The organism is Bradyrhizobium sp. UFLA05-125, assembly GCF_059803515.1.
In genome coordinates this window covers 1-57553 of the sequence record NZ_JBANBJ010000036.1, presented here as the reverse complement: position 1 = coordinate 57553, position 57553 = coordinate 1, and the positions used below count along the sequence as shown (strand labels likewise).

Annotated in this window: 55 protein-coding genes (1 of these 55 cut by a window edge); 18 read left to right on the top strand and 37 right to left on the bottom strand. The window is 61.9% G+C overall.

Features of this window, described 5'->3' with window-relative positions; genetic code table 11:
• A protein-coding gene (locus SO156_RS26960) for a MarR family winged helix-turn-helix transcriptional regulator (RefSeq protein WP_498536874.1) crosses the window boundary here: on the top strand, positions 1 to 333 show its 3' portion. Its footprint begins 123 nt before the window's first position; only the last 333 of its 456 coding nucleotides appear in the window; its start codon lies beyond the left edge, outside the window; the stop codon is at positions 331 to 333.
• Positions 334 to 369: 36 nt separating this feature from the next.
• On the opposite strand, the gene SO156_RS26955 is transcribed toward SO156_RS26960, so the two are convergent.
• The 6 genes from SO156_RS26955 to SO156_RS26930 all read right to left on the bottom strand — a co-directional run bounded on the left by SO156_RS26955 (position 370) and on the right by SO156_RS26930 (position 7983).
• Positions 370 to 1605 (bottom strand): cytochrome P450, encoded by a 1236-nt coding sequence (locus SO156_RS26955; RefSeq protein WP_498536873.1) that lies wholly within the window; start codon positions 1603 to 1605, stop codon positions 370 to 372.
• Positions 1606 to 1630: 25 nt separating this feature from the next.
• A complete protein-coding gene (locus SO156_RS26950) occupies positions 1631 to 2773 on the bottom strand; it encodes an NAD(P)-dependent alcohol dehydrogenase (RefSeq protein WP_498536872.1) in 1143 nt (380 codons plus the stop codon).
• Positions 2774 to 2778: 5 nt separating this feature from the next.
• Positions 2779 to 3984, bottom strand: coding sequence for a CaiB/BaiF CoA transferase family protein (locus SO156_RS26945; RefSeq protein WP_498536871.1), 1206 nt, complete (start codon positions 3982 to 3984; stop codon positions 2779 to 2781).
• A gap of 10 nt (positions 3985 to 3994) precedes the next feature.
• Positions 3995 to 6235, bottom strand: a complete 2241-nt coding sequence (locus SO156_RS26940) for an acyl-CoA dehydrogenase family protein (RefSeq protein ID WP_498536870.1) — start codon at positions 6233 to 6235, stop codon at positions 3995 to 3997.
• A gap of 7 nt (positions 6236 to 6242) precedes the next feature.
• Complete coding sequence (locus SO156_RS26935; RefSeq protein ID WP_498536869.1) at positions 6243 to 7052, bottom strand: enoyl-CoA hydratase/isomerase family protein; 810 nt, start codon at positions 7050 to 7052, stop codon at positions 6243 to 6245.
• A gap of 61 nt (positions 7053 to 7113) precedes the next feature.
• Positions 7114 to 7983, bottom strand: coding sequence for a FadR/GntR family transcriptional regulator (locus SO156_RS26930; protein ID WP_498536868.1), 870 nt, complete (start codon positions 7981 to 7983; stop codon positions 7114 to 7116).
• On the opposite strand from SO156_RS26930, the gene SO156_RS26925 reads away from it, so the two are divergent.
• Positions 7968 to 9206, top strand: a complete 1239-nt coding sequence (locus SO156_RS26925; protein WP_498536867.1) for an acyl-CoA dehydrogenase family protein — start codon at positions 7968 to 7970, stop codon at positions 9204 to 9206. The two genes, SO156_RS26930 and SO156_RS26925, sit on opposite strands and share 16 nt — an antisense overlap.
• Before the next feature lie 36 nt (positions 9207 to 9242).
• Positions 9243 to 10457 carry an ABC transporter substrate-binding protein gene (locus SO156_RS26920; RefSeq protein WP_498536866.1) on the top strand — a complete coding sequence of 405 codons (1215 nt, stop codon included), beginning with the start codon at positions 9243 to 9245 and terminating at the stop codon, positions 10455 to 10457.
• A gap of 19 nt (positions 10458 to 10476) precedes the next feature.
• Here SO156_RS26920 and SO156_RS26915 read toward each other — a convergent pair whose 3' ends face one another.
• The 9 genes from SO156_RS26915 to SO156_RS26875 are packed head-to-tail and all read right to left on the bottom strand — an operon-like array spanning position 10477 to position 19462.
• The gene (locus tag SO156_RS26915) at positions 10477 to 11148 is read right to left on the bottom strand and encodes a histidine phosphatase family protein (RefSeq protein WP_498536865.1); all 672 of its coding nucleotides are present in this window, start codon (positions 11146 to 11148) and stop codon (positions 10477 to 10479) included.
• Positions 11145 to 12041 (bottom strand): alpha/beta fold hydrolase, encoded by an 897-nt coding sequence (locus tag SO156_RS26910; RefSeq protein WP_498536864.1) that lies wholly within the window; start codon positions 12039 to 12041, stop codon positions 11145 to 11147. The genes SO156_RS26915 and SO156_RS26910 overlap by 4 nt, the downstream gene beginning before the upstream one ends.
• A 28-nt stretch (positions 12042 to 12069) precedes the next feature.
• A complete protein-coding gene (locus SO156_RS26905) occupies positions 12070 to 13221 on the bottom strand; it encodes a CaiB/BaiF CoA transferase family protein (protein ID WP_498536863.1) in 1152 nt (383 codons plus the stop codon).
• A gap of 12 nt (positions 13222 to 13233) precedes the next feature.
• On the bottom strand, positions 13234 to 13920 hold the full coding sequence (locus tag SO156_RS26900) for a nitroreductase (protein WP_498536862.1): 687 nt from the start codon (positions 13918 to 13920) through the stop codon (positions 13234 to 13236).
• Entirely contained in the window at positions 13917 to 14954 is a 1038-nt protein-coding gene (locus SO156_RS26895; protein WP_498536861.1) for a phosphotransferase family protein, read from the bottom strand. The genes SO156_RS26900 and SO156_RS26895 overlap by 4 nt, the downstream gene beginning before the upstream one ends.
• A 5-nt stretch (positions 14955 to 14959) precedes the next feature.
• Entirely contained in the window at positions 14960 to 16204 is a 1245-nt protein-coding gene (locus SO156_RS26890; protein WP_498536860.1) for an acyl-CoA dehydrogenase family protein, read from the bottom strand.
• A gap of 45 nt (positions 16205 to 16249) precedes the next feature.
• Complete coding sequence (locus SO156_RS26885) at positions 16250 to 17035, bottom strand: SDR family NAD(P)-dependent oxidoreductase (RefSeq protein WP_498536859.1); 786 nt, start codon at positions 17033 to 17035, stop codon at positions 16250 to 16252.
• A 10-nt stretch (positions 17036 to 17045) separates the two neighbouring features.
• A complete protein-coding gene (locus tag SO156_RS26880) occupies positions 17046 to 17807 on the bottom strand; it encodes an SDR family NAD(P)-dependent oxidoreductase (RefSeq protein ID WP_498536858.1) in 762 nt (253 codons plus the stop codon).
• A complete protein-coding gene (locus SO156_RS26875; protein WP_498536857.1) occupies positions 17804 to 19462 on the bottom strand; it encodes an AMP-binding protein in 1659 nt (552 codons plus the stop codon). The genes SO156_RS26880 and SO156_RS26875 overlap by 4 nt, the downstream gene beginning before the upstream one ends.
• Positions 19463 to 19735: 273 nt before the next feature.
• Between SO156_RS26875 and SO156_RS26870 the strand changes: the two genes are divergently transcribed.
• Positions 19736 to 20668 carry a zinc-binding dehydrogenase gene (locus SO156_RS26870; RefSeq protein ID WP_498536856.1) on the top strand — a complete coding sequence of 311 codons (933 nt, stop codon included), beginning with the start codon at positions 19736 to 19738 and terminating at the stop codon, positions 20666 to 20668.
• A gap of 23 nt (positions 20669 to 20691) precedes the next feature.
• On the opposite strand, the gene SO156_RS26865 is transcribed toward SO156_RS26870, so the two are convergent.
• Genes SO156_RS26865 through SO156_RS26845 form a run of 5 tightly spaced genes read right to left on the bottom strand, consistent with a single transcriptional unit; the run spans position 20692 to position 25212 of the window.
• Positions 20692 to 21909 carry an ABC transporter substrate-binding protein gene (locus tag SO156_RS26865; RefSeq protein WP_498536855.1) on the bottom strand — a complete coding sequence of 406 codons (1218 nt, stop codon included), beginning with the start codon at positions 21907 to 21909 and terminating at the stop codon, positions 20692 to 20694.
• Positions 21910 to 21934: 25 nt separating this feature from the next.
• Positions 21935 to 22630: an ABC transporter ATP-binding protein gene (locus SO156_RS26860; protein ID WP_498536854.1), complete on the bottom strand. Its 696-nt coding sequence runs from the start codon at positions 22628 to 22630 to the stop codon at positions 21935 to 21937.
• Positions 22627 to 23325 (bottom strand): ABC transporter ATP-binding protein, encoded by a 699-nt coding sequence (locus SO156_RS26855; protein ID WP_498536853.1) that lies wholly within the window; start codon positions 23323 to 23325, stop codon positions 22627 to 22629. Before SO156_RS26855 ends, SO156_RS26860 begins: the two co-directional genes overlap by 4 nt.
• A gap of 1 nt (position 23326) precedes the next feature.
• Entirely contained in the window at positions 23327 to 24358 is a 1032-nt protein-coding gene (locus SO156_RS26850) for a branched-chain amino acid ABC transporter permease (protein WP_498536852.1), read from the bottom strand.
• Positions 24355 to 25212 carry a branched-chain amino acid ABC transporter permease gene (locus tag SO156_RS26845; RefSeq protein ID WP_498536851.1) on the bottom strand — a complete coding sequence of 286 codons (858 nt, stop codon included), beginning with the start codon at positions 25210 to 25212 and terminating at the stop codon, positions 24355 to 24357. Before SO156_RS26845 ends, SO156_RS26850 begins: the two co-directional genes overlap by 4 nt.
• A gap of 355 nt (positions 25213 to 25567) precedes the next feature.
• Here SO156_RS26845 and SO156_RS26840 point away from each other — a divergent pair, with 355 nt between their 5' ends.
• Entirely contained in the window at positions 25568 to 26443 is an 876-nt protein-coding gene (locus SO156_RS26840) for a MaoC/PaaZ C-terminal domain-containing protein (protein WP_498536850.1), read from the top strand.
• Between the two features lie 65 nt (positions 26444 to 26508).
• On the opposite strand, the gene SO156_RS26835 is transcribed toward SO156_RS26840, so the two are convergent.
• The 3 genes from SO156_RS26835 to SO156_RS26825 form a co-directional block, all read right to left on the bottom strand.
• Positions 26509 to 27564 (bottom strand): DUF7064 domain-containing protein, encoded by a 1056-nt coding sequence (locus SO156_RS26835; protein ID WP_498536849.1) that lies wholly within the window; start codon positions 27562 to 27564, stop codon positions 26509 to 26511.
• Positions 27561 to 28853, bottom strand: a complete 1293-nt coding sequence (locus SO156_RS26830) for an MFS transporter (RefSeq protein ID WP_498536848.1) — start codon at positions 28851 to 28853, stop codon at positions 27561 to 27563. The genes SO156_RS26835 and SO156_RS26830 overlap by 4 nt, the downstream gene beginning before the upstream one ends.
• Positions 28854 to 28951: 98 nt before the next feature.
• A complete protein-coding gene (locus SO156_RS26825; RefSeq protein WP_498536847.1) occupies positions 28952 to 30037 on the bottom strand; it encodes a phosphotransferase in 1086 nt (361 codons plus the stop codon).
• A gap of 145 nt (positions 30038 to 30182) precedes the next feature.
• Here SO156_RS26825 and SO156_RS26820 point away from each other — a divergent pair, with 145 nt between their 5' ends.
• Positions 30183 to 31115 (top strand): LysR family transcriptional regulator, encoded by a 933-nt coding sequence (locus SO156_RS26820; protein ID WP_498536846.1) that lies wholly within the window; start codon positions 30183 to 30185, stop codon positions 31113 to 31115.
• A gap of 58 nt (positions 31116 to 31173) precedes the next feature.
• On the opposite strand, the gene SO156_RS26815 is transcribed toward SO156_RS26820, so the two are convergent.
• Positions 31174 to 32343 (bottom strand): phosphotransferase family protein, encoded by a 1170-nt coding sequence (locus SO156_RS26815; RefSeq protein ID WP_498536845.1) that lies wholly within the window; start codon positions 32341 to 32343, stop codon positions 31174 to 31176.
• Between the two features lie 275 nt (positions 32344 to 32618).
• Between SO156_RS26815 and SO156_RS26810 the strand changes: the two genes are divergently transcribed.
• The 3 genes from SO156_RS26810 (at position 32619) to SO156_RS26800 (ending at position 35428) form a co-directional block, all read left to right on the top strand.
• The gene (locus tag SO156_RS26810) at positions 32619 to 33815 is read left to right on the top strand and encodes an ABC transporter substrate-binding protein (protein WP_498536844.1); all 1197 of its coding nucleotides are present in this window, start codon (positions 32619 to 32621) and stop codon (positions 33813 to 33815) included.
• A 75-nt stretch (positions 33816 to 33890) separates the two neighbouring features.
• On the top strand, positions 33891 to 35039 hold the full coding sequence (locus tag SO156_RS26805; protein WP_498536843.1) for a thiolase family protein: 1149 nt from the start codon (positions 33891 to 33893) through the stop codon (positions 35037 to 35039).
• A complete protein-coding gene (locus SO156_RS26800) occupies positions 35039 to 35428 on the top strand; it encodes a Zn-ribbon domain-containing OB-fold protein (RefSeq protein WP_498536842.1) in 390 nt (129 codons plus the stop codon). The genes SO156_RS26805 and SO156_RS26800 overlap by 1 nt, the downstream gene beginning before the upstream one ends.
• 33 nt (positions 35429 to 35461) lie before the next feature.
• On the opposite strand, the gene SO156_RS26795 is transcribed toward SO156_RS26800, so the two are convergent.
• Together SO156_RS26795 and SO156_RS26790 are read right to left on the bottom strand one after the other, a co-directional pair.
• Positions 35462 to 36652 carry a CaiB/BaiF CoA transferase family protein gene (locus tag SO156_RS26795; protein WP_498536841.1) on the bottom strand — a complete coding sequence of 397 codons (1191 nt, stop codon included), beginning with the start codon at positions 36650 to 36652 and terminating at the stop codon, positions 35462 to 35464.
• Positions 36653 to 36677: 25 nt separating this feature from the next.
• Positions 36678 to 37976, bottom strand: coding sequence for an enoyl-CoA hydratase-related protein (locus SO156_RS26790; protein WP_498536840.1), 1299 nt, complete (start codon positions 37974 to 37976; stop codon positions 36678 to 36680).
• 124 nt (positions 37977 to 38100) lie between these two features.
• Here SO156_RS26790 and SO156_RS26785 point away from each other — a divergent pair, with 124 nt between their 5' ends.
• From SO156_RS26785 to SO156_RS26765, 5 genes are all read left to right on the top strand, one after another.
• Positions 38101 to 39279: an acyl-CoA dehydrogenase family protein gene (locus tag SO156_RS26785; RefSeq protein WP_498536839.1), complete on the top strand. Its 1179-nt coding sequence runs from the start codon at positions 38101 to 38103 to the stop codon at positions 39277 to 39279.
• 63 nt (positions 39280 to 39342) lie between these two features.
• Positions 39343 to 40101, top strand: a complete 759-nt coding sequence (locus SO156_RS26780; protein ID WP_498536838.1) for an SDR family oxidoreductase — start codon at positions 39343 to 39345, stop codon at positions 40099 to 40101.
• Between the two features lie 16 nt (positions 40102 to 40117).
• The gene (locus tag SO156_RS26775) at positions 40118 to 40912 is read left to right on the top strand and encodes an enoyl-CoA hydratase-related protein (protein ID WP_498536837.1); all 795 of its coding nucleotides are present in this window, start codon (positions 40118 to 40120) and stop codon (positions 40910 to 40912) included.
• A 39-nt stretch (positions 40913 to 40951) separates the two neighbouring features.
• Positions 40952 to 41881 carry a 3,5-dioxohexanoate:acetyl-CoA acetone transferase gene (gene kce / locus SO156_RS26770; RefSeq protein ID WP_498536836.1) on the top strand — a complete coding sequence of 310 codons (930 nt, stop codon included), beginning with the start codon at positions 40952 to 40954 and terminating at the stop codon, positions 41879 to 41881.
• 23 nt (positions 41882 to 41904) lie between these two features.
• A complete protein-coding gene (locus SO156_RS26765; protein ID WP_498536835.1) occupies positions 41905 to 43050 on the top strand; it encodes an acyl-CoA dehydrogenase family protein in 1146 nt (381 codons plus the stop codon).
• Between the two features lie 16 nt (positions 43051 to 43066).
• Here SO156_RS26765 and SO156_RS26760 read toward each other — a convergent pair whose 3' ends face one another.
• The 3 genes from SO156_RS26760 to SO156_RS26750 are packed head-to-tail and all read right to left on the bottom strand — an operon-like array spanning position 43067 to position 45577.
• Complete coding sequence (locus SO156_RS26760; protein ID WP_498536834.1) at positions 43067 to 44254, bottom strand: acyl-CoA dehydrogenase family protein; 1188 nt, start codon at positions 44252 to 44254, stop codon at positions 43067 to 43069.
• Positions 44244 to 45128, bottom strand: a complete 885-nt coding sequence (locus SO156_RS26755) for an HpcH/HpaI aldolase/citrate lyase family protein (RefSeq protein WP_498536833.1) — start codon at positions 45126 to 45128, stop codon at positions 44244 to 44246. The genes SO156_RS26760 and SO156_RS26755 overlap by 11 nt, the downstream gene beginning before the upstream one ends.
• Positions 45125 to 45577, bottom strand: a complete 453-nt coding sequence (locus SO156_RS26750; protein ID WP_498536832.1) for a MaoC family dehydratase — start codon at positions 45575 to 45577, stop codon at positions 45125 to 45127. Before SO156_RS26750 ends, SO156_RS26755 begins: the two co-directional genes overlap by 4 nt.
• Positions 45578 to 45704: 127 nt before the next feature.
• On the opposite strand from SO156_RS26750, the gene SO156_RS26745 reads away from it, so the two are divergent.
• A complete protein-coding gene (locus SO156_RS26745) occupies positions 45705 to 46718 on the top strand; it encodes an NADP-dependent oxidoreductase (protein WP_498536831.1) in 1014 nt (337 codons plus the stop codon).
• Between the two features lie 9 nt (positions 46719 to 46727).
• Here SO156_RS26745 and SO156_RS26740 read toward each other — a convergent pair whose 3' ends face one another.
• The gene (locus tag SO156_RS26740) at positions 46728 to 47603 is read right to left on the bottom strand and encodes an SDR family oxidoreductase (protein WP_498536830.1); all 876 of its coding nucleotides are present in this window, start codon (positions 47601 to 47603) and stop codon (positions 46728 to 46730) included.
• Positions 47604 to 47740: 137 nt separating this feature from the next.
• Here SO156_RS26740 and SO156_RS26735 point away from each other — a divergent pair, with 137 nt between their 5' ends.
• Positions 47741 to 48544, top strand: coding sequence for an enoyl-CoA hydratase/isomerase family protein (locus SO156_RS26735; RefSeq protein WP_498536829.1), 804 nt, complete (start codon positions 47741 to 47743; stop codon positions 48542 to 48544).
• Between the two features lies 1 nt (position 48545).
• Here the strand turns inward: SO156_RS26735 and SO156_RS26730 are convergent, their stop codons facing one another.
• The 3 genes from SO156_RS26730 to SO156_RS26720 form a co-directional block, all read right to left on the bottom strand.
• Positions 48546 to 50162: an AMP-binding protein gene (locus tag SO156_RS26730; RefSeq protein WP_498536828.1), complete on the bottom strand. Its 1617-nt coding sequence runs from the start codon at positions 50160 to 50162 to the stop codon at positions 48546 to 48548.
• 140 nt (positions 50163 to 50302) lie between these two features.
• Positions 50303 to 51103 carry an enoyl-CoA hydratase/isomerase family protein gene (locus SO156_RS26725; RefSeq protein WP_498536827.1) on the bottom strand — a complete coding sequence of 267 codons (801 nt, stop codon included), beginning with the start codon at positions 51101 to 51103 and terminating at the stop codon, positions 50303 to 50305.
• A 56-nt stretch (positions 51104 to 51159) separates the two neighbouring features.
• Positions 51160 to 52041 carry an SDR family oxidoreductase gene (locus tag SO156_RS26720; protein WP_498536826.1) on the bottom strand — a complete coding sequence of 294 codons (882 nt, stop codon included), beginning with the start codon at positions 52039 to 52041 and terminating at the stop codon, positions 51160 to 51162.
• 227 nt (positions 52042 to 52268) lie between these two features.
• On the opposite strand from SO156_RS26720, the gene SO156_RS26715 reads away from it, so the two are divergent.
• Positions 52269 to 52790 carry a MarR family winged helix-turn-helix transcriptional regulator gene (locus SO156_RS26715; RefSeq protein WP_498536825.1) on the top strand — a complete coding sequence of 174 codons (522 nt, stop codon included), beginning with the start codon at positions 52269 to 52271 and terminating at the stop codon, positions 52788 to 52790.
• Positions 52791 to 52834: 44 nt separating this feature from the next.
• On the opposite strand, the gene SO156_RS26710 is transcribed toward SO156_RS26715, so the two are convergent.
• Both SO156_RS26710 and SO156_RS26705 read right to left on the bottom strand, forming a co-directional pair.
• Positions 52835 to 53737, bottom strand: a complete 903-nt coding sequence (locus tag SO156_RS26710; protein WP_498536824.1) for an SDR family oxidoreductase — start codon at positions 53735 to 53737, stop codon at positions 52835 to 52837.
• Positions 53738 to 53752: 15 nt separating this feature from the next.
• Positions 53753 to 54991, bottom strand: coding sequence for an ABC transporter substrate-binding protein (locus tag SO156_RS26705; protein ID WP_498536897.1), 1239 nt, complete (start codon positions 54989 to 54991; stop codon positions 53753 to 53755).
• Positions 54992 to 55203: 212 nt separating this feature from the next.
• Here SO156_RS26705 and SO156_RS26700 point away from each other — a divergent pair, with 212 nt between their 5' ends.
• Entirely contained in the window at positions 55204 to 56052 is an 849-nt protein-coding gene (locus SO156_RS26700; RefSeq protein WP_498536823.1) for a MaoC/PaaZ C-terminal domain-containing protein, read from the top strand.
• A gap of 1 nt (position 56053) precedes the next feature.
• Here the strand turns inward: SO156_RS26700 and SO156_RS26695 are convergent, their stop codons facing one another.
• Positions 56054 to 57028, bottom strand: coding sequence for a Bug family tripartite tricarboxylate transporter substrate binding protein (locus SO156_RS26695; protein ID WP_498536822.1), 975 nt, complete (start codon positions 57026 to 57028; stop codon positions 56054 to 56056).
• 156 nt (positions 57029 to 57184) lie between these two features.
• Positions 57185 to 57553: hypothetical protein (locus tag SO156_RS26690; RefSeq protein ID WP_498536821.1), on the bottom strand; the 369-nt coding region annotated here is incomplete at its 5' end.

Below are 57553 nucleotides of genomic sequence, written 5' to 3'. Positions count from 1 at the left end.
GTGCTGATAGCCCTCTACCAGGACGGCCCACTCACTGCGTCCGCACTCGCCGATCGTATCAGCAGCGATCGGAATACATTGAGCGAGATGCTCAAGAGAATGACGGCCCGCAAGCTGATCTCAAAACGGAGCAATGCGGAAGACCGCCGATCGATCCAGGTTCAGATCACGGCGAAGGGCGAGGAAGCGCTGCTGGCCGTCATTCCTGCGGCAGCCGAACTGCAGAACACCCTGCTGGCCCCCCTGAGCAAGGAGGACCGCGCCCATTTCCTCAGCTGCATGCTGGCGATTGCGAAGGCCGCATCCGCCGTTCCTGCACCAACAGACGATTGAAATCCGCTCTCCTCTGCCGCCGCGTTTAAGCGCCTCCTATCGTCCCAAATAGCTCACGGGCAAGCGCTTCAATCCGCCAAGAAAGGACGTCTCGGTCCAGGCGGGCTTGCCTGCAAGCTCGATCCGATCAACCCGACTGAGAAACTCGCGAAAAAAGGCAACGATCTCCGCCTTGGCGAGGTGCCGGCCAATGCAGGCGTGAATGCCGAAGCCGTAGCCAAGATGCCGGTTGGGCGTACGATCAGGAATGAAGGCGAAGGGTCGATCGAAAGCCTCCTCATCGCGATTGCCGGAGGGGTAGCTGAGAAGGATGCTGTCCCCTGCCTTGATTGTCTTGCCGCGTATCTCGTAGTCCACGGCGGCGGTGCGGAAGAAATGTTTGACGGGAGACACGAAGCGCACCATTTCCTCGGCGGCGTCCGCCAGCAGGTCGGGCTCGCGCCGCAGGCGACCCATGGCATCCGGATTCTCGATCAAGGCGAGCAGGCCACCGGCGATGGTGGCGCTCGTCGTATCGTGGCCGGCGCTCGCGAGCGCGACATAGTACGAATAGGCTTCAAAATCCTCGATCGGCCGTCCGTCGATCTCGGATGTCGCGATGACCGTTGCCACATCGTCCTTCGGATGTTGCCGCCTCTCCTTCGCGACATCCTTGAAGTATTCGACATAGGCGACGGTGGCATCGATCAGGTCGGAGCCCTTCTGCATGTCGGGGTCGCCGCCGCCGAAATAGGCCTGCGTGATCTTCAATAACCGCGCTTCATCTTCCTTCGGCAGCCCCAGAATCGTCATCAGGACCCGCAACGGATAGTAGATCGCGATCTCGCCATAGAAATCGCATCGATCGCCCATGGCAAAAAGCCGGTCGACGCTGTCTTTTGCCAGGGCGGCCATGCGTTCGGAAAGCGTTCGGATGTGTCGAGGCTGAAACCATGCATGCGTCAGCTTCTGGTATTTTGCGTGGTCTGGATTATCCATCTGCGGCAGAGCCCGGACCAGCATGGGCCTGCCGTTCATCGCCTCCCTGACCTTGCTCTCGAACTCGATGCTCAGGAGCTTTGTCCTAGGCGCATTGATGAAACGATCGGGCTGGCGTTCGATCTCGATAATGTCGGCATATTTGGAGATGATCCAAAATGGGCGGTAGCCGTCCGGCTGTGTCCAATGGACCGGATCATCACGCCGCAATTGGGCGAAGAGACGGTGCTGAAGGTCGACATTCCCATATGTCTTGTGATCGGCAAGCGCATTGTCCAACGCGATATCGAGCATTTCTCTCCTCCCAGTTTATTATGTCTTAGGCAACACTCCCAATCTCGCGCATGGTCAGCACCGGCTTGACCACACGGCCGTTCTCGAGGTCGTCAACAGCTTCGTTGATCTTCTCGAGAGGATAGGTCTTGACGAACTTTTCGAGCGGCAACCGACCTTGGCGGAAGAACTCAACCATTCGCGGGATGAACAGCTGGGGATTGGCATCTCCCTCGACGATTCCTCGAATGGTGATTCCCCGGCCGACCACGACGCTGGCTTCAGCCGAATAGAGCGTCCCGCGGGGCGGCGCTGCCACCTGCGCGCTGACACCGCGAGCGCGAAGGCAATTGATCGCGTTGGCGACGGCCGCCGGCGCTCCGGTCGTATCCAGTGAGAAATCCGCACCGCCTCGCGTCAGATCGGCAATCTCTCCGACGGGATTCTCGGCGCGCCCAGACACCACATGCGTCGCCCCCAGTTCGTGAGCGACACGCAATCGCTCCGGGACGACGTCGACGGCGATGATTGTCGAACAGCCGACCATCCTTGCGGCGATGATCGCGGAGAGGCCAACGGCTCCGACGCCAAACACGGCGATCGATGTGCCGGCCTTTGGCCGCAGCACGTTCATGACCGAACCCATGCCGGTCTGAATTCCACATCCGAGCGGCGCGAGCAGTTCCAGCGGCAGATCGCGATCGACCCTGACGATGTTCCTGGCGGTCGCGATGGCATGGGTTGCGAAGGCAGATTGGGCAAAGAAGTGCCCACCAAGCTCCTTTTTATCGCGCGCCAATGCCGACCCACCGGCCCTTTCTCCGAACAGGTTGATGGCACGAAAATGGTCGCAATAGCCGACTGCCCCGTCCCGGCAATTTCCACATTCGCCGCACGAACCGAAGCTCATCAGCACATGGTCGCCGGGCTGGCATTCAGTCACACCGGGGCCGATCTCTTCGACGACCCCTGCTCCTTCGTGCCCCAAAACCTTCGGCAGCGGAATCGGGATATGCTGAAGCTTCACCGCCAGATCGGTATGGCAGATTCCGCAGGCATGGACCCGGACCCGAACCTCGCCAGCACGCGGTGCCTGAAGCTCGCATTTGGCGATCTCAAATGGATCTGAGGGACCATTTGCGATTGCGGTCACGACATTCGTCGTGCCAACGGTTTCTGGCGTGGACATGACGGTCAACCGCCCTTTCCAGCCTGACTTCCGAACGCGCCCATCTCAGCCAGGCGCACGATCGCCTCTCCCGACAAGCCCAGGACCCGCGACAATACGTCATCGCGATGTGCACCGACCGCGGGAATGTCGCGCTGCATCGACGTCGCCGCGCCCGACATTTTCCAGGGCGCGTTGACGCCCATGAACTCCCCGGCCCCGTCCGCAATCGTGGCGAAAGAGCCGCGCTCCAGGAGATGCGCATCGGACAAGGTCGCACCGGGATCTCGATATTCGGCACTTGGAACGCCCGCCTTGTCGAGTGCTGCCATGCATTCGCGCACCGTGTGACGCTCGGTCCATTTTTCGATGACCTGCATCATTGCGGTCCAGTTCGCCCCGCGTCCCGGCACGGTCTTGAATCGCGGGTCATTGGCGAGCTCGCTCTGCCCCGTCACCTCGCAAAGTGCTGCAAAATTCCGTGGCGTAATCGGCGCAATCAGGATGTCGCCATCGAGGGTTCGCACCGGACCATAGGTGGGGCGCGACGATCGGATCGGGAACTGGGCCTCCTGCAGCTCGTAGACGAGCAAATTGAGCATGCAGTCCATCAAGGCGACGTCGATCCGCTGGCCGACACCGGTCCGAGCGCGCTGAACCAGCGCGGTTTGAATCGCGGAATAGCCGAAGATGCCGCCAAGGACGTCCGCGACGAAAATGGCGCCGGACGCCGGCCGATCCCGATCGCCGGCATAGCGCATCAATGACCGATCGAAGCCACTCTCGGCGTGAACGATCATGGCATAGGCCGCACGCTCCGCCGCAGGGCCGGACTGCCCGTAGCCAGATATGGAGCAATAGATCAGCCGTGGATTGATCGTTCGCAGTGCATCGTAGCCGAGTCCCAGACGCTCCATCACACCGGGCCTGAAATTCTCGACCAGAATGTCCGTTTCCTTGACCAGCTGGTGCACAAGCTTGATCGCATCGGCGCTCTTCAGATCGAGGGCAAGGCTGCGCTTTCCGGCATTGAGCTGACCGAAATAGGCGCTGTGGCCGTCACGGAGCGGTGTCCTGAGCCGCATGTCGTCGCCTTCCGGCGGCTCGATCTTGATCACTTCGGCCCCGACATCGGCAAGCAGCCGTGCGCAGTAAGGACCGGCCAGCATGATCGAGAAATCGAGCACGCGCATGCCCTCGAGTGGCAGGTTTGCTGCTTGCTGCTGTTGCATACGTTCGCTCCTATCTGGGGAGTCCCAACGCGCGTTGTGCAATGAGACTGCGCTGGATCTCGTTGGTCCCGATACTGATAACCCACATCAGCGAATGCCGCAGATTTTGCTCGAAACGGCCATTGTCGATCGCACCGGGCATTTGCTCGGACAGGGTTGCCCGCATGCCGAACATGTCGAGCGCGGCTTCGCCGAAACGCTCCATCAGCTCCCCGGAAAAGACCTTGCTGATCGCGCCATATTCCGGCGGCGTCACGCCATCGGCGGCGAGCTCCGCGCAATGCATCATCAGGCCTCGGCCAACTTCAATTTCGGCCGCGAGCGTCGCCATGCGCTCGCGGATGATGGGATCATCGCTGAGCGCTCGCCCCGCATCGTCCCTGGCCATGACATGCCCGCGCAACTGCTCGAATGCATGCGCGACCTTCAGGATAATACCGCCGCCGACCAGCCCACGCTCGAAAGCCAGCGCGCCTGTCAGCACCTTCCAGCCGCCATTGACCTCTCCGACGATGTTCTCCGCCGGAATTCGAACGTTGTCATAGAAGATGTTGGCAAAGGAGCCGTCGTACATCGTCGTCGAGGGCCGGATCGTGACTCCGGCAGCGTTCATCGGCACGATGAACATGCTGATGCCAGCATGCTGCGGCTTGGCGTCCTTATCGGTCCGCGCGGCAAGGAACATGTATTTGCCCCACCACGTCGTGGTCCAGATCTTCTGGCCGTTGATCACCCATTGATCGCCGTCACGCACCGCACTGGTCCGCAACGCCGCAAGGTCGGAGCCTGCCTGCGGTTCACTGTAGCCCATGCCATGCATGGCCTCGCCGCGCAGGATTTCGGGCAGATATGTCCGTTGCTGCTCGGGTGTCCCGAACATCATCAATGCATTGGCCTGGATCGCCGCGCCGATCCGCGGCGCCTCTCCCCGCTCCATCGTTTCCATGAGGGCAATCTGTTCCAACGGAGACCGCGCCTGGCCGCCGAACCGCTCCTGCCAGCCAAGGCCGATCCAGCCGGTTTCGCCAATGTCGCGCGCAAAATCGGCGTCGAATTCCCGTTTTGAGAATGGCTTGCCGTCGAATGCAGCCTTCCTCTCTCCCGACCAGTTTTGCTGTAGCCACGACCTAACCTGATTGCGCAAGGCGTTGCCGGCAGGACCAAGATCATATTCCGGCAACCCCGTGCTGCCGGGCTCAAGCAGGAATGAGGCGATAGAACGCTTCGCTTGCGCCGCTCCGCCCAGCGCGATCGTATCCAGATGCACCCGCTTGAAGTGCAAAGGTGCCTCGTGTTCGTCAGCGTAGCCGATCGCCCCGAAGGCATGGTGGGTCTCGAGCGAGACGCGCCGTAACGCGTCGCTGCCGAAGGCGACAGCACAATCGGCGAAGTAACGCCAATCGCGATCGCCCAGATCGTGTAGCTTGGCTGCATGGTCTACGATCAGGCGCACACCTTCCAGGGCGATGAGCCCATTCGCGAGCTTGTGCTGGATCGCCTGGAACTTGCCGATCGGTTGTCCGAACTGGCGACGGTCCCGGGCGTAGTCCGTCACGAGCTCGAAGGCACGCCGGGCGGCGCCGTGTGCTCGCGCTATCAGCGCGAGCTTTGCCTTGAGCAGGAGCTCATCCAGCGCGCCTTCCTCCACGGGAACAAGCGCGGCCGGCACTGAACTCAGCCGCACCTCATAGAGCCCCCACGCCCCCATGGCGCGTGTCGGCACCATCCCGACGCCGGCGGATTCGAGAGCCACAACAGCAAGGGTGGAGCGATCGACCGCAACGAGCAGATGCGTACAGCCGCCCGCGGCCTGCACGAAACGAAGCAATCCGACCGCATGGCCGTCGCTGATACGGATCGAGCCCGCGCCTTGGTCCGGATCGATTGCGCCGAATGAAAATGCTACCCGAGCCGCCCCCTCGTGCAGCCCTCGCAGAAGATCGATCGCTACCGGAGACCGCGCGGTCGCCAGCGCGAAGTTGGCCAGGGCCGCAGACCACATTGGCGCCGGGCATCCGGCGCGGCCGAGCTCACCGAGCACGACCGCCACTTCGCGAAGCCCCCCTTCGTCCCGATTGCAGCCTAGTGCCGCGACGCCTTGTCCGACAAGTTTGGTCCATATCGCCGCGATGTCCCGCGGCGCCGGCCCGTCCCTCAGGCAATCGGCCTTCCAATGCTCGCCGAGAAACCCTCGCAGGGAATCCCGGAGCATCTGCGCAAGATCGTCGCCTGGAAGCACTGCGGCGTCCATGAGCGGATCAGCCTTGGCCGAACCTGGGCTTGCGCTTCTCCTTGAACGACGTCGTCGCTTCCTTGTGATCGGCGGTTTCGAACGTGACCTGCTCGAGCGCCATCGAGGCTTCGAGCAGCATGTTCACCCTGTCCTTGACGATCTGATTGATCGAGAGCTTGGTCCAGCGGATGGCCCAGGTCGGACCATTCGCGAGCTCGATCGCGATCTCCCGGGCTTTCGCCAGCACCTCGGCGCGCGGCGCGATGTGATTGACGAGCCCGATGCGCTCGGCCTCCTTGCCCTTCAGAAGAGTGCCCCTGATGAGGTATTCCTTGGCCTTGTTGATGCCGATCAGCAACGGCCAGATCACCGTCCCGCCGTCACCGGCCACCAGGCCGACGCGCGAGACATGGGTATCCCCAATGCGCGCGTCTTCGGCCATCACCGTGATGTCGCAGAGCAGCGCATGGGTTGCCGCAAGGCCAATCGCATCGCCGTTGATGGCGGCGATAATCGGCTTGTCCAGCTCGAGCTGGCGGGTCACGCCGCGACGGCTGATCATGGGATCGTGGACCTCACCCTCCTCAAGCACGTCGCCGCCCGGGCGCTCGGACATCGCCTTGACGTCACCGCCGACGCTGAAGAAATCTCCCGCACCGGTCAACACCACGACGTTGACGCTATGATCGTCGGCAAGGTCGTCCCAGATCGTACGGAGCTCGCGGATCAGCTTCTGATTGATCGCGTTGCGCGCTTGCGGCCGGTTTAAAGTCACGGTGGCGACTTTGTCGGCGACCTCGACGGTCAGGCATTCATATTTGGCGTAAGGGGACACATTTTCCTCCGTTTGATCTTGTTGTTGATTGACGAATTCCTGACCGTGTGCGGCGGTCGCTTCAGCGCCTCGTCATGCCCGGCTGCATCTCCGCAAGCGCGACCTGGAGAGACATTGCTCCCGGATCCTGCTCCAACATCCGCTGCACCGCCTCCAGATGACTCCGCATCAAGCGGATGGCGGAGGTGACATTTCGCTCGCGCAGCGCCGTTACAAATTGCCGGCGTCGCTCGGCGAGCCGCGGCATCGCAACCCCGCTTGATGCAACCTTCGCATAGACGAAGCGCATATGAATCTCGGTGACAGAGTCCACGATCATGGCGATCACCTTGTTTCCGGTCGCCCCTGCCAAGATCTTGTAGAACTCCCGCGAGCACTCGACCCGGTCCAACAGGCGACCTTCGGCGGTCGCGACATCGGTACGTTCAATGTTGGCATCAAGCGCGACAAAGTCCGATTGCCGCGCGTTCACGCACGCCAAGCGAACGACGAGATCCAGAACGCTGATCCGCGCCTCCGACAATTCCCGCACCGAGATCGTGCCGAGACTGAGCATGTCCTGCATGACAACGTTCATGCGGCTGGTGTCGCCGGTCTGAACGAAAGCGCCGCCTTTGACTCCCTTCTGAAGCCGAAGCACGCCAGCCATCTCCAGGCTGCGGAGCGCCTCCCTGAGAACATTGCGACTTACCCCAAGCTGCTGCGCGAGATCGCGCTCGGCCGGCAACTTGTCGCCGGGCTTGAGCACGCCGAGTGCCAATTGCTCGCGAATGCGCTCGCAGATTTCCTCGAAGGCGCGACGCGTGTGGATGGGGCGAAACGTTAGCGGCGCAGGTGCGCCAGCCGCACGGAGATCGGATCCCCGCTCCCGCCGCTTGGGCGAAGAACGTCGGGGACTGACGGGCGTCTGGGGGCTTGACTTGGACGACATGCGGTGAATTATTAAATGGATCACCCATTCAATGGAAGCCCCTTTTTGGGCCTCCCAACAAAAATGTGCAGAGAGGCCGCCTCATGAGCTTCACCGAGGAGCAGATCGCGTTCCGCGACAACATCCGGAAGATGGCCGCCAGGCACGTGGCGCCCATCGCAGCCGAAATCGACGAGACGGATCGCTTCCCGCTCGATATCGTCAAGCTGTTCGGCGAAATGGGACTGATGCAGCTGTGGGTCCCTGAGCAGTACGGCGGACCAAACGGCAATTTGACGCTGGCCTGCATCGCGCGCGAAGAGATCGCGAGGTTCTCTCCCGCCTGCGCCTCGATCGCGGCATTGAACACGATGTTCATCATGCCACTGCTCCATTTCGGCTCGGAGGAACAACGCAAGAGATTTCTGCCGATCATCGCCAAAGGCGGCATCGTGACCGCGATCGCGATCTCGGAGCCCCAGGCCGGCTCCGACGTCACCGCCATCAATACCCGCGCCAAGAAGGACGGCGACTGCTACGTCCTGAATGGACGCAAGCAATGGTGCAGCTACGGCGTGGCCGCGGACTATATCGTCGTGATGGCGCGGACCAGCGACAGCTCCGGCGCGGACGGCATCAGTGCGTTCATTGTCGAGCCAAAGAACATGCCGGGCATCACTTTCGGCCGGCACGAACGCAAGATGGGCTTCCGCGGCGCGCCCAACACGCCGATCTTCTTCGACAATGTCCGCGTCCCCGTTGAAAATCTCGTTGGAGAGGAAGGCAAGGGTTTTCGCGCGTCGATGCGCGCCCTCGACCTCAACCGTCCGACGATCGGCGCACAGTCCGTCGGACTTGCGCAGGGCGCACTCGACGTCTGCATCGGCTACGCGAAAGAGCGCAAGCAGTTCAAGAAGTCGATCTCCGAGTTTCAGGGCGTGCAGTTCATGCTGGCCGACATGGCCATGCAGATCGAGGCCGCACGCGCGCTCGTCTATGAATGTGCGCGAGCCGGCGACGCCGGCGACTGGAAGCGCCTGAACCTGCTCGCCAGCATGGCCAAATGCGTCGGCAGCGACATGGCCATGAAGGTGACGACTGATGCCGTGCAGATCTTCGGCGGCTACGGCTACACCATGGACTATCCGGTCGAACGCATGATGCGCGACGCCAAATTGACCCAGATCTTCGAAGGCACCAATCAGATCCAGCGCATGGTCATTGCCCGCGAGCTTCTACGATAACAACGACAAGAACAAACAACATTGGGAGGAAAGGTCTTGAGGAGCAGCTTCAGCGGAATTGTGTGCGTCATTGCGGCATCGGCAGCGCTTGCCTCGACGCCGGTCAGAGCCCAAAAGGCCTATGGACCGGGTGCGAGCGACACCGAAATCAAGCTAGGACAATCGACGCCGCTCAGCGGCCCGGCGTCGGCCTTTGGTGCCGGCGCCGGCCGCGCCGTGGTCGGCTATTTCGAGATGATCAACGAACAGGGCGGCGTCAACGGCCGCAAGATCAACTTCACGCAGCTCGATAACGCCTACAGCGCCCCGAAGGCAGTGGAACAATCGCGCAAGCTCATCGAGGACGTCGGCATCCTCGCCGAGGTTGGCACCATCGGCACGGTACCCAACGTCGCGATCCAGAAATATTTGAACTCGAAGCAAGTTCCGCAGCTCTTCATCACCGCTGGCGGGCGCCGCTTCAACGATCCCAAGACCTTCCCGTGGACGGTGCCACTCTATCCGGACTTCGAAACCGAGGGCCGGGTTATTGCGAAATACATCCTAAGTACAAAACCCGATGCGAAGATCGGGATCCTCTATCAGAACGACGATTTCGGCCGAGACTATGTCAAGGGACTGCGCGCGGGGCTCGGACCCAAGGCGTCGCAGATCGTGGCCGAAGTCTCCTACGAGCTCGCCGACCCCACGATCGATTCCCAGATCGTCCAGCTCAAGGCGGCAGGCGTCGATACGTTCATCGAGCAGTCAGCGGCCAAGGCGGCTGCGCAATCGATCCGCAAGGTGCGTGAGCTCAACTGGAGCCCGCTCCACGTCATCGGCGGCTCGACAGCATCGGTCGAGACCGTCCTGAAGCCGGCCGGGCTCGATGCATCCAAGGGTCTGGTCACAACGCAATTCCTCAAGCAACCGGGCGATCCCGCCTGGGCGGACGACGAAGAGATGAAGACTTACAAGGCTTTCCTCAAAAAATACGCCCCGTCGGCCAATCCCGACGACTACTCCGTCCTGGTTGCCTACATGAACGTGAACGCCCTCACGACGGTCTTGAAGAAATGCGGAGACGAGCTGACCCGGGAGAACCTCATCCGCCAGGCGACCTCGCTTCACGGCACCAGAATGCCGCTGATGCTGCCCGGCGTCTCGATCAGCACCGCGCCCGGCGACTATACACCGTTCAAGATTCTCCGTATCGCCAAGTTCGACGGAACAAGCTGGACGCTGTCCGGCGATCCCGTCTCGGCGGATTAGCGCCTGCGCCGGACTGCATTCACCGGTCGGCCACGCACTCGACGGTCATCTCGTCAATGGAGGTGCCGGAGATGCGTGTCACGGAGCAATGGCCGATCGAGAGCGTAAGTCGATTCTCCAGCGCGAGGGCGTGCTGGAGGATCACCCTGATCGGCGTGCCATGGCTGAAAACAGCGATGGCACGCGCATCGGAGGCCAACAACTCCGAGAATGTCCCAAGGACCGTCAAACGGAATTCCACCTCGTTCAGCCCGAAATAGGCGATGGGTGAGGCGAGGAATTCATGCCACCTCTCCGGTGTCTCGCGCTTGATCGTCTCGGGAGAACGATAACGGTCGGTGCCACGGTCCACCTCGGCAAGTCCATCCAGAACCTCAATTGGCAAGCGAAGCCGATCGGCCAATGGCTGCGCCGTCTCACAAGCGCGCCGTTGTGGGCTCGATACGATGCGATCGATGCCCTCGGCAGCAAGCCGTGTGGCCAGCATGGCCGCCTGTTGGCGGCCTTCCATCGTAAGGGGTGGATCACCGGGCTCGACGGGATGATCCTCGTGGGGAGCCCCATGCCTGACAATGAACAGCCTTGTCTCACCTGTACGCTTGCCCATCACCGCATTACGCTCCGCACCTAGCCCCCACTTGAGAACACCATCATCGGGAACGCAGTCGCACGCGGCCAAATCCTGCGTCATGCGACCGAGGACCTCGTGGACGATACGACACGATTGACCCATGCCAGCAGAACCGCGAACACCTCAGATCGATTGGTCTCATTGAGCACTTCGTGCCGCGCGCCACCAAAGACGTGAGCAGAAACGTCCCGCAGTCCTGCTTCGCGATAACGATCAATCAGAGGATAGAACCACACGAGGTTCGCATTCACGGGATCCTTGTCGCCGGCGAACAGAAAGATCGGAAGATCCTTATCTATGCGGTTGAGGTCTGGGATGCTGGCGAGTCTTGATGCAACTGAGAAGAGCGACCCATAGGACCCTTGGCTAACGTTGAAGCCGCAAAGTGGATCCGAGATGTAGGCGTCCACCTCTGACTCGTCCCGGCTTAGCCAATCGAATGGCGTGCGCGCGGGCTCGAACCCGGCATTAAGGTCCTCCAATTTCCACCGCCCGGTAGCAGCGGCTGCGCCGAGCAGATCCAGAGCTGCCGACCCCGAAAGAGCCACTCCATCGAGCAGTTGGCTGTTGCCCAAAATGTACAATTGCGCCGCAAACGACCCCATGCTGTGTCCGAGCAGAATGAGAGGTGCGCCGGCGGCCTCGGCGCGCGCGGCCTGACTTACCTGCACCATGTCGTCGACGACCGCAGGAAAGCCACCCGCACCGAATTCGCCGAGCTCGTTTGCATCCGATGCAGATTGTCCGTGGCCACGGTGGTCGTTTGCATACACAGCGAAGCCGTTGGTCGCGAGGAATTCAGCGATCGCCCGATACCTGAGCGGATGCTCGCCCATGCCGTGAGCGATCTGAACGACCCCGCGCACGCGAACATCACTCCTCCATCGATACACGCTGATCGACTTGTCGTCCGAAGCACTGCGTATCGAAAGGATTGATTCAGATGCCGCCATCTTAGCCTCTGCTGTGAAGTGTCGGTTGTTATGCCTGCACCATCGCGCCGGCAGCTTCGAGCGCTGCAATCTCGTTCGCTCCGAATCCCCAATCGGCCAGCGCATGACGGCTGTCGCGCCCTGGCGCCGGGGGCGGTCGACGTAGTTCTGAACGCGTACGCGAAAAGCGTGGTGCCGGGCTCGGATGCCGAACGCCGTCGAATGTCGCATAGGCATTTCGCGCTTCCATCTGCCGATGCGACGGCGCCTCGTCGATCGTCAGCACGGGCGCCAGACAGGCATCGCGGCCCATCGCGGCAGCGACCCACTCGTCGCGCGTCCGCTGGGCGAAGATGCCGGCAAATCGCTCACGCATGCGTGGCCACGCCGAACGATCGTTCTGATCGGGCAATTCTTCGGCGCGAAGACCCATCATGTTCAACAGATTGGCGTAGAAGTGCGGCTCTATCGCGCCGACAGCGACGAATTTCGCGTCACTCGTGGCATACGTACGATAGAACGGTGCCCCGCCGTCGACGATGTTGTCCGTCCGCTCCGCGGTCCAGCTACCCTGCTGGCGGAACGCCTGAAACGCCGACATCAGGTGCGTCACGCCATCGATCATGGCGACGTCGACTGTCTGCCCCTGCCCTGATCTCCTCGCCTCCATCGCCGCCGAGAGCAGCCCGACGACCAGATAGAGAGCACCGCCGCCGAGGTCGGCGACGAGATTGAGTGGCGGCGGCGGCGGCCGGTCGGCATCGCCGAGGCAGTGCAACGCGCCGGTTAGCGCGAGGTAGTTGATGTCGTGTCCCGCCTCCTGCGCCAGAGGCCCCTCCTGCCCCCAGCCCGTCATGCGGGCATAGACCAGCTGAGGATTGGCCGCATGGCACACCTCCGGTCCCAGCCCTAACCGCTCCATCACCGTTGGACGAAACCCTTCAATCAGTGCATCCGCCTGCGCCACGAGCTTCAGCACGGTCGCAATCGCCTCCGGCTTCTTGAGATCGAGTGCCACCGAGCGCTTGTTGCGATTGTAGAAATCGAATTGCGCCGGCAGATCCGGTTCAACACCCAGTTTCGCGATGCGGTCAATCCGCACCACATCCGCCCCGAGATCGCCGAGCAGCGCTCCGGCAAAGGGCGCGGGTCCGATACCGCCCATCTCGACGACACGAAAGCCTTGCAAAGGACCGGTCAAGACGAATTCCCCTCAGCGATGAAAGCGTACGACGTCGGTGATCTCGGCCCGGTCGACCCGTGCCGCGTTGGCCTTGACGTCGTGGTCCTCGTAGCCAAACGAGATGCCGAACAGCAGCTTGTAGTTCGCGGCAACCCCAAGCTGCTCGCGGACAATGTCTGGAAACAGTCCAAGTGCGCCCTGCGCGCAGGAAGCGATCCCGCGCGCCGTCAGGGCCAGCATCAGCGTTTGCGCGTACATGCCGATATCGGTTGCCTCACGCGTGTCAAACGGCGCCGGCATGAAGATGAACACGGCATGGGGCGCATCGAAAAACGCATGATTGCGGATATAGGCGAGCTTGCGCCCCACCGTATCGCTTCGCGCCACGCCCATCGCTCCGTAAAGCGCCTGCGCCGCCCCAACCTGGCGTTCCCGATAGATTCCGACGAACTTTCCGTCAGCCGGCCAATCCGGCTTGATCGGCTCGTCACGCATTCCGGCGGCAACCAGCGCTTCGCGAAGGCGCCTCAGCCTGTCGCCGGATACGACATGCGGCATCCAGGGCTGAACATTGCAGTTCGACGGCGCGCACTGTGCAAGCGCAAAGACCTCGCGCAAGGTCGCCTCCGGCACCTCGCGCGGAAGGAACCCGCGAACGGACCTCCGGAGACGGATCGCCTCGTCGACATTCATCGTTGGCCGCTCCGCCATGCTCATCGGTCGCTCTCAATCAACGCCATCCCGCGCGTCGCATAGGCACGCGCGAGACGCCGGCCCACGTTCGCGGCATCGGGCAACACGTTGTTGCCGAGATCGCCGCGCGCCGCCACGCCGGCACTGCCGACCGCCCCGCGGAACATCGCAAAGACCTGGTGAAAGACTGTCAGCCGCTCGGTCGCCGCCGCGCATTCGTAATAATGTTCGAGATACTCCCGCTCGCTCGGAATCCCCATCTCGTCGAGCGGCAACCCGAGCAATCCTCCGTTCTCGTCCGGTGCCATGCGCCAGGCTTGGCTGTTGAAGGCGAGGTCCACGAGTGGATGGCCGAGTGTCGATAATTCCCAGTCGAGCACACCGATGACGCGCGGCTCGGTCGGATGGAACACGACATTCGCCATCCGGAAATCACCATGGCACAATGCCAGGGTCTCGCTCTCCGGCACGCGCTCGCCCAGCCAAAGCACCATTCTGTCGAGCGCCGGATTATCGTCATCACCCTTGCGATATTCGCCCCACAGCTTGGACCAGCGATTGAGCTGACGTGCGAAATAGTTTCCGGGTCTGCCGTAGTCGCCAAGGCCGAGGCCCGCGAAATCCAGTTTGTGAATCTCCGCCAGCGTCATGCACGTCGAGCGATAGCAGGCGGTGCGTTCCTCGCGCGAGAATCCCGGCAGCGCATAGTCATAGACGACACGTCCCTCAAGCCATTCCATAAGATAGAAAGGCGTACCAAGGATCTCCCGATCCTCGCAGTAGCGAAGCGGTTTCGGTGTCGGGACGGCGCTATCCTCGAGCGCAGTAAGCACACGATATTCGCGGTCGATGGCATGCGCCGACGGCATCAGGACACTGTTGGGCTGCTTGCGCAGCACGGCACGCCAGTCGCCCCGCGTCACGAAATAGGTTGGGTTCGACATTCCGCCGCTGGTGCGCGTGACATCCGTGGTCGCAGATCCGCCCTGCCAGTCCTTCAGATAGGAATCCAGCCTTCGCAGGTCGAAATCCAGGCCATCGCCGACATGCGGATTCATGACGCTCAGCTCGCGCTCTTGCCGCTAAAGCCGAACAGATATTGCGCCACACGACGCATCTGCACCTCCTCGGTTCCCTCCGTGATGCGGTAGCGGCGATGATGGCGGTAGATGTGTTCGAAAGGCAGTGCACGGCTGTAGCCCATGCCGCCATGCACCTGCATGGCGCGATCGGCCGCCTCACAACACAACCGGTTGGCACGGAAATTACAGATCGACACCATATCGCTGATCGTCAGCGGGTTCTGCCGATCCATCTGCCACGCGGTCCGGAAGATGAAATTTCGCAGCATCTGGTATTCCGCCCAAAGCTCGACCAGGGGAAACTGGACGGCCTGCTTCTTGGCAAGCGGCTCGCCGAACGCGACGCGCGATCGCGCATATTTGACAGCCTCCTGGATGCAATAGCGCGCGGCGCCTGCGCTCGCCGCCGCCTGACGGATGCGGTTTTCGTGCACGAAGCGCTGGGCGACGACAAGGCCCTCGCCTTCCCTGTGCAAGATCGCGCTGTCGGGCACCCGCACATTGACGAGCTCCGTCTCTGCGTGATCGCTCGGCATGTTGAAGGTCCAGTGATTGTACAGCACGTTGTGGCCGGTCGTGTCGGTCGGCACGATGAACGCCGTGATGCCCTTGGCTTCTCCCGGCTTGCCGGAGGTGCGGGCGAACACGAGATTGGCATGTGCCCGCGCGACCTGGCTGTTCCAGCGCTTGCGGCCGTTGATGACCCAATGATTGCCGTCGCGCACGCCCGACGTCTCGAGCCAGGTGGCATCGCTGCCGTGACCCGGCTCGGTCAGGCCGAAGGAGAGATGCTTCTTTCCCGTGATGATGCCTTCGATATAGGTCTTCTGCTCCTCGGTCCCATAATCAGCCAGTGCCGGGATGATCGGAAAATTGCCGACGATCGACGATTCATCCTGCAAATCGTTGTGCAGGCCAAGGCCCTTGGCCGCCAGATGCTCGCGGATTGCGGCGATCGCCAAATTTGAGGCGCCTTGTCCGCCGCACGATTTGGGCAGGCCATAACGCAGATGCCCGGCCTTGTCGGCGCGACGCTCCATCTCGCTGATCAGACCACGCCATTCATCCCGGGGACGACCGTCATTGTCCCAATCGGTGCGCGCATTCTCGCGACGGTGATCGAAGAACTTGATGTTGTCGCGTTCGAGCGGCTTGATCTCGGCTTCGATGAAAGCATCGAGCTCGGCGAGCTTGTCGGTGATCTCCTTCGGGAGTTCGAAATCCACGGCGCCTCTCCTGTCTCTGTTGTTCTTGTTGAGCTGGCCGCGCCGCTAGAGCGCGATCCGGCCATAAGGATGCGTGCTGCTGACGCCGCCATCGACCGATAGCAGCTGCCCATCCACATACGAGGAATCGTCACTCGCCAGAAATGCGGCCGCCGCCGCGATCTCCTCGGAACGTCCCGGGCGCTTCAGCGGCGTGACGTGGCCAAGCTTGGCTTCGACGCCGCGCGCACGCGCATCCTCGAAGACCTTTCGCGTCAGCTGGGTCTCGACGAGACCGGGCAACACGGCGTTGACGCGGACGCCGGTGCCGGCAAAGGCATTGGCCGCCGTCTGCGCCAGATTGTTCACCGCGGCCTTGCTTGCGCTATAGGAGATCGCACCCGCATTGGCGCGCAATGATGCCGCCGACGAGGTCAGGATGATCGAGCCATAGCCTTGCGCCGTCATGTGGCGGCCGGCGTATTTGATGGCGAGGAAGCAACTGATCGTGTTGATGCGATAGACCTCGGACCATTCCTCCACCGTCTGCTCCAGCAGTGGCGTATTGGTCCCGGTCACGCCGATATTGGCGAAGAAGATCTCCAGCCCGCCGAGTTCCGAAACGCAACGCGACACGATCGCCGCCACGTTCTCCTCGACCGCGGCATCCGTGATCATGGCGGAGGCGATCCCGCCCTCGCTGCGGATCGCCGCAGCCGTCTCCTCCGCATTGCCCGCACGTCCGACGACGAGCACGGCTGCGCCTTCGCGCGCGAAGCGGATGGCGCTGGCGCGGCCGATACCGCTTCCGCCGCCGGTGACGACCGCGCGCTTGCCTTCGAGCCGCTTCATGGGCTTTCTCCTATTTTGCAGGAACCGTCCAACCGCCATCGGCGGTGATGACCGCGCCCTGGATGTAGCTTGCGTCGTCGCTGGCAAGGAACGCTGCCAAGGCCGCGATCTCCTCGGGCGCACCAAAGCGCCCGCCCGGCATCTCGGCCTGCCGGGCGGCAATCGTCGCCTCATCGAACTGCGCAATCGAGGCCGGCGTTCCGATCATGCCCGGCGCGATCACATTGACGCGGATCCGCTTCGCCGCCAGCTCGATGGCCGAGGCCCGCGACAGCCCGACGACACCGGCTTTCAGCGCAGAATACGCGATGGAATCCTTGGCCGGATGAAACGCCGAGACCGAGCTCAGATTGACGATCGCGCCGCCGCCACGGCGCTCCATCTGCGGCACCACGGCCTGCGTCGCCCAGATCAGGCCATGCACGCCGACGGCGAACATCCGCTCCGCCGTGTCGACAGTGATCTCTTGCAACGGCTCGAAGCGCGCAAACACGGCGTTGTTGACGAGCACAGCGACCGGCGCATCGAACTCGCGCTCAATGCGGCCAAACATCGCGTGAACGGCTTCGCGCTGCCCGATATCGACTTCGTAACCTCGCGTGTCGAACCCCATCTCTTTCAGCCGGCCGACCGCAGGCTCCAGGCGGCGCGCGCTGATATCGACACAGGCCAGCCGTCCGCCCTCCTGACCGAACCGCTCGGCGATCGAGAAGCCGATGCCGCGTGCCGCGCCGGTGACGACGCAAACGCGGTCCTTGAGACGTCCCGTCATGCGCTGGCCTTCTGGGCCGGCTCGGCGAACGCCTTGGCGATCTCGCGAAGCTGAAATTTTTGCACTTTGCCGGCCGGCGTCTTCGGAAGGTCCGCGACGAGCTCAATGCGCTCCGGCCAATATTGCTTGGCGACCTTGTGCTCGGCCATGTGTGCCTGCACGGTCGCCAGGTCGAGCGTCGTGCCGGGACGCAGGACCACGAATGCGCAAGCCCGTTCCCCGAGCCTTGGATCCGGATAGCCGACGATCGCGACCGAGAGCACGGCCGGCAGCTTGAACATCAGGTTTTCGATGTCGAAGACCGGAACGTTTTCGCCGCCGCGAATGATGATATCCTTGATGCGGCCGTCAATCCGGATGTAGCCCTCGTCGTCCATATAGGCCATGTCGCCGGTGTCGAACCAGCCGTCGGCGTCGAACGGCTCCATGTCCTCCCGCTTGTAATAGCCGAGGAACATCTGGGCGCCGCGAACCTTGAGCAGCCCGCGCTCTCCAACCGCCGCCGGAGAGCCGTCCATGCGCAACACCTTGACTGCAACGCCGTCGACAGGACGCCCATCCGTCTTCGAGGATTTCTCGAGTGCACGCTCAGGTTCGGTCAGCGTGCTCGAGAGCGACTCTGTCATGCCCCAGAGCGAGCAGACCTTGAGATCGAGCTCCCGATAGGCGCGATCAATCAATGCAGGCGGGATCGGGGCGCCCGCACAGAGGAAATTGCGCAATTCAGCGGGCTTCTTCGCACCCGTGGCTACGGCCTCGCACATGTCGGCGAGGAACGTCGCAGCACCGGCCGAATAGGTGACGCCCTCCTTTGCCATGATCGCGACACCGCGCTTGGGCTCCCAGATGTCCTGGAAGATGACGGTGGCACCGATCTTCAGGCCGAGCAGCATGCCCGCGGCAAAGCCCGTCATGTGTCCGAGCGGCGAGCAGACCAGCATCGTATCGGAGGCATCGAGGCGGAAGCGCCCGCCTAGTCCGATACAACAACCCATCAGCGTGTTGAGGCAGTGCATGACGCCCTTCGGCGAACCCGTGGTTCCCGAGGTGAACATCAGCACGGCCATCCGGTCGGCCGGCAGCGCGCCGATCTCGCCGACCGGCGGCGGCCCGAGGCGCTCGCTGCCGGACAGCAAGGCCTGCTCGAAGCCATCCGGTCCCGCGCCATCGACGACGATGACCTGCTTCAGCTTCGGCAGGCCCGGCTGCAGCGCGCGCGCCATCGCTTCGTGATCGAACCCGCGGAACAGTTTTGGGACGACCAGCAGCTTCGTCTCGGCAAAGCCGAGCATGTAATTGAGCTCGTGCTCGCGGAAGATCGGCATCAGGGGATTGACGACCGCGCCGACCCGGAACGCTGCCAGCGCAATGACCGCGAATTCCCACCAGTTCGGCAACTGGACCGATATGACATCACCTGAACCAACACCCAGACGTCGCAGCGAGGCAGCTGCGCAGGAGATCAGATCGCCGAGTTCGGCGTAGGTCAGGCGTTTTGCCGTGTCGCGATCGGCGCGATCCGCCATCAAGGCGAGCTTGTCGGGCGTGGCGGCGATCGTCTGCTGCAGGAACTCGTCGAAACTCTTGTCGACCCAGAATCCGCTGGCACGCATTGCGCGCGCATGCGCCACGGGATCGAAACGATGCTCGCTCATGACGTTGCCTCCATGACGATTGATCGATGCTCTCGACGGCATTTAGTTCGCTAGTGTATTATATTTGGAATGGACCGCAACAGTAAAATGGACGAGAATTTTTGCCTGCGGCCGCATGACGCCGCTTCATCTTCGTGAGCTAGTGCATCAGTTTAGATCGGCGGCGGAAGCAGGAGGAAGACGGACATGAAGGCGGCAGTCCTGGAACGACGCGGCGCGGACGGCGTGGTCTGGCGCGATTTCCCCGATCCCGTGCCGGCTGCTGGCGAGTCCGTGCTGAAGGTCGCGGCGGCATCGGTCAATCGCGTCGATCTCTACATGCGCGACAATGGCAACGGCATCACCCACCAGCTGCCGCAGGTCATGGGCGTCGAAGCGGCCGGCGAGATCGTCGAGGCCGCACCCGGAAGCGGGCTGAAGGTGGGGACTAAGGCGGTCCTCTTCTCCGAAGCTTTTTGCGGCATATGCCGTTACTGCCTGGCGGGCGATCAACCGCTCTGCGAAAACGTCAAGATCATGGGTGAGCATCGCCACGGCGGCTTCGCCGACTACGTGGCAATGCCCAGCGCGTGCTTCTTCCCTCTTCCCGACGACACGGATTTGGTGGCTGCGGGCGCCTTGATGACGGGTCACCTGACCGCGTGGCGCATGCTGTTCGGCAAGCGTGCGCTGCAGCCCGGCGAAAGCGTCATGATCGTCGGTATCGGCGGGGGTGTCGCGGTCGCCTGCCTTCAACTTGCAAAGCTGGTCGGCGCCCGCGTCTTCGTCACGTCCTCCAGCGATGAGAAAATCGCCAGGGCCATCGCGCTGGGCGCGGATGGTGGCGTCAATTATCGGACAGAGAGGGTATCGGCCGCTATCCAGCAGATGAGCGGTGGCGGTGTCGACATGGTGATCGACAGCGTCGGAGAAGCGAGCTGGGGTGAATCGCTGCGTTCCCTTCGTCGCGGCGGCCGCCTCGTCACCTGCGGTGCGACCACGGGTTCCAACCCGCCAGCCGATCTGCAGCGGGTGTTCATCCGCCAGCTGGAGATCTACGGCTCGACCGGCGGCAGCGTCGGTGAATTCCGGCAACTGCTCGATGTGTTCAATCGCGGCCTGGTCATGCCGGTGATCGATACCTCCTTCACGATGGCAGACGCTCCCTCGGCGCTTGCGCGACTTGCCTCCGGAACGCAGTTCGGCAAGGTCTCGCTCGTGGCTTAGCCACGAGCGAGACGAGACCGGCGTCACATCTTGCAGGCGGGGTCGACGGGCGGAATAATGTCGGCCCCCGGCTCGATCTTCTTGATCTGGTAGACCGGCTTGCCCTCCGGACCCATCGCGATCTGACTGATCGCCATCCGCCGCGCAATTTGATGATCGCCTGCGCGGACCTCCACATCACCCAGCACCGTCTCGGTCTTGAGGCCGGACAGCGCTGTGCGAACTGCGTTGATGTCGGTCGAGTTCGCTTTCTGAAGCCCCGCCGCGATCAATTCGATTGCGGCATACTGGTCGGCGCTGGTGTAAGGCGGGAGCTCGCCATTGTACTTGTCCTTGTAGGCCTTCACGAAGGCCTCGGTCTTCGCACCGGGGAAGCCGGCCACGAAGCCGATGTTCTGGTAGACGCCCAGCACGGTCTCGCCCTGCGCCGGCAAGGTCTGCGGGATCACGAAAGAATTGCCCAGCACCATCTTGTATTTCTTGAACAGACCGAATTGTTGCTGCTGCTTGGCGAGATTGATCGCATCGCTGCCGAAGATCGTCACAAAAAGGCCGTCTGCCGGATCGGCGCCGAGTTCCGAAATCTTGGTGCCGAAATCCGGCGTGCCGTTGGGCGAGAACAGGGTCTTGCCGATGGTTCCGCCCTGCGAGGTCACCAGCGCCTTGAACTTGTCCGCGGAATCACGCCCTGCGGCATAGTCGACCGCAATGATGTCCCACTTCTTGATGCCCTGATCCTTCAGGAACTCCCTGAAGGTTCCCATGATCATGGAGTCGTTGGCATTGACCCGGAAATAGTTCGGTGTGCAGTTCTTTCCGGTGAGGCCGTCGGCATTGGCCATCACTTCCATCATGATCGCCTTCAGCGCCGGCAGCTTGGCCTGCAGCGCAGGCGTCACCGCCGATGTGTCCATGCCGGTGATGAACATCGCACCGTCCTTCTGGACCGCGCGGGTGGCGCCGTCCACCGCGGTATCGGGCGTGCCGGGATAGGAGATGAAGGTCGCTTCCAGCTTCTTGCCTGCCGCGCCGCCGGCGGCGTTGATCTGCTCGATCGCGAGGTTGACCGCCTTCACCTGGGTATCCTTCAGGCCCGCGAGCGGTCCGCTGTCGATCAGGAGGACGCCGATCTTGACCGTATCCTCGGCAAAGGCCGCGGTAGTTACGGCTAAGGCCATCGCTGCGCCAACGGCAACCGCGCGCAGTGCGCCGAAAGCCAGCCCCTTGGATGGTGTCTTCATGTCCTCCCTCCTCTGTTGTCTTTTGTTAGATCGCCATCAGTGCCTGGTTCTCCGGAGCACCAATGGCCGCGATCGCGCCTGAACCGACAACCTCACCTTTCGCCAGGATGACGAACCGGTCGGTCGCGCGCTTGACGAGGCTGAGATGCTGCTCGACGACGAGCACGCCGGTGCCGGCGCTGCGAATTGTGTTGAGCGTGTCGACCAGTCCGTCGATCAGCACCGGTGAAAGACCTTCCGAGGGCTCATCGAGCAGGATGAGGCTGGGGTTGGCCATCAGGGCGCGACCGATCGCGAGCATCTGCTGCTGACCGCCGCTCAGCATGGTGCCGGGCCGATCGGCGCGCTCCTCGAGCACGGGAAACAGCTCGTAGATGGTCTTCAAGGTCCAATGCCCTGCCCGGCCGGTCGACCGACCCAGCAGCAGATTCTCTTTGACCGTCAGGTTTGGCAGGATGCGGCGCCCCTGCGGTGCAATCGACACGCCAAGCTTCGCAGCTGTGTAACCCGGCAGGCTGTCGATCCTGATGTCGCGAACCCAGATCTCGCCGGACGAGATATTGGTTTCGCGAAACACGGAGAGCAGCAGCGTCGACTTGCCTGCGCCGTTGCGACCGACCAGCGCAACGGACTCCCCCTCTTCGACCGTGAGGTCAATGCCACGCAACACCGTGGATGCGCCATAGCCGGCAAACAATGACTGGATTCGTAGCGCGCTCATGCCGCCGTCCCCAGATAGGCCGCAATAACGCGACTGTCGGCGCGAATGGCTTCGGGCGCCCCTGTGGCGAGATGTCGACCGAGATCCAGCACGGTGACGATATCGCAGCAGGCGAACACGGCATCGACGTCGTGCTCGACCACGACGGCTGCAATCCGCCGCTCGCGGACGAGATCGCGCACATGCTCGAAAAGGCGCAGCGTCTCCGTGGCCGACAGGCCGGCCCCCGGCTCGTCCATCAAAAGGAGACGGGGACGGCCGATCAGAGCCAGTGCGACGTCGACCCGACGCTGCACACCATAGGCGATGCGCCCCGCTTTCTGGTTGAGATAGCCGCCGAGATCCATGACCTCGATAACATCGTCGAGTTGATCGTCGCCGAGATGCTGCGCGACCAACCTGAGTTGGTCATGCACGGTCAGGTCCTGGAAGATGCTGGTGCGTTGAAACGAGCGCGCCATGCCCTGCCGACGACGCCAGCTGATCGATCGGCGCGTGATGTCCTCGCCGCAATAGCGGACGTGCCCAGAGCTCGGCCGCCGGCGGCCGCAGATCGCATCAAGCAAGGTGGACTTGCCCGCCCCGTTGGGGCCAATGACCCCGTGCAGGACGCCATCGCCGCGCACATCGAGATCGACGTCGCTCAGCGCGCGCACCGAGCCGTAACTCACGGACAGTTTCTCGATCGCAAGCATGTCAGGCCTCCCGCCGCCAGCCGAGCCGCTTCGACAGGCCAGACAACCCACCGACGACGCCGCGCGGGAACACGACGATGAACACGACGATGGCGATGCCGGTCAGCAACTGCGTCAGCCCGCGCGCGCCGAACTCGTCCTGCGCAAATGCGAAGATCAACCCGCCAAGGATCGGCCCGAGCGATCCGGAGATGCCACCGATCAGCGCGGCGACCAGCGTATTGGTGCTGACAAACAGGCCCAGGCTCTCCGGCGACACGAAGCCGGCATTGAGTACGTGCAGAAAGCCGGCAATCGCGGCCACGACGTTCACCAGGACATATCCAATCAGCCGCGGCAGGAAGGTGTTGAAGCCGGAGAAGCGCATCCGCTCCTCGTTCTCCCTGATAGCGCGGAGCACGGCACCGAGACGGGACCGTCCGATCCCCCGAAATGCCAGTCCGACCAGTACGGTCACAATGAAGGCGAGCGACCAGAACTGCGCCGGATCAGCAAAGCGCGCCGCGTCGACGCCGAAAACCGATCCATTGATCCGCACGACAAGCCCGTCTGCGCCGCCGGTGTAGTCGCGCAACCCCTCAAGCAGCACAGCGTGGCTCATCATCTCGCCGGCGGCCAGTGTCAGCATCATGAAGGCAAGCGGATTGGTTCGGACGATCAATGCGCCGAGCATGGCCGAATAGACGAGAAGAAGCAGGAATGCGACGCACAAGGCAGCCGTCGGCGTCAGGCCCCAATCGTTCATTCCGATAGCGAACAAATATCCGGCGCCGCCGTAGATGCTGGCGGCACCGAGCGCCACGAGACCGGCTTGGTTCATCAGGAAGGCGACACTCAGTGCCAGCAAGCCTAGGAGCAAGCCCTCGCTGCCCAGACGGAGCACGAAATCGCTGGCGACATACGTCGGAACGACAGCGCCGGCGCCCAGCCCGATCAATCCAACGACGATCGCAAGCGATCGCCGCGGGAACGGACCTCCGAGCGTGGTTGCGGCAGATGCACGCAAGTCGTCGGTCATCGCGCCGTTGCTCAACTCAGCACCCTCCCGCGCCCAATGCCGCCCGGCGCGATCAGCAGCACGACCATCAGCAGGATGTAGGGCACGAGCGCTGCGAGATTGGGCAGGAAAACCGATCCCGCGACCTGAACGAAGCCAAACAGCAGCGCCGCAATGATTGCGCCGCCAATGCTGCCGGTGCCGCCGATCACCACGATGATCAGGCAGTTCACGATCATGACGACGTCCATTCCGGGATCGACCGACAAATAGGGCCCGGCCAGCACCCCGGCGATGCCGGCAAAGGCGGTGCTGAGGCTGGTGACCAGAAGGCTGAGGCGATCGGCATTGATGCCCATCATGCGCGCGACCGAGGGATCCTGGCTGACCGCCCGCACATACAGTCCCGACGAGGTCCAGCGCAGCCATAGCGCGAGCAGCGCACAGGAGCCGAGCCCCATCACGATCAGGAAGAGGCGGTATACGGGGTAAGACAGGTGGAGAATGGTGACCGATCCCGAAAGGATCTTCGGGGCGTCGACGCTGCGCGCCTCGCCGCCATAGAGGTAAATGATGATTTGACCGACGATGATGCCGAGACCCAGCGTGACCAGCGCGACTTCGATGTGCGAGCGCCTCTGCAACGGCCGTAGGGCCAGATGCTCGAATGCGATCCCAAGCAACGCCAGCAAGATCGGCACCAGCAGCAGCGCCAGCCAGAATCCCCCGACTGTGGCTATCGTATAGCCAAGATAGGCACCGAGCATGTAGATCGCGCCGTGCCCGAAATTGATGACGTCACGGAGGCCGTAGATCAGGGCCAGCCCGCTCGACAGCATGATCAGCAGGGAGGCCAGCGCCAGCGAATTCGCAATCAAGAGTGCGATCACGACGGTATGACCTTGTCACGACGCATCGATGCGCTGCACACGCCCGCTCGATGCGCCGCCAGCCTGCGCACTCGACCTCGCAAACGGCCCTCCTGCCACCACGCGGCATCCGCAGCGGATATCCGATCGCGCTGCGTGCCGGCCTTCAGCATTTCCCGTCCTGTCGGACAATCTCGAGTTCAATGCTCTATTAGTACACTGGTTTATCATATACTGGTGTCCGGCGCAAACCCAAATCGGAACCATGCGCTGCGGCATCTCGTGCAGACGGAGGGTTTGCGCGGGGAAGTGCTCGCCGACACTCGTACGCAGCACAACGGTTTCAAGTCTCGCGTTGTGCACGCCAGGGGACCCGATGAACCTCGACCATGTCGTTGCGCGGCGTTTCGCGCCCATCCATCAATCCTATAATTGGCGCGACTGCGCGCTCTACGCCCTCGGCCTTGGCATGGGGGACGATCCCCTGGACGAAGACGAATTGCCTTACGTCTACGAAGGGCGCGATCAGCGCGCCGTCCCCAGCATGGGCGTGACGCTCGGCTGGCCGCCGCTATGGATCGCCGAACCTGAAACCGGAATTGCCTGGACCAGGGTCCTCCACGGCGAGCAGCGCCTCACGCTGCACCGCCCACTGCCCGTCAGCGGATCCATTCGTGCCGATCATCGGATCAGCGCGGTCGAGGACAAGGGACCGACGCGTGGCGCCCTGCTCTATTTTGATACCGAGCTGTTCGACGCTACCAGCGGCGAGCGACTGGCAACCCTCTGCGCGACCGATTTCCTGCGCGGCGACGGCGGCTGCGGCAATTACGGCGCGCCACCGCTCCCAATCACACCGATCACCGACGGCGCAAAACCCGACGCCAGCGTCACGTACCGGACGCCACATCAGGCAGCCCTGCTGTACCGTCTTGTCAGCCGCGACTATATGCCGATCCACGCAGACCCGATGATCGCTCGTGAGGCAGGCTTCGATCAACCGATCTCGCACGGCCTGAACACGCTCGGCCTTGCCTGCCGCGCGATCCTGAAGAGCTATGCGCCGGGCCGGCCCGAGCGCATCGGTACGCTCGCGGTGCGGTTTGTCGCACCGGCCTATCCCGGAGACACGATCCGGATCGACTTGTTCGAGCAGGGCGAGGCAATTCGATTTCGGGCGTGGGCGCTCGAAAGACAAGTAATGTTGCTTGATCGAGGCGAATGCAGGCTCCTCGCTCCCTCACGAGCTTAGTCCACGCCCTGGGGCACTCAGGCGGTCCGTGGCCCCCCCGGCAGAGCGACCGCCTGCCCTCATCATCAGCTCGTGATCGCGGGAATGCGGTCGGTCCAGCGGCGCCCACGCAATCTCGCGTCGACGGCGAGCGAATGGTTTTCCTGAGCGGAGCCGTGACCAATCCGACCCTCGAGCTCCCACCTGATCAGGCCGATCCAGCAGATCGCATTACCGTAAGCGCGCCAGGGGGCGCCGGCGAGAGGCACGCCGCGCAACTGATGTTTCCGACCCCGCTGATCCGTGACCAGCGCATCAATCACAATCGGCGTAATGCCGAGCCGCGTCATCGTCATCTCGACATTCATGATCGCCATCACCTCGCCATTGTCGAGCAGATAGCCGTGAGCAAAGCGCTGATCTTCACCGGCCGGCTTCTCCGGATCGAGATGCATATGGAAGCGAAATCCCAAGGCTTCGCCAAATTGGGCCCAAAGCGAGTTCATCGGCGGGATCTCCAGTTCCGGCCGCGGCCCCCAGCTATGGTTCATTCTGTCGACGATATCGATCGCGTACTCCTTGCCTCGCAGCTTCAGGGTGCCCTTGAAGCGGCCATGCATGTCGTAATGCCCCTTATAGCCGCTGCCCATCGACGTGCGCGCCAGCCGCTCTTGCTCAGTCTTGCCCGCGAGCGGATTCTGGTCGGGATCATGGATGTCGAACGGATCCATGATTCCGATAATATCCATATGCAGCTCGGTGCCTTCACGACCGACATAGTCGATGCGATAATCGCGGGGCGGCTTGACAGCTTTTATGCTCAGTCCGTTCGGACCTTGAATATGTGAAAACCGTTCCGGCGCCGGGAGATGGAAGCGAGTGTCGACATACAACGCTTCGAATTCAGTCTCGCTCACGGCCCCGATGAAACGGACATCATTCTGCATGCATCCGAGGACGGGACGAACGCAGACATAAATGTGGCCGAAGATGCGCTCCTCGGGAATAGATACCGGCAGGTAATACGTCTCCCCCCAGGTATAGTCGTCCTTGTCCGTAAAATGATATTCGAGATCCTGCGCGGTGATCATTTCATTTTCCCTTTCGCTTTCGGCCGGCTCGGTTGCCCGGTCCAGATTCATGCATCGGATTTTCTAAAGCAGGCTGACATGAGCACGCCGGAGATCGCAACGCTGGCGGCGATGGCATACATGCCAAGGACGGTCGAACCAGTCGCATCGGTAATCAAGCCAAGCATGTACGGGCTGACAAAGCCGCCGAGATTTCCGATCGAGTTGATGGTAGCGAAGCCAACCGCAGCCGCCCCACCGATGTAGATGCGTGCGAGATTGGCCCAAAATACCGTTGAGGCGGACAGGATACCGACTGCCGCCATCGTCAGGCCGAACAGCGACAACGGAATGCTGGCGCTGAAATATGCGCTCATCCCGAATCCGATCGCGGTCGCCAGAATGGCGATCGTCCGCACCGTACCTCTTCGCCCGGGGCCATCCGAAAACGGGCCGACAAAGACGACTGAAAGGCCCGCGGCGAGCCAAGGCAGCGCGGACAGCCAGCCGATCATCATCGTGTCCAAAACGCCTGCCTGCTTGATCAACTGCGGCAGCCAGAACGCGATGCCATAATAGCCAATCAGAAGAAAGAAATAGGCCAAGCAGGCCAGCAGCGTTTCCGGCTTCCGCAGCGCATCCCTGTAGGTGTGCGCATCGGCCGTCTTGGCAAGCGTCGCGACGGCATCCTGGGCGACGCGCTTTTCTTCGTCAGTCAGCCAGTTCGCATCCTTGATATCGTTTGCCAGGCCGAAAAGAATAAGCGGCGCGACAAGGACAGTCAGACCGCCCTCGATCGCGAATAGCCACTGCCAGCCGGAGTATCCGGCCACGCCGTGAAATTGCGTCATGATCAAACCGGAAAGCGGTCCCGCCGCGACGAAGGCGATCGGCACCGAGACCCAGTAGAGAGAGTTGAAGCGGCCGCGCTGGCTGTCCGGAACCCATTGCGACAAATACAGCATCACGCCCGGCGCTGTCCCCGCCTCAGCCGCGCCGATGACAAAGCGCAAGACATAGAACCAGGTCGTGTCCGTCACAAACGCCAGTCCGATTGTGGCGATGCCCCAGGTCAGGACGATACGGGCAAACCAGATCTTGGCGCCGATCTTCTGCAGCGCGACATTGCTCGGAATCTCGAACAGGAAATACCCAATGAAGAATATCCCGGCGCCGAGGCCATATGCAGCATTGCTGAAACCCTGCTCCTGTCGCATTTGCAGCGCCGCAAATCCGACATTGGCCCGGTCAAGATTGGCGAAAAAGAAGATCAGAATAAGGATCGGAACGATCCGCCAAGCGATCTTGGTATAGAGCCGGTCCACGGCCACGATTGCACCGGCATCAGCTACCGTCGTCATTTATCTTCCCCCACAACGCTGTTTTGGTTGGCAGTTGACCACGCTTATTCTGAATGCGCGCGCATCGGACCCGCGACTTCGACGTCTGGGTTGCACATTCAGCAGAACGCCGGGAGCAAATCGAGCACGTCCCAATCCAGCATCGCGGTGACGGCACGGTTCATCAAAGCGTGCTTGCGTCTAAGTGCCCGCTCGTGGGTATTGATGTTGATACCCACGATGTACAGAACCGTGCAAAAGTCGAACAACATCGCCTTGCGATAGTCTTCGCGCGCGTCTTCAAGCGGATATCGTATTCCGAACGAACCGATACGCTCGACGTACCGCCTCAGCAGCTCATGCTCGTTGGCGCGCCTGTCATCCACGTTCATGCTGTGGCTGACCAGATACGCGAAGTCCCGCATCCCCTTGGACGGCCGTACAGCCTGCCAATCGACCGCGACGATCGGGTCTTTGCCGTCCTGTCCGAACAGGAGGTTGTCGAGGCGAAGATCGCCGTGCCCGAGCGTCGACGGCTGGGAGGTAAGCCACTCTTGAAGCGGGACGATGGCGTCGAGATAAGCCTCGCGCGCAGCACGGAAACGATCCGGCACGTGCTCCCCGAACCGCGCCTCCATCTCATTCCAGGCCGTGACATACCTGTCGCGCGACGGCATCACCAGAGGCGCGAGGTCCACCGTCGCCATCTTGCCCCAATATGGGCCGTGCAATTGAGCCATGAGATCGATCGCAAGGCGCGCCTCGCCAACCTTGAGACCCACCGTTTCGTCCCCCGGTCGGTGGTTGGGAAAATCCTCGAGAAGCAGCGCAAAGAACTCGCCATCGCATGTCGTCTCGGCGAAGTAACATCCCGGCGCCCGGACGCTCGCGGCCTTCAAGAGGACTTTGTAACAATCGACCTCTCTCTGGTAGAGACCGATCGCTTTCGACGCCTTTCGCCGCACCGGATCTGTCGTGGCGAATTTCACGAACAAGCTGGCCGGTCCCGTCGTCGGTGTTCCCGATTGTGCATAGCGCAACGACAAGCGCGCCGACTCTCCCGTTTGCCCGAAACCAAGTCCAATCGGAGTGGCGTCGAAGCCATCAATCTTTTCGCTCGGCGCTATCAGCAGATTTTCTCGCAGGATGCCCGTCAACCACGCAGGATCGACTTCCCCCAGCGACACAGGAAAGGCAGCGCTCATCGTTCCTCCCGCAGGCGACAGTGCAATATGCCATCCTGCAAATCGTCTTCTTGTCGTCAGGCGTAGCACGCCACTCGAGTTGACGCGTTCGAATCTGCGGTGATAGACTTATCGGTCAATCCGATAAGACGTTTGCAAGGTGAGGATGCCACCCATCGAGTTACGTCAACTCCGCTATTTCATGTTTCTGGCGGACGAGCTGAGCTTCAGTCGAGCAGCTCGCAAGGCGAATATTTCGCAATCGTCGATGACCGACCAGTTGCAGCGGCTCGAGGATGTCTTGGGCGTACGCCTTGTCGATCGGAACCGGCGCAACGTCTGCCTGACTCCCGCTGGAAGCGTTTTGAAGCGGGAAGGCCAGGATCTGCTCGAGAGAATCGAAGCCTTGGCCGAGAAGACGCGTGCGGCGGGCGGCATTTCCAGGGAGCGATTGCGGATCGGCTACTCCGAGATGGCTCTCAGTTCACCCATGCCGCGGATCATCCAGAACTTTCGGCACCGCTACCCCGACACGGACACCATCCTGCTTGAGCAGTCGTCCAATGGCTCCGAACGCGCGTTGCTGCACGGCACCTTTGATTGTCTGTTCGTACCAGACCTGCAGGCGCACCCGAGGATTTCGAGCCTTGGTATTGGTGACGACGCGGTGCTTGCCTGCATGCCCGACTCCTCCCACCTGCTCGATAGCCCTTCGGTCTGCCCTGAACAGTTCCGAGAGGAGTCCATTATTTTGCCCGAGGAAGGGAGCCGCTTCGGTGATCGAATTATGGCCGCATTTGCGCGCGCAGACGTCAGGCCCAAGATCGCCGCGCGAATGTCCCGCGCATCTGCGATCCTGACGCTCGTCGCTGCCGAAGCGGGAATAGGCTTCATCCCGCTCTCCCTGGTCGGCCTGGTACCGAGCGGCGTAGGCGTACGACCGTTTGCCAATCCGCCTTTGACCATCCCGTTTTCGTTGGTGTGGCGGAACGACCCGGTCAATTGCGTCGTCGAACGATTCGTCGCAATTGCACGCGAAACTGTCGGGCAAGCCGATAAACTAGCGTCCGGGAGAACGATAGCGATCTCGGCGGTGTGACTTCTGCCCGCTCATTTCCCGAAGACGGTTGGCTCTTTATTTCGGTTAACGCGATCGATCAGCCGAGCGCGTCCAAGTCGGCCATCGCCGTCGAAATCCGCTCGATCATCGCAAGCGTCGTTTGCTCCGACTGCATCGCCGGCAACAAGGGCGAATGGCACAAGGTAATCGTCCACATCAGGAGCGCGTGGACCATCTGCTGGCGGTAATGCATGAAGCTCTGGTCGAAATCCGGCTTGGTCCCCGTCAATTCGGCGAACCGGTCGATATAGCGACGGAGCAGATCCTTTTCCCAATTGCGGCGGTCGTCTGGTTTCAGACCAGCGGTGACGGCATAGGAAAAGTCCCGGGACCAATGACCGCGGGCGAGGCACTGCCAATCGCACAGACCCATCTTCCCCGTCCCCGTGCGGTACCAATTGCCAATATGCACGTCGGAATGGATCAGGCCCTGCGGCTCGTTGTTATGAACGGCAAGTGCTTGCACGGCGGCCGGCCAGACCGCGTCGCGGCGCGCGAGCACGCTGTCCGGGATGACATGCGCTGCGGCATCGAACGCCTTTCGGGTGTAGTGCTCGAGGCTCATCTTCTCGGCGCCGATGGTGAACCATCGCGGATAGCTGGCGACCCAGGAATACCGCGCCGCGAGCTCTTCGCTCCCATAGAAGCGTGCGTGCAGCGCAGCCAAAACATCGACCATGTCTTCCGCGGTCGCACGATCGACATAAGTCTTGTAGTTGCAGAACGTCGCAGATTTGGTCGCGACCATGTCCTCGAGAAGAAGAATCGAGGCGTAAGTCTGGCGATCGAACGCGGCGTGATAGCCGAGCGGCGCCTCGATCTCGAGCTGCGGCCGCAATTGCATGTAGAACCGCCCCTCGACCCGTGCTGTACCGTTGAAGCCGCCGATCATACGCGTCACGACGCTGGGCAGCGACTTCGTAAACATCGACTTCGGCAGACCCGCACGTTCACCAGCTTCATTGTAACTGACGATCAACTGGTGGCGTTCGTGGGTTCCCGCGCTTGCGGCCTTCACCGTAACGCCCGTCACGATGGCACCCGGAACGCTCTGACAAAGCACGGCCGTCAGCCACTCGGGTGTGATCGCGTCGGGTGAGCACGGAACATCCTCAGGACGTCGCGCCTTGGGTCGAACCAGTCGTTCGAAGGCAACGCGCCCGCCAATCTTCAGTGCGGCCAATGCCGTTGCGCCTGAGGCAGCCATGATCCCTCCCTGCGCCAGTGGCAATCGTCGCGCGCCGCCCGGCGGATTCTTAGTACGCTTTCGTACTATTTGACCCACAATCTCGGCGACGTCAAGGAAAGTCGGCGCGGAGAGAGGCACAGGCGCAGGGCTCGGCCTTCGATAATTCAGCTAGAATTGGCGGCCAGTGCCCCGCCTATGGCGTATTTCCATTTCCTGATATTTGGTATAGTAGTGTACTTCTTTAAAGCATCCGCGCCGCCCGGCTCTGCAAAAAATACGACATGGGAGAAAGCATGAGAATTGCGATTCTGGTCAGCGCTTCGGCTCTTTTCACACTGAGCGCCCTCCTCCAGGCCGGTGCGGCCGACAAGCAATACGGCCCGGGCGTCAGCGACACCGAGATCAAGATCGGCCAGACCGTTCCCTATAGCGGGCCGGCGTCCGGCTTCTCGAGCTATGGGCGGGTCATGACCGGCTACTTCCAGATGCTGAACGAAGCGGGAGGGATTAACGGCAGGAAGATCAACCTGATCTCCCTCGACAACGCCTTCAGCCCGCCCAAGGCCATCGAACAGACCCGCAAACTCATCGACGATGACGGTGTCCTGGCGGAGGTCGGGACCGTGGGCACGGTGCCGAATATCGCCGTTCAAAAATATCTCAATCAGAACAAGGTTCCGCAGGTCTTCATTTCCGCTGGCGGCCGCCGCTTCAACGACCCGCAAGCCTTCCCTTGGACTGTGCCATTCTACCCCCCATTCGAAATGGAAGGCGCCACGTTCGGCAAGTTCATTCTGAAGAAGTTTCCGAACGCAAAGATCGCGGTGCTCTATCAGAACGACGATTACGGCAAGGACTACCTTACGGGCCTCAAGGCAGGTCTGGGATCCGGCGGCTCAGCGAAAATCGTGGCCGAGGCCAGCTATGAGTTGAGCTATCCGACCGTCGATTCCGAGGTTCTCAAACTCAAGGCCTCGGGCGCCGATACGCTGGTCTATTTCACGACGCCGAAGTTTGCGGCGCAGGCCATCAAGAAAGCCAACGAGCTGAACTGGAAGCCGGTCCAGTTCCTCGCCAGTCCGGTCAACTCGATCCAGGGTGTGCTGACACCTGCCGGGCTCGACAATGCCCAGGGCGCCTATACCACCCAATTCGCCAAGCAGGCCGGAGATCCCGTCTGGGCTGAGGACAGCGAGGTGAAGGACTACGTCGCCTTCATGAAGAGATGGGCACCAAACGACAGTCCGAACGACTTCATCGCGCTGTCCGGCTACATCAATGCGCAGGCGATCGCGAAGGGCCTGCAGCGCTGCGGTGACAATCTAACGCGCGAAAACCTTCTGACGCAGGCGACGAGCTTCAGCAAGGAACGGGTCGGGATGCTGCTTCCGGGGATTGAACTCACCAACTCCAAGGAGAACTACGCCCCCTATCGCTCCCTACGCATGGCCGTCTTTGACAAGGCCTCATGGAAGCTGCTCGACGAATAGCCCGATGCGCGCTCTCGCCCGCTGAGCGTGACCTCAGTGGGCTACCTGCCGAAAACACTCGAACGGAGATCTTCGTTGACCATCAAGGGCAAGGCCTACATCGCCGGGATCTATGAGCACCCGACCCGGCATGCGCCAGACAAATCCACCGCCCAGCTCCACGCCGAGGTCGCCAAGGGCGCGATCGAGGATGCCGGACTGACCAAGGATGACATCGACGGATATTTCCTTTCGGGCGATGCGCCCGGGGGCGCCTGGCCCATGGTCGATTATCTCGGCCTCAAGGTACGCCACATCGACAGCACCGATACCGGCGGGTGTTCCTATATCATCCATCTTGGCCACGCGGCCGAAGCGATTGCCGCCGGCAAATGCTCGATCGCGCTGGTCACTCTCGCAGGCAAGCCGCGCACCGGCCCGCCGCAGGTCCGCGCGCCAGGCGCCGAGGCCGACTTCGAAACGGCCTACGGCGCGACCACCCATAATGCTTACGGCATGTGCGCGATGCGCCATATGCACGACTATGGCACGACGTCCGAGCAACTCGCCTGGATCAAGGTCGCCGCCTCCCACCACGCGCAGTACAATCCGCATGCGATGCTCAAGGAGGTCGTGACTGTCGAGGATGTCCTAAACTCGCCGATGATCTCCGACCCACTCCGCCGGCTCGACTGTTGCGTCGTTACCGACGGTGGAGGCGCGCTAATCGTAACCTCGCCCGAGATCGCCAAAAGCTTGAAGAAGCCCCAGGTGCGCCTGATCGGCCATGGCGAGGCTATGAAGGGCCCATACGGAGGCAGGGACCTCGATCTCACGTACTCCGCGGGCGTCTGGTCCGGCCCGCGTGCGTTCGAGGAAGCCGGCATCACGCCGCAGGACATCAAATACGCCTCGATCTATGACAGCTTCACCATCACGGTGCTGATGCAGCTCGAGGACCTCGGCTTCTGCAAGAAGGGTGAAGGCGGCAAGTTCGTCGCCGACGGCAATCTGATTTCGGGCGTCGGCAAGCTGCCGTTCAACACCGACGGCGGCGGCCTCTGCAGCAACCATCCCGTCAACCGCGGCGGCATGACCAAGATCATCGAAGCCGTCAGGCAGTTACGCGGCGAGGCGCATCCGAAGGTGCAGGTCAAGAATTGCGATCTCGCCATCGCCCACGGCACCGGCGGCCTCTTGGGTGTTCGCCATGCCGCCTCGACGGCCATTCTGGAGCGTGTGTGATGCGCGAAGCAAAAAAATATCCCGCCCCGGTGACCAATCCGGAGACCGCAGCGTTCTGGGACGCGGCGAAGCAGGGCAAGTTCATGATCAAGCGCTGCACCGCCTGCGGCGAAGCGCATTACTTCCCGCGCTCGATCTGCCCGTTCTGCTACTCGGACAAAACGGTGTGGGAGGAAGCGTCGGGCGAGGGCACGATCTATACTTGGAGCCTGATGCGGAAGTCGCCGACCGGTCCCTATGCCATTGGCTACGTCACGCTGAAGGAAGGTCCGTCGGTGCAGACCAATTTCGTCGACTGCGATCTGGAAAAGCTTAAGATCGGCCAGAAGGTGAAAGTGGTGTTCAAGCCGACCGATGGCGCCCCGCTGCCGTTCTTCACGCCAATCTGAGGTGGATCGCGATCGCTTCGTATACGCGTGTCATTAACTCACGATCTCCTCGCGGCGCAGTTCGGCGATGCTGCCTGCGGATAGGCCAAGTTCCGTCAGGACGTCGTCGGTGTGTTGCCCAAGCGTCGGCGGAGGAAGGCCAGGGTCGCGCGTCGCCCCAACGAAGGTGACGGGATGGCCGACGCAGTTCAAAGGACCGGCCGCAGGGTGATCGTACTGCATGATGAGCTTGTCCGCCTTCGTGTGGGGGTGCTCCAGAAGCTGGGCGAGCGTGTTGATCGGGGAACAGGGAATGCCGACCTCATTCAGAGCCGCATTCCAATGTTCGACCGACCTGGTCGCGATCACGGACTGAACGTGGCCCAACGTCTCAGGGCGATGCTTCACCCGATCCGCGTTGGTCCGGAATTTCGGATCGTCCACGATCGCATTCAGGCCGGCGACGCCGCAGAACTTGCGCCAGAGATTGTCGTTGGCCACGCCGATCATGATCGGTCCGTCGGCAGCTTCGAATGCCTGATATGGACATAGCGATTCGTGGCTGGATCCGCATTTGGCAGGCTGTGTTCCCCGCTCCCAGAAGGTTTGCAGGTTATAGCCCAGCAGACCAAGTGCCGTGTCGAACAGCGAGACCTGGATCGCCCCGCCCTTGCCCGACTTCTCTCGCGCAAAGAGACAGGCCAGGATGCCGCTAAAGGCATGGACGCCGGTCATCTGGTCAATCGGGGAAATGGGACTGCGGATATAACCGCCGCCCTCGTCGCCCGTCATCGACATCACGCCGCTGAAGGCCTGCAGAATTACGTCATAACCCGGGGAGTTCTTGAGAGGGCCGGTCCGGCCGAAGCCCGAGATGCTGCAATGAACCAGGCGATCGTTGAGCGCGCAAAGGCTTGTCGCATCGATGCCGAGCCGCTCCGCAACGCCCGTGCCAAAGCTCTCGATGGCGACGTCGGCGGATCTTGCGAGTTCGTGCACAAGCTTTCGCCCCTTGTCGGATTTCATGTTGATGGCAATGCTTCGCTTGTTCCGGTTGGCGCTCAGAAACACCGTGCCGAGGCCGGGCGCGGGAAACGGCGGCCACCCCCGCGTTTCGTCCCCCTGCCCCACAGCCTCGACCTTGATCACCTCGGCGCCAAGATCTCCGAGGTACTGCGCGCAGAGCGGACCGGCGAGCACTTTCGAGAGATCGAGAACCTTGATACCTTCGAGAGGTCTGGACACGACTTATCTCCTTCTTCAGGCCTGACTAGCTCAGCCCGGCGGCGAACAGGCCACCGAGATAGGCCGGAAATCCCGCCTGCGTGACCAGAACGTAATCGGCGGCGCGACGTTCGGACTCGTCGAGTTGGGATCGCCAGCCCGCCGCGGCGGCCTCGGCATCCGCCAGTCGCGCGCGCAAAAGCTCCTTGCCCCACGTTCGCGGCTCATCGTCATGCCAATAGGCCGCACCCGCGACGCGTCCGTCGAACGCGACCTGACGTGGTTGCTCGATACGAAAGCCCGCCCGCGCAAAGGCCTCGGACAGTTCTTCGCCGCGCTCGAGCTGCGCCCCGAGCGCGTTCGAGACCGCAGCCACGGCTTCGGTGATCCTGGGATTCATCCCCTTCTTCTTGAGACGGTCGTGATCCAGCCGCCCCAGGAACAAGGTCCTGATCATGTTGCGCGGCTCCCGCCGCTGAATCAGCTTCGCGAAAATCTGCATCTCGGTCCGGATCGCCGTATCGAAGTCCTGCGGAAATCCCTGTTCGACGCAGTCGAGGATGGCCGAGAGCGCCGGATAGTGACCGAGCGTCTCTGCCAGTACCCGGCTGCGCTTCGTAGCAATTGAATTTTTCACTTGCGACGCGTCCACCGCCTGCCAATTCGGCCGGTCCCAAGGCTGTGATGCCTGCACTCCCGACAGCACCCAGCGTTCGGCCGCGGCAACCTCCTCGCCCGGCGCCACCAGCTCATGCGCAAGCCCAGCGGCAATGGCCGCCTGCCCTCCCAGTCGCGTCCCCTCAAGCAACACGGGCAACGCCGCTTCAATCCCAACCAGTCGCGGCAGGCGTTGTGTTCCGCCGCCGCCCGGCAGCAGCCCGACAAGCGATTCCGGCAGACCGAATGTCGCCTGCGGGTCTGCCGCAAGCACCCGGTGATGGGCAGCAAGAGCGAATTCGCAGCCGCCGCCCAGGGCAAGGCCGGCGATCGCCACGGCAATCGGCTTGCCGGCGGTCTCGAGCCTGCGCAAGCCGTGGCTCAGGCGAAAGAAGTGGTCGAACGCAAGACCATCGCGCTCACCGACCGGTGCGGCCATGATCATGTCATAGGCCGTCTCCAGCTCAGCCAGGTCGGCGCCGGCGCAGAACGCAGACGGCTTACCGGACCGGATGACGACCCCGGCAACGTCGCTCTGCTTGAGCCAGTCCGCAAACAATCCAAGCTCTTCAATCGCCGCGTTCGAGAACACATTCATCGATCGTCCCGGCATGTCGAAGACGAGGTGCAGGACGCGCTGCGCGGATAATTCGATGCGAAACTGCTTGAGCTCCGGCCCGACGGTCATCGTTTGCTCTCCCGCTACCGTTCATTGGTGTACGATCACTGTTGCCTGTTTGGCGTTTCGGGTTGTATACCCCAACCAAATACTGTACACTAGCAAACTAAATCAGACAGGGCGGCATTTGACAATGATCGAACGCACGATCTTTCGCGAGGAACACGAGATTTTCCGCCAGACGGTTCGTCGCTTCGTCGAGAGCGAGATCGTGCCCTTTCATGCCAAGTGGGAGGAAGAGGGCATCGTGCCGCGAGACCTCTGGCTGAAAGCCGGAGCGGCTGGCCTACTCTGCTGCACCGTGCCCGAGGAATATGGCGGCATGGGTCTCGACTATCTCTTCGACGTTGTCGTGTTCGAGGAACTCTGGCGCGCCGGAGCCAGCGGTCCCGGCTTTTTGATCCACACCGACCTGGTCGCCACCTATCTCCTATCCTTCGGCACCGAGGCGCAGAAGCGCAAATGGCTGCCGAAGATGGTGTCGGGCGAAGCGATCGGCTCACTCGGCATGACGGAACCTCACGCCGGCAGCGACCTCAAGGCGATCCGCACGCGCGCCGTTCGTGACGGTGACAACTTCGTCATCAACGGCCAGAAGGTCTTCATCTCCAACGGTCAACTCTGCGATTTCATCGTGCTCGCGACCAAGACCGACAGCCAGGCCGGAGCCAAGGGCGTGACGCTGTTTATCGTCGAGAGCAACCTTCCCGGCTTCAAGCGCGGCCGAAATCTGGAAAAGCTCGGCATGAGGGCGCAAGACACCTCCGAACTGTTCTTCGACAATGTCCGGATTCCCGCCAGCAACATGCTGGGCGCGGAAGGTCGGGGCTTCGCGCAAATGATGACCAAGCTGGCTCAGGAACGACTGGCGCAGGCGATCCGGTCGGCGACGGTGACCGAGACCGTGATCGACTGGACGTTGCAATATACCTCCGAACGAAGCGCGTTCGGCCAGAAGCTTGCCGACTTCCAGAACACTCAATTCAAGCTGGCAGAGCTCCGGACCAAGGCCGCCGTAGCGCGCGTCTTTACCGACAAGTGCATTGCCTTATTCATGGAAGGCAAGCTCGATCCGGTCGACGCCGCCATGGCGAAGATGTTCACCTCCGAATTGCACTGCGAGACTGTCGACGAATGCCTCCAGCTGTTCGGCGGTTGGGGCTACATGTGGGAGTATCCGATTGCCCGCGCCTATGCTGACGCGCGCGTGGTCAAAATCGCCGGCGGCTCGATCGAGATCATGAAGACGATCATCGCGCGCCAGATGTACTCGCAGCGAGGATACGACATTCAGAAAAACGGGTCGGCTTAGCCCTCTCGCCTTCGCTCCACCGAAGGCAGCTGAAAAAATGACAAACGACAAGGGAGATCGACGTTGAAGGGCCTAACGGGAAAAGTTGCCGTCGTGACCGGCGGCGGACAGGGCATCGGAAGAGGATTGACGCTGCGGCTGGCGGAAGAAGGCTGCAAGATCGCGATCTTCGACATCAATCCGCAAGGCGGCGAAGAGACAGCCAAGCTCGCGCCGCAAGCCGTCATCAAGACCTACGCGGTCGACGTCGGCGATGCCGCTTCCGTCGAGGCCGCCGTGGCCAAGGTCGAGGCCGAGCTCGGCCCGATCTGGCTCCTGGTCAACAATGCCGGCTGGGACCGTCCGATGCCGTTCCTGAAGACCGACCGCGATCTCTGGGACAAGATCATCCGCATCAATCTCTATGGACCGCTCAATACCCATAAGGCGATTGCGCCGCTGATGGCCGAGCGTGGCGGCGGCCGCATCGTTAATATCGCTTCCGACGCTGCGCGCGTCGGCACCAGCGACGAAGCGGTCTACTCTGCTTGCAAGGGCGGGCTGATTTCGTTCACGAAATCGCTGGCGCGCGAGTTGGCACGCAAGAATGTCCTTCTCAATGCCGTCTGCCCCGGCCCAACCAACACGCCGATGATGGCGTCCGTGCTTGGTGAGGGGGAGCACGCCGTGAAGTGGAAGGACGCGATGGTCAGAGGCATCCCGCTCAAGCGCATGGGCGAACCAGACGACTACGGCGGGATCGTTGCGATGCTCGCTTCCGACGACGGCAAATTCATCACCGGACAAACCATCTCCGTCTCCGGCGGAATGAACATGATCTAACGCGCGAGGACACGCCATGACCGATCCCAAGCAATTCACCGATGTCATCTATGAAGTCCGCGACCGCGCCGCGTGGATCATCATCAACCGGCCGAAGGTGTACAACGCCTTCCGGGGACAGACCCTCGAGGAACTCATCCAGGCATTTCAGCTCGCCGGAAACGACCGCAATGTCGCAAGCATTGTGCTCACTGGCGCCGGCGAGAAGGCCTTCTGCACCGGCGGAGATCAATCCGCCCATGAAGGTCAATATGATGGCCGCGGCGTCGTCGGACTGCCGATCGACGAGATCCAGGGCCTCATCCGCGACGTCCCGAAACCTGTGATTGCCCGTGTCAATGGCTTTGCCATTGGCGGCGGCAACGTGCTCGCAACGCTCTGCGACCTCACGATTGCTGCCGATACGGCGCAGTTCGGCCAGGTCGGCCCCAAGGTCGGTTCTGTCGACGCTGGCTGGGGCACGGCATTCCTGGCCCGCCACGTCGGCGACAAGAAGGCTCGCGAGATCTGGTATCTCAATGAACGCTATACCGCGGAGCAGGCCCGGGAGATGGGTCTGGTCAATAAGGTTGTGCCCATGGCGCAACTCGATGCGGCCGTGAAGGACTGGACCGACAAGCTCGCGCAGCGCTCGCCGACTGCCATCGCACTCGCCAAGCGGTCCTTCAACGCCGATTCCGACAATATTCGCGGGATCAGCAATTTCGCACTGCACGCCGTGAAATTGTTCTACGACACGGCGGAATCGAAGGAAGGCGTTGCAGCCTTCAATGAGAAGCGCAATCCGGACTTCCACAAGTTCGCACGCTGAGCGCCGCAGGCAAGAACATCAAGTCGGGAATATCAAACCATGGCATCGCAAAAGGTGATTATCTCCTGCGCGATCACGGGATCGATCCACACACCCTCGATGTCACCGCATTTGCCGGTGACATCGGCGGAGATCGCCGAATCCGCGCTCGGCGCCGCCGCTGCAGGCGCGGCGATCGTGCATCTGCATGCGCGAAATCCCGTCGACGGCAGGCCGGATCAATCGCCGGAAGCCTTTGAACCCTTCTTGCGGGTCATCAAGCAAAGCTCGAACGTCGTGGTGAATCTTACCACCGGCGGCTCCCCCTATATGACCGTGGAGGAGCGCGTCCGTCCGGCAGCGACTTGGAAACCGGAGGTCGCAAGCCTCAACATGGGATCGATGAATTTCGGCCTGTTTCCCATGTTGAAACGCTACAAGACCTTCAAGCACGACTGGGAGCCACAAATGCTGGAAGGCTCTCACGATCTCGTCTTCCGCAACTCATTCAAAGACATCAGGTACGCGTTGGAGACGCTGAACGGCTCGGGCGCGCGATACGAGTTCGAGTGCTACGACACCAGCCATCTCTACAATCTGCACTATTTCTGGACCGAAGGACTGGTCAAGGCGCCCCTCTTCATCCAGACCTGTTTTGGGCTGCTCGGCGGCATCGGCGCGCATCCCGATGACGTCATGCACATGAAGCGGACGGCCGATCGCCTGTTTGGTGACAATTATCGCTGGTCGGTGCTCGGCGCCGGCCGCGCGCAGATGCAGGTTGCCGCCATGGCGGCGGCGATGGGCGGCCACGTCCGCGTCGGCCTGGAGGACAGCCTGTGGATCGGCTCTGGCCGCCTTGCCGAAACCAATGCGGCGCAGGTGACGCAGGTCCGCAAGATCATCGAAGGCCTCGGGCTCGAGGTCGCGAGCCCCGACGAAGCACGTGACATCCTCCAGCTCAAGGGCGGCGACAAGGTCGCCTTCTAGCGCTCAGCTTACGGTTGACAAATATGCTGCCAGATCGCCCGGTCTACGACGAAGAGCACACCCTCCTGCGCCAAAGCGTCCGACGTTTCGCCGCCGCGAGGATAGCGCCACACTTCCAGGAATGGGAGAAGGCCGGGATCATCGACCGTGCGCTGTGGCCGGCTGCCGGCGATGCCGGCCTGCTCTGTCCGCAGGTGCCCGAACAATATGGCGGCATCGGTGGAGACTTTCGCCACAACGCCGTCGTGATCGAAGAGCTCGCCTATTCGGGCTTCGCAGGTCCGGCAACGGATTTCTCGGTTCACAACGACGTCTGCTGTGGCTATCTGCTCAGCTACGGCACGGAGGAGCAGAAACAAAAATGGCTGCCGCGGATGGTCGCCGGCACGACCGTGTGCGCGATTGCCATGACGGAGCCCGGAACCGGCAGCGATCTGCAAGGCATCCGTACCCGCGCCATCCGCGAAGGAGATGAGTATGTCATCTCTGGCCAGAAGACCTTCATCTCCAACGGCCAGATGTGCGACCTCGTCATTGCCGTCACCCGCACCAATCCGGAGGGCGGATCGCGCGGCATGAGCCTGATCCTCGTCGAGACCGACCGCCCGGGATTCCGGCATGGCCGCAATCTCGACAAGCTCGGCCACCTCTCCTCCGATACGTCGGAGCTTTTCTTCGATCAGGTCCGTGTCCCAGTCAGTAACCTCTTAGGCTCGGAAGGCGGCGCGATGGGCGCGCTGATGAGTGAGCTGCCTCAGGAGCGGCTGACGATCGCCCTCCACTCGATTGCGTCGGCACAAAAGGCATTCGACATCACCAAGACTTACGTCCAGGAGCGCAAGGCCTTCGGACAAGCGATCGGAACCTATCAGAACACGCGCTTCAAGCTGGCCGATCTGAAGTCGGATCTCCAGGTCGGCTGGGCCTATGTCGATCAGTGCCTGAGCCAGCATGTCCGGGGCGAGCTGACCACCTATGGCGCCTCGACCGCCAAACTCTGGGTGACCGAGATGCATGGCCGTCTCGTCGATCAGTGCCTGCAATTCTTCGGCGGCTACGGTTTCATGCGCGAGTACGAGATCTGCCGCCTGTTCGCCGATGCGCGGGTACTGCGCATCTATGGCGGCACCTCGGAGATCATGCGCGAGCTGATCTCGCGCAATCTCTAAGGCACGCAAGAGCAGATCAGTAGCTCTTCGGCAGGTCGAGCACCTTCTCGGCGATGAAGCTGAGGATCAGCTGCTCGGTGATCGGTGCGAGCCGGGTGATCGAGACCTCCCGGAACAGCCGCTCGACGTGATACTCCTTGGCATAGCCGAACCCGCCATGGGTCATGATTGCCTGCCAGGAGGCGTCGTGGCCGGCACGTGCGCCGAGTAATTTGGCACTATTCGCTTCTGCACCACATGGCTTGTTCGCGTCATAGAGCCAGGCCGCACGCATCGCCATCAGCCACGCCGCCTCCAGATACATCCATTTCTCAGCCAAAGGATGCTGGATCGCCTGGTTTTGGCCGATCGGGCGATCGAACACGACGCGCTCCTTGGCATACTGCGTTGCCCGGCGCAGCGCATCCTGCCCAATTCCAATGGCCTCGACCGCGATCAGGATTCTCTCCGGGTTCAGGCTGTGAAGAATGTAGGAGAAGCCCTTCCCCTCTTCGCCAATCCGATCGGCGTCGGGGATGAAGAGATCGTCGATGAAGATGGCGTTGGAATCCACCGCCTTCCGCCCCATTTTCGGGATTCGCCGCACCTCGATCTTGGAGCGATCGAGGTCGGTGTAGAAGATGGTGATGCCGTCGGTCGGCCGCTTGCAATCCTCGAACTTCGTGGTCCTGGTCAGCAGCATGATCTTGTTGGCGACCTGCGCGGTCGAGGTCCAGACCTTCTGGCCGTGAACGCGATAGCCGCCCGGAACCTTCTCGGCGAATGTCTTGATGCGGGTGGTATTCAAGCCGGCGTCCGGCTCGGTGAAGCCGAAACAGCATTGGTCCTCACCCGAGACTAGCCGCGGCACCCAGCGCCGCTTCTGGTCGTCCGATCCCTTCACCACGATGGGGTGCGGTCCGAACAAGTTGATATGGACAGCGGATGCAGACGTCATGCCGCCGCCATGGCTGGCGACTTCATGCATCATGATCGCGGCCTCGGTGACGCCGAGTCCGGAGCCGCCATACTCCTCGGGCATGGTAATGCCGAGCCATCCTGCATCCGCCATCGCGCGATGGAATTCGCGCGGGAACTCGCCGTCATCGTCGCGCGCAAGCCAATATTCGTCATCGAAGCGCGTAACGACTGCGCGCACGCCCTCACGAATCGCGGCGTGATCTTCTGGCACGTCGAGCTGGTTGGAGAACGTTCTATTGTCCATTCGAAGGTCCCTCCCCGACCGATGCCAAGGTCCGTCGCGCCGCAACCAGGTGCGGAATGTCGTACATTTTTCCATCGATCCCGACAGTGCCGACATCCGGCGCCGCTGCGAACGCCGCAACGACATTGCGCGCATGCGCCAGATCGGTCTCCGATGGTGTGAAGCAGGAATTGATGGTCGCAACCTGATCCGGATGGATCGCGACGCGTCCCACGAAGCCGTCGCGCCGCGCAAGGCGGCAGCTATCGGCAAGGCCGGCCTGATCCTTGAAGTCCGCATAGAGCGTATCCAACGCGGCAACGCCGGCTGCGCCCGCCGCGAACAGGCACTGGGCGCGCGCCACCTGGTATGGGAAGGTCCACGCCCCGTCCGCCTCCTTGTTCGTGAGCGCGCCCAACGCGGCACTCAAATCTTCCGCTCCCCAGGTCATTGCGACCAGTCGCTCGTTCTTGCGCGCATAGCCGTTGAAGCCGATCATGGCGGCCGGTGTCTCGGTCGCAACGACCAGCAGCTTGACATGCCCGGGCGAAACGCCGGTCGCGACCTCCAGCACGTCGACATAGTGCGAGATGAGATCGACATCCTCGATGCCGTTGACCTTCGGGATCAGAATGCCATCGAGGCCCGGACGCACCACGGCCGCCAGGTCCTCCAGTGTAAACCCGGTGCCGAATGGATTGATCCGAACGAGGAACGACCAGGCGCGCGCCCCGCCGCCCAACAATCCCTTCACGGCATCCCGGGCAAAGGCCTTGCGCCCCGGGGCGACCGAATCCTCGAGATCGAGGATCAGCGCATCGGCGCCGACGCCGGAGGCTTTGGTGAACTTGCGCTCACTGTCGGCCGGCACAAAAAGCAGCGAGCGCAGCTTCATGCAGGCCTCCGCATCATCAGTCCGCTCCGGCGGCAGTAGACCACTTCCTCGTCCCGCTGATTGAAGCCGCGATGTTCGAACGTCACGATGCCCTGCGTCGGACGCGACTTGCTTTCCCGCACCGCGATGATCTTGGTCTCCGCGCGCAACGTGTCTCCCGCAAATACCGGCCGCGGAAATTTGGTATCCTCCATGCCGAGATTGCCGACGGTGGTTCCCAGTGTCGTGTCCTGGACCGACAGGCCGATGATCAGCCCGAGCGTGAAGATCGAATTCATCAAGGGTTTTCCGAACTCGGTCCCCTTGGCAAATTCATGATCGATGTGAACCGCCGCCGGATTGTAGGTCAGCGACGAGAACAGGATGTTGTCCATGTCGGTGACCGTGCGCCGGATCTCGTGGACGAATGTCTGCCCGACCGAAAATTGCTCGAAATAGAGCCCCGCCATTGTTCGCCTCTTGCCTGATGTTGCAGGGTTGAGCGGCGACCGCAGCCGCCGCAACGTCCTTGTCTCCCGCTCATTTTTTACCGTATACTCATATCGTACACAAGCGTACTAATTATGAGGCCCACTCATGACCCTCCGCGAAAATCGACAGGTCCGGCTGACGGCGCGGCCACGCGGAATTCCGCAACCGGAGCATTTTTCGCTGGTGACAGAGCCGGTATCCGCCGCCGGTAACGGCGAGATCCTGATCCAGAACCGCTTTCTATCGGTCGATCCGGCGCAGCGCGGCTGGGCCAACGACGAAGGGAACTACAGCGCCCCCGTCCCGCTCAATTCACCAATGCGAGCGCTCGCCGTCGGCGAGATCCTCGAGAGCAATGTTCAGGACTATCGGCCCGGTGACCAAGTCTACGGATGGTTCGGCTGGCAGCGCTATTGCGTCACCACGCCGGAATCGATCCTGCGGCGCGTCACGCCATCGCGCCTGCCCCTGAGCGCCAATCTCAGCGTGCTCGGAATGAACGGCATCACGGCGTATCTGGCCTTTCACGGCCTCGGCGATCCGCAGCCGGGCGAGCAAGTCCTGGTATCGACGGCCGCCGGCAGCGTCGGAAGCTTTGTCGGCCAGCTCGCGCACATCGCCGGCTGCCGTGCGGTCGGGCTGACCAGCTCCACCGACAAGGCGGCGCTGGCGAAGGCGCGCTACGGCTATCAAGACATGATTAATTATCGGGAAGCCGCCGACCTCGGCGCGGCCATCCGCGCCGCATGTCCCGACGGCAACGATATCTTCTTCGACAACACGGGCGGCTCCATCGCCGATGCCGCCATCCGGACCATGCGCTTGCGCGGACGCATCATTCAGTGCGGCACGGCCGCAAACGCATCCTGGACCCCTGTCCCCACGGGACCGCGACCCGAACGTGAAATCCTCACCCGGCGCCTGCGATGGTCAGGCTTCATCATCTTCGATCACCTTGCGGAGTTCGAAGGCGCCGCGGCGCGCCTGGCCGAGCTCGCGCTTGCCGGAAAGATCGTGCATGACGAGGAAGTGCTGCCGGGACTCGAACACGCGCCCGGCGCAATTACTCGGCTTTACCGCGGCGACAACCGCGGCAAGCTGATCATCGCGGTGGATTAAAGGAGTTCGCTAGGCGCTCGCCTTGCGCTTCATCACCTCAGGCAGCTTCACGCGGTGGAAGCCTTCGAACGGCGCGCTGCGATTGTGCGGCTCCAGCTTCCAGGTCGTACGCGCATTCGGCGTGCCGCCGTCGACACGGAGACATGAGCCGGTGATGTAAGCGGCCGCCGGCGAAAGCAGGTAAGTGATCGCGGCGGAAATCTCCGCTTCCGTTCCAAAGCGCTGCAAGGGAACGCGCTCGGTGAAGTCGTAGAGCTTCTTTTGCATCTCGGGTGTGTAGGTATCGAATCCGCTCGACACGATACCGCCGGGAGCGACTGCATTGACGCGGACGCCTGATGCCGACCATTCGCAGGCGGCGGTCTCGGTCAGGGTCAGCATGCCGCCACGGGCCGCGGCGGAATGGCCGAACTCGGGCCAGCCGTGCCAGATGTCGGCGATGATATTGACGATCGACCCACCATTGGCCTCCATCCAGCGATTGTAGACTTCTCGCATGAAGATGAAGCCGCCGGTCAGGTTGTTGCGCACAACGGCATCGAACCCTTTGGTCGAGATCGCCTTCAACGGCGCGCGAAATTGCCCGCCCGCATTGTTGACCAGTCCGTCGATCCGGCCGAATTTCGCGAGCACTGCCTCGATTGCACCAATCACCATCGCATCATCGCGGATGTCGCAGGCATGGCTCATCGCCTGTCCACCATCCTCCTCGATCTCACGCTGAACCTCGGTCAGTTTCTCGATCGTCCTGCCGACGATGGCGACGTTCGCGCCAAGCGCGGCCAGCTCGTGAGCCGTGCAGCGCCCAATCCCGCTGCCGCCACCGGTCACGATGATCGTCTGGCCCTTGAACAGATCCGGCCTGAACACGGACTGATATGGCATCTTCTGGCTCCCTGTCGTCTTGTTGCCGCTGCGGCCGGCCGGATTGCTCGCAGGGCCGCAACAAGCATTGCGCCACAAGATCGTACACTTTATTACTATATGCGATCAAGGACAAATGAACCGAGGGGAGCGCATCCGTGGCCGAGCCGAACACCATCACCGTCGAGACCCGCGGCGCAATCGATATCCTGACATTGAACCGTCCCGACCAGCTCAACGCTGTCTCGCCGGACATGATTGCAGACCTCACCGCGTATTTTTCGAACCTGCACGACCGGCCGGCGACGCGGGTCGTGATCTTGCGCGGCAATGGGACCCAGTTCTCCGCAGGGGCCGAACTTGGATCGGACGCGTTTGCCGCGCCCGGCAAGGGGCGACCGCAGCGCCAGCTCAAGATGCAGCAGAACTATTCCGGCGTGATCCGATTGATGCGATCATGTCCGCAGCCGATCATCGGGCTGGTCCATGGCGCGGCGTGCGGTGCAGGCTTCTCGTTCCTGCTCGCCTGCGATGTCCGGTTTGCAGCGCCCGACGCGCGGATGAACGCGGCCTATATCCGCATCGGCGTCGGCGGCTGTGACATGGGCTCAGGCTACCTTCTGCCGCGCCTCGTCGGCCTCTCCGTTACCTCCGAGCTCCTGCTGACGGGGCGGTTTCTCAAGGCCGAGCGCGCGAAAGCCATAGGGCTCGTCAGCGACATCGCACCGCTCGAGGAGTTGCTGGCAAAGGGCCTGGCGTTCGCAGAAGAGATGCTGCGGGTGTCCCCCATGGGCCTGCGAATGACCAAGCAGGCCCTCAACACGCTGATCGATGCACCGAGCCTTGATGCGGCCTTGATGATGGAGGACCGGCAGCAGGTCATCCTGCTGGAAACCCACGATCACACGGAAGCCGTCGCTGCGTTTCGCGAGCGACGGGATCCAAGCTATTCCGACGAGTAACCTACGTTCCGTTCTCGAACGCCGTTGCGAGCTCGCGTAGCCTGAACTTCTGGATCTTGCCGCTGGCGGTCCGCGGGAGCTCGGCCACAAGCTCGACACGCTCGGGCCAGAACTGCTTGGCCATCTTGGCCGCGCCGAGATAGGCCTGTACCGCGGCCAGATCGATCGTATCTCCGGTGCGGGGAACGATGAACGCACAGCCCCGCTCTCCAAGCCGCGCATCTGGAAAGCCGACCACGGCAACGGCCGCGACGGCGGGATGCTTGTAGAGCAGGTTCTCGATTTCGACGACCGGCACATTCTCCCCGCCCCGGATCAGGATGTCCTTCATCCGGCCCGAGATGCGGATGTACCCGTCCTTGTCCATGTAGGCGAGGTCGCCGGAATCGAACCAGCCATCGCCATCGAACGTCGGGAGCTCCGGCTGTTTGTAGTAGCCCTTGAACATCTGGGCGCCGCGAACCAGCAGCCGTCCCGACTCTCCCGTCGGCGCGGGCTGCCCATCGGTATCAACGATCCTGACCTCCATCCCGTCCTGCGCCCTGCCATCCGTGTGAGCCGATTTCTCCGCCGCTCGCGCAGGCTCGGTCAGCGTACCCGATAGGACCTCAGTCATGCCCCAGAGTGAGCACACCTTGAGGCCAAGCTCTGTTGCGGCGCGGTCGATCAACATCGACGGAATCGGAGCGCCGCCGCACAGGAATGAACGTAGACTTTTTGGGTGTGGCGCCCCGGCCTTCACCGCGTCACAGATATCACTGAGGAACGGTGTCGAGGCGGCAGTATAAGTCACGCCTTCGCCGGCCATCAAATTGACGCCGCGGTTGGCCTCCCAGACGTCCTGAAGGATCATGGTGCCGCCGAGATAGACCGAAAGCAACACGATCGCCGCATAGCCTGTCATATGCCCGACCGGCGACGCCACAAGCAACACGTCGGAAGAGTCGAGCCCAAATCGTCCGCTCAACGCCTTGCAGCAGGCAACCAGCGAGTTCGACGTGTGCATGACGCCCTTGGGCTCGCCGGTCGTGCCTGACGTGAACATCAGAACGGCCATGTCGTCCGGGCGCAATCCCGGCGGCAACTTCTCGGCCTCGGCCGACAGCAGCATCCTGTCGAAGCTCGCATCGCCCTCGCCGTCCGCGACGATCACGTGCTTGAGATGCGGCAGGTCCGCGCGCATTCCCTCTGCCATCGCAGCGTAGTCGAAGCCGCGATAGCTCTTGGGAACGATGAAGACCTTGGCTTGGCAGAAGTTGAGGATATAGCCAAGCTCGCGCTCCCTCAGGATCGGCATCACCGGGTTCATCACCGCACCGATCTTGCTGCACGCGAACGCAGTGACAACGAACTCCCACCAGTTCGGCAATTGCACGGTCACGACGTCGCCGCGGCCGACACCAAGCCGCAACAGCGAGCTCGCCGCACGATCCGCAAGTCTCACCAATTCACCGTATGTGAAGCGGCGCGCCTGCTCGCGATCCGCCCGGTCAGCGACGATGGCGACCTTGTCAGGTGCCTTGGCAGCGGCTTCGCTCAGGAGCTGATCGACGGTCTTGTCGAGCCAATAGCCGGCTTGGCGAAAGCCGGCATGAGTTGCCGATAGGGCGGAGGCCACGATGATTTTTCTCCCTCTTGCAGCGCGTTTCGTGCTTCCGGCTTCGCGGTCGGATTATATCGTTTACGTGTGTACGTTATGGCAGAGTACGATCCCGTGCCAATGGTCCAGATTGTCGCTTCGCGTGACGAAGCCGGCGCTCATTTCCCAGCGAATACCGGCTTCCGCTTCTCGGTGAAGGCCTTGACGCCCTCACGCGCATCAGCAGTTCGCGAGATCGCCGCGAGCGTCTGGGCTTCCTCTTCAAGCTGACTCTCGAACGATCGATCGCTGGTCTGCGAGAACAGGCGCTTGATCGCACCAAACGCTTCGGTCGGCCCGGCGGCGAGTTCGCGCGCAATCCGGAGAGCCTCGGTCTGCACGGCGTCGTCAGGCACGACGAAATCGACGAGCCCCAGCAACAGGGCCGTTTTGGCGTCGAACGTCTCGCCGAGCAGGAAAAACCGTCTTGCGCGGGCAAGGCCGATCCGGCGTGTCACCGTCGTCGTCGAACCGCTGTCCGGGCTGAAGCCGATCTTGGAGAAGGCGGCGGAAATTTTGGCCGATTCCGCCATCACCACCAGATCCGCCGCGGCCATCAGCGATACGCTTCCACCGGCAACATTGCCCTGCACCGACGCGACGACGGGTGCCCGCATGCGGACCATTCTTGCGATCGCAGCGTGCAGATCGGCGGTCCAGGCCTTGATCGTTGCCGGCAAGGCCTCTCCTTGACTGACCAGCGACATCAGATCGCCGCCGACGCTGAACAAGCGTCCGCGCGCCGAAAGCAGCACCGCCCGCACGTCAGCACGCTCGCTGAGCTCCGCGATCCCGATGCCGAACTCACGACAAAACGTCCCGTCAATCGGATTTCCGCGCGTCGGCTGGTCCAATTCGATGTGAGCAAGCCCGTTCTCAATGGTGCATGCGAAGCTCGTCGTCTGTACAGCCAGTCCCATCGAAGCCTCTTCGTTGAAATCGCGCCAGGATCAGATCACAAGATCAGATCGCGGGATCAGATCGATCGCGCCTGCTTTTCCTTCTGCACGGAGGTCTGAATGGCCTCACGCGCGCGTTGCCAATCTGTCGCGGACAGCTTGGAAAGCCCTGCGAACGTACTGGGTGCCGCGAGGTGGTGGCCACCATCGATGCTGATCGTATCGCCCGTGATGTAGCTGCAGCCATCCGACATCAGGAAGATCAGGAGATTGCGCAGCTCATCCATCTTACCGAAGCGGCGCAGCGGAACTTCGTCGGCCTGGGTGGCACCGACGCCTGTCTCTGCCAACGGATTGAGCTTGTCCCAGGCCCCCTCGGTCGGGAACGGGCCGGGCGCAATCGCATTGACGCGAATGTTCTTTGGCCCCCACTCGACCGCGAGCGACATCGTCATGGCGTGCACGGCGGCCTTCGCCATCGCCGCCGGCACCACATAGGCCGATCCGGTCCATACCCAGGTGACGAGATTGCTGATGATCGCGCCAGGAAGGCCGGCTGCAATCCAGCGCTTGCCGCAAGCAAGCGAAGTATAAAATGAACCATCCATCACCGTTGAACGCACGGCCTCATATCCGCGTGGCGACAATGTTTCGGTCGGCGCCAGGAAGTTGGCGCCGGCATTGTTGACGAGACCCGTCAGCGGACCGTCCGTCCAAATAGTGTTCATCATCGCGTCGATGCTGTCGGGATCCCTGACATTGGCGAGCACCGCAGACGCCCATCCCCCGGACCGCGTCCGGATTTCCTCGGCTGCCGCGTCGAGGACCTCTTTCCTGCGCCCGCAGATGTAGACATGAGCACCGTGCGCGGCGAACCCCACCGACATCTCCTTGCCGAGCCCGGTCCCCCCTCCGGTCACCAGAATGCGCTTGCCACTAAGCACGGCCGTGTCGAACATGAGCGATCCCTTCCTGTGGCCGAACGGGTCGGCGGGCGACGGCTTCAGCGGCCGGCCGGACCCAGTCAACGCACAATTAATACACTAGCGTACTTCTTTTGTAAATCCGATCGCCCGATAGGAAAACAGCGGATTCTGCACTGTTCTGCTCCCTTTCCTTTAAAATACGCTGGTGTATGGTATTAGTTGAACTTTCGAACCCGACTCGACTTTTCAGGGAAACATCAATGGCTGATCAGCCCGATTGGGATCTCCGGCTTGGATATCTCATTCACGACGTGTCGCGGCTCAGGAGGATGATGTTCGACCGGGCGCTGGCACCGCTCGGGATCACCCGATCGCAGTGGTGGGTGCTGGCATTCATCTCGCGCAAGGACGGTCTTCCGCAGGTGCAGCTCGCCAACGAGCTCGACGTCGGCAAGGTGGCGGTCGGCGCCCTGATTGACCGCCTTGAAACGTCCGGCTTCGTGATCCGCCAAGCCGATCCGGTCGACCGGCGCATCAAGCGCGTCTATGTCACCAAGCAGGCGCGCGGCTTCCTCGAGAAGCTGCGGAAGGAAACCGACAAGTTCAACGAGAGAATCGTCAGCGGGATCGATCGAAAGCAGCTCGAAGGCGCGGCAGAAGCGCTCCTCGCGATGAAGCACAATCTGCTCGCGATGTCGGACGGCACCGAGGCCGAGCGTGGCGAAGACGAGGAGGACGTGCCGCCGTCCAAAACCCGGAAAAAGCGGCGGGCAGCGGCTTGAGGCCGACCACCCGCCTGAGGTGCTCCGGGAGGAGTTCCTGAAGTTCATGAAACGATGTCGCGGCCCCAGATGTCTGCGTTGGGCCGCGCCTTCTGCATCAATTCCGCCACCTGAGGCCCGAGTTCGTTGGGATCCTCGACCGGGTCGATTCCGGGACCTGCGTGCCATCCTTCGGCAACCTTGAGAATTCCGTCGCCGGCCTCGAACACGCGGCCAGTCACGTCGGCGGACTGCTCGCTCGCAAGCCAGACCACGATCGGCGCGACCCAGCGCGGATTGCGGCGCTTGATATCCTCCTCGCTACGCTCTCTCAGGCCTTCGGTCATGCGGGTCTGCGCTCTCGGCGCAATCGCATTTACCGTGATGCCGTATTGCCGAAGCTCCATGGCGCTGATGACAGTGAAGGCGGCGATGCCCGCTTTGGCCGTCCCGTAATTGCTCTGGCCGACATTGCCGAACAATCCTGACGCCGAAGATGTGTTGATCAGGCGCGCGCTCACCGGAGCGCCGCGCTTCTTGCTCTCCTGCCGCCAATATTGCGCGGCGTGATGCGATGGCGCGAAGGTGCCCTTCAGATGCACCTTGATGACGGCGTCCCATTCCGCCTCGGTCATGTTGACCATCATGCGGTCGCGGAGGATGCCGGCATTGTTGATGAGAACGTCGAGCCGCCCGAACCTGTCGATGGCGGCATCGATCAACGCCTTGGCGCCGGTCCAATCGCTGACGTCATTGCCATTGACGATCGCCTCGCCGCCGGCGCGCGTGATTGCGTCGACCACCTCCTGGGCGGGCGACAGATCAGTTCCCTCGCCCGCTGCCGAGGCGCCGAGATCATTGACCACCACCCTGGCCCCCTGCTCGGCCAGCATCAGGGCATATTCGCGCCCCAGCCCGCGGCCTCCTCCGGTCACGATCGCGACCCGCCCGGCACAAAGCTGTCCCATAGGTTCTCCCTTTCCTCAGTTCTTCGCGTCGCCGCTCATGACATCGCCGAACAGACGCCAGTTCGTTCCCTCGAACCGCATCAATTGCCATTGCTTGATCGGTGCGAAATCGGCCGGCGAGGTGTTTAGCCGGATACCCGGCAGCAGCATTCCGAGCTCGACCTGCTTCAGATTGGAAGCATGCCGCATGATGCTCTCGCGCGTGAGATCGTCGCCGCATAGTTTTAAGAGATAAACGAGCGCTTGCGCGGTGTTGTAACCGTTCACGATCAGCGTATCGCTGCGATCGGCGCCGGGAAAATAGCCGTCAAGAAATCCGTTGAGCTCCTTCAAGCCCGCATCGTCTTTCCAGGTCGGATCGTTGGGGTCCTTGAAGTAAGCTGCCGAAATCAATCCTTGCGCCTTCTCAAACCCAGCCGGTTTGACCACGCTACCGGTCGAAGCCGACACATAGCTGAGAAGATGCAGCGGTTTCCAGCCGAGCTCGCTGACCTTCTTGATCGCCTGGGCTGCAAATTTTGGCGTGGCGATGTCGAACAGCACGTCGGCACCTGTCGCCTTGAGCTTGACGAGGTGAGAGTCGATGGTCGGTTCGGACACATCGAACGCCTCCTCGGCAACGATCATGGACGCGGCACTGTCGCCGAGCCCGAGCTTGATCCCCCGCAAATAATCCTTTCCGAAGTCATCGTTCTGAAAGAAGATCGCAACCTTCGCAGCCGGGCGCTCGCGCAGAACGTATTTCGCGTAAATATAGCCCTCGGTCTCATAGCTTGGGGTGAATCCCATCGTCCAAGGAAAGTTCTTCGGATCATTCCATTTGGCAGCGCCGCTCGATACGAAGAGCTGCGGCACTTTCTTGGCGTTCAGATACTTCTGGACGGCTGAATTCGAGGCGGTACCGAGCGCATTGAAGACGAGCAGGACTTCCTCACTCTCGACCAGGCGCCTCGTCTGCTCGACGGTCTTGGGCGGAGAATAGGCATCGTCATAGGAGAGGAACACGATGCGTCGGCCGTTGACGCCGCCTTCTGCATTGACCTTGCGGAAATAGGCCTCTTCCGTCTTGGCAACCATGCTGAAGGCGGACGCCGGGCCGCTATAGGGCGAGGTGTTGCCGATCCTGATCTCGGTATCGCTGACGCCCGGACCATATTTCTTTTCGCCGGCGATCACCTGACCGGCAAGCAGACTGACCAGCACCCCTGCGACGGCTCCTGCGATGCCGGGACCGGCTCGCCGGCCCACCCTCAGCCGCGGCAATTCCTCGGTATTGGTCCAACGGCTCGGCCATCCAACGCACGAAATCACGGCGCAACTCCCCGCCACCCGGTCCTTGCGCCGGCCAGCTATTATTTAGTACACTTGTGTACTATATGATAGAGCACGATTGCAACAGCTACGGTGCGATCATGAACGGCCACCGGCCGTCTTGGACATCGAGGGCTTAGCGCAGGGAGGACACCTTGAACCTCGAAGCTGTACAAAACTTGCGTTTTGAGCCGGTCTCGCAAACGTACACCCGGCGCGACACGATGCTCTATGCGCTTGGCCTCGGCTACGGATCCGATCCGCTAGACCCATCACAGCTCAGCTTTGTCTATGAGGCTGGCCTTCGCGCAGTCCCCTCCATCTGCTGTGTCCTTGCCCATCCAGGTTTCTGGGCGAAACGACCCGAGCTCGGTATTGACTGGGTGCGATTGCTGCACGGCGAACAGAGCTTCAAGATCCATAATCCGATTCCGGCAGAGGGCACGGTCACGGCACGCTACGAGATTTCTGCGGTGGTCGATAAAGGGCCAGGGAAAGGCGCCATTCTGCATCTCGTCAAAACGCTGAGCGACGCGAACGCCAAGCTGGCTACGGTCCGCAGCGTGCTGTTCCTGCGTGGCGACGGCAGTTGCGGCAGTTTCGGCATCGTCCCGCCGGAGGCAGCCCCTTTGTCGGAAGGCACTCCATCGCAGACCTACGAAATCAAGACGTTGCCGCAAAGCGCGTTGATCTACCGGTTGAGCGGCGACTACAATCCGATCCATGCAGATCCGGCAGCCGCCGCCAAGGCTGGCTTTGAAAGGCCGATCCTGCACGGGTTGTGCACACTCGGAATTGCGACACGAGCCGCGCTCGCGAGCTATGCTGGCGATATGCCGGAGCGTCTGGGATCGCTGTCCGCCCGTTTCAGTAAGCCGGTTTTTCCAGGCGAGACCATCCGAACCGAGTTTTTCGCGGCGGGTCATCAAATTCGCTTCCGCGCACGGGCGCTTGAACGGGATGTCGTCGTGCTCGACCGCGGTGCGATCACGCTGCGCCCATGATCTACTTCTTCTCGATCTTTGCGATCTCGACAATTTCGGCCCAACGACGCGTGTCGTCATCCTCGAACGACCCAAGCTCATCGGGGCCCACCGGGAACGGTTTGGCCCCGACGGATTGCAGATAGGCATCCGTCTCCTTGCTGCCGACGAAGGTCAAGACGAGCTGACTAAGCTTCGCGACGATATCGGGCGGCGTTCCCGCACGCACGAAAACGCCAACCCAAGCGGTCAGCTCGGCTTTCGGCAAGCCAGCCTCGGCGAGTGTTGGAACATCGGGCAGTCCTTTGAGCCGTTCGCTGCTCGTCACTGCAAGAACCCGCAGCCGGCCGTCCTGAATCAAGCCCTGCGCACTGGCTGGATCGGCGAAGACGCAGTCGATTTCGCCGCCGAGCACATCGGTCAGCGCCTGCGGCATGCCGCGATAAGGCACGTGCTGCATCTCGAGTCCAGCCCGGAAGCGAAACAGTTCTGCAGCACCGCGGCTCGACGTGTTACCGCTTCCGAACGACACCGGCTTCGGGCGTGATTTGGCGAGAGCAATGAACTCCTTGACGTCCTTCGCGGGAAAGTCGGGCTTGACGCTCAGCATCATCGGAATGGTCATGATGCCCGCCACAGGTGCAAAATCCGCCTTCGGATTGTAAGGCATGGCACTGAACAGATTGACGTTGGCCGCCTGCGTCGAGTTCGTCGTGACAAAGACCGTGTAGCCATCGGCATCGGCTTTGAGAACGGCCAGTGCGGCGAGATTGCCATCGGCACCAGGCTTGTTCTCGATCAGCACCGTCGCGCCGGTCTGGATGCGAATGCTCTCCGCAAGGTGCCGTGTCACTCCGTCGGTTGCGCTGCCGGCCGGGAACGGCACGATGAGGTTGATCCTGCGCGACGGGTAAGGCTCCGCCGATGCCTGCTCCCAGCCCGTCGCGCAGTTCAAGACCATTGCGAGCCAGAGCACGGTTGCGATGCGAAACCGCATGAATTCTCCTGACTTGCGAGGCGGTTGAGGTAAGCGCCGGAGCTCCGTCGCGGATCGAAGTCCTGCTTTGTTCCAATCGTACTCTACTTTACGATATCTGAGAACATTTGTTTACAAGCAGGACATCCGGTTTCTGGACGCTCCCTCACCACACAACTATTCGCACGGCCGCGATTGGCCGGCGGTCTTTTGTAGCTCGACCCGATCGATGCGATCGAACATGGCATCGTCGATCGCGAGGTCGGTGGAGAAATGCATAGGATCGGCGTGGCCGCAAATCACGTCGGCGAAATGCCAATCGGCGATTCCAAGCACTGTGTCCCCCGCGCGAACCGCGATCTTCAGCGGGTGATCCGCACCGACACCACGGGTGCTCTGATAGCCATCCGCAATGCAGTACAGCTCGACCCGCACAGTCCCCTGGGCAATCCGTTGAACCGACAACTCGATGTCGCAGAAGCCGAACGCGGGATCGTCATCCGATCCGTCGGCATAGAAGTAGAACGCGCCGATCACGCCATGCAC

Excerpts from the sequence above, each read along its gene's own strand:
- SO156_RS26755 (WP_498536833.1), bottom strand. The coding sequence starts at position 45,128 with ATGAAGCTGCGCTCGCTGCTTTTTGTGCCGGCCGACAGTGAGCGCAAG.
- SO156_RS26820 (WP_498536846.1), top strand. The coding sequence starts at position 30,183 with ATGCCACCCATCGAGTTACGTCAACTCCGCTATTTCATGTTTCTGGCG.
- SO156_RS26900 (WP_498536862.1), bottom strand. The coding sequence starts at position 13,920 with ATGAGCATGGCGGAGCGGCCAACGATGAATGTCGACGAGGCGATCCGT.
- SO156_RS26955 (WP_498536873.1), bottom strand. The coding sequence starts at position 1,605 with ATGCTCGATATCGCGTTGGACAATGCGCTTGCCGATCACAAGACATAT.
- SO156_RS26875 (WP_498536857.1), bottom strand. The coding sequence starts at position 19,462 with ATGAGCGAGCATCGTTTCGATCCCGTGGCGCATGCGCGCGCAATGCGT.
- SO156_RS26810 (WP_498536844.1), top strand. The coding sequence starts at position 32,619 with ATGAGAATTGCGATTCTGGTCAGCGCTTCGGCTCTTTTCACACTGAGC.
- SO156_RS26930 (WP_498536868.1), bottom strand. The coding sequence starts at position 7,983 with ATGTCGTCCAAGTCAAGCCCCCAGACGCCCGTCAGTCCCCGACGTTCT.
- SO156_RS26895 (WP_498536861.1), bottom strand. The coding sequence starts at position 14,954 with ATGAATCCGCATGTCGGCGATGGCCTGGATTTCGACCTGCGAAGGCTG.
- SO156_RS26790 (WP_498536840.1), bottom strand. The coding sequence starts at position 37,976 with ATGACCGTCGGGCCGGAGCTCAAGCAGTTTCGCATCGAATTATCCGCG.
- SO156_RS26840 (WP_498536850.1), top strand. The coding sequence starts at position 25,568 with ATGAACCTCGACCATGTCGTTGCGCGGCGTTTCGCGCCCATCCATCAA.
- SO156_RS26815 (WP_498536845.1), bottom strand. The coding sequence starts at position 32,343 with ATGGCTGCCTCAGGCGCAACGGCATTGGCCGCACTGAAGATTGGCGGG.
- SO156_RS26865 (WP_498536855.1), bottom strand. The coding sequence starts at position 21,909 with ATGAAGACACCATCCAAGGGGCTGGCTTTCGGCGCACTGCGCGCGGTT.
- SO156_RS26880 (WP_498536858.1), bottom strand. The coding sequence starts at position 17,807 with ATGACGGGACGTCTCAAGGACCGCGTTTGCGTCGTCACCGGCGCGGCA.
- SO156_RS26885 (WP_498536859.1), bottom strand. The coding sequence starts at position 17,035 with ATGAAGCGGCTCGAAGGCAAGCGCGCGGTCGTCACCGGCGGCGGAAGC.
- SO156_RS26860 (WP_498536854.1), bottom strand. The coding sequence starts at position 22,630 with ATGAGCGCGCTACGAATCCAGTCATTGTTTGCCGGCTATGGCGCATCC.
- SO156_RS26835 (WP_498536849.1), bottom strand. The coding sequence starts at position 27,564 with ATGAATCTGGACCGGGCAACCGAGCCGGCCGAAAGCGAAAGGGAAAAT.
- kce (WP_498536836.1), top strand. The coding sequence starts at position 40,952 with ATGGCATCGCAAAAGGTGATTATCTCCTGCGCGATCACGGGATCGATC.
- SO156_RS26750 (WP_498536832.1), bottom strand. The coding sequence starts at position 45,577 with ATGGCGGGGCTCTATTTCGAGCAATTTTCGGTCGGGCAGACATTCGTC.
- SO156_RS26720 (WP_498536826.1), bottom strand. The coding sequence starts at position 52,041 with ATGTTCGACACGGCCGTGCTTAGTGGCAAGCGCATTCTGGTGACCGGA.
- SO156_RS26830 (WP_498536848.1), bottom strand. The coding sequence starts at position 28,853 with ATGACGACGGTAGCTGATGCCGGTGCAATCGTGGCCGTGGACCGGCTC.
- SO156_RS26760 (WP_498536834.1), bottom strand. The coding sequence starts at position 44,254 with ATGGACAATAGAACGTTCTCCAACCAGCTCGACGTGCCAGAAGATCAC.
- SO156_RS26855 (WP_498536853.1), bottom strand. The coding sequence starts at position 23,325 with ATGCTTGCGATCGAGAAACTGTCCGTGAGTTACGGCTCGGTGCGCGCG.
- SO156_RS26745 (WP_498536831.1), top strand. The coding sequence starts at position 45,705 with ATGACCCTCCGCGAAAATCGACAGGTCCGGCTGACGGCGCGGCCACGC.
- SO156_RS26950 (WP_498536872.1), bottom strand. The coding sequence starts at position 2,773 with ATGTCCACGCCAGAAACCGTTGGCACGACGAATGTCGTGACCGCAATC.
- SO156_RS26825 (WP_498536847.1), bottom strand. The coding sequence starts at position 30,037 with ATGAGCGCTGCCTTTCCTGTGTCGCTGGGGGAAGTCGATCCTGCGTGG.
- SO156_RS26710 (WP_498536824.1), bottom strand. The coding sequence starts at position 53,737 with ATGGGACAGCTTTGTGCCGGGCGGGTCGCGATCGTGACCGGAGGAGGC.
- SO156_RS26725 (WP_498536827.1), bottom strand. The coding sequence starts at position 51,103 with ATGGGACTGGCTGTACAGACGACGAGCTTCGCATGCACCATTGAGAAC.
- SO156_RS26945 (WP_498536871.1), bottom strand. The coding sequence starts at position 3,984 with ATGCAACAGCAGCAAGCAGCAAACCTGCCACTCGAGGGCATGCGCGTG.
- SO156_RS26800 (WP_498536842.1), top strand. The coding sequence starts at position 35,039 with ATGCGCGAAGCAAAAAAATATCCCGCCCCGGTGACCAATCCGGAGACC.
- SO156_RS26740 (WP_498536830.1), bottom strand. The coding sequence starts at position 47,603 with ATGCCATATCAGTCCGTGTTCAGGCCGGATCTGTTCAAGGGCCAGACG.
- SO156_RS26910 (WP_498536864.1), bottom strand. The coding sequence starts at position 12,041 with ATGGCGGCATCTGAATCAATCCTTTCGATACGCAGTGCTTCGGACGAC.
- SO156_RS26940 (WP_498536870.1), bottom strand. The coding sequence starts at position 6,235 with ATGGACGCCGCAGTGCTTCCAGGCGACGATCTTGCGCAGATGCTCCGG.
- SO156_RS26785 (WP_498536839.1), top strand. The coding sequence starts at position 38,101 with ATGATCGAACGCACGATCTTTCGCGAGGAACACGAGATTTTCCGCCAG.
- SO156_RS26775 (WP_498536837.1), top strand. The coding sequence starts at position 40,118 with ATGACCGATCCCAAGCAATTCACCGATGTCATCTATGAAGTCCGCGAC.
- SO156_RS26695 (WP_498536822.1), bottom strand. The coding sequence starts at position 57,028 with ATGCGGTTTCGCATCGCAACCGTGCTCTGGCTCGCAATGGTCTTGAAC.
- SO156_RS26715 (WP_498536825.1), top strand. The coding sequence starts at position 52,269 with ATGGCTGATCAGCCCGATTGGGATCTCCGGCTTGGATATCTCATTCAC.
- SO156_RS26915 (WP_498536865.1), bottom strand. The coding sequence starts at position 11,148 with ATGACGCAGGATTTGGCCGCGTGCGACTGCGTTCCCGATGATGGTGTT.
- SO156_RS26765 (WP_498536835.1), top strand. The coding sequence starts at position 41,905 with ATGCTGCCAGATCGCCCGGTCTACGACGAAGAGCACACCCTCCTGCGC.